This window comes from Streptomyces sp. NPDC055287 (assembly GCF_053646035.1).
Map to the genome: position 1 here is coordinate 192,396 of NZ_JBSHNE010000013.1, position 47,929 is coordinate 240,324.

The 47,929-nt window shown below is 71.2% G+C and carries 41 protein-coding genes and 1 pseudogene (1 of these 42 running past the window's edge); 25 read left to right on the plus strand and 17 right to left on the minus strand.

Annotation, left to right across the window (positions count from 1 at the left end):
• A protein-coding gene (locus ACWIHY_RS22120; protein WP_454377375.1) for a threonine aldolase family protein crosses the window boundary here: on the minus strand, positions 1–467 show its start. Its footprint begins 682 nt before the window's first position; 467 of the gene's 1,149 nt are visible here — the first part of the coding sequence; its start codon is at positions 465–467; its stop codon lies beyond the left edge, outside the window.
• A gap of 134 nt (positions 468–601) precedes the next feature.
• On the opposite strand from ACWIHY_RS22120, the gene ACWIHY_RS22125 reads away from it, so the two are divergent.
• The 10 genes from ACWIHY_RS22125 to ACWIHY_RS22170 all read left to right on the plus strand — a co-directional run bounded on the left by ACWIHY_RS22125 (position 602) and on the right by ACWIHY_RS22170 (position 8,754).
• The gene (locus tag ACWIHY_RS22125; protein ID WP_454377376.1) at positions 602–1,567 is read left to right on the plus strand and encodes a Rossmann-like and DUF2520 domain-containing protein; all 966 of its coding nucleotides are present in this window, start codon (positions 602–604) and stop codon (positions 1,565–1,567) included.
• On the plus strand, positions 1,564–2,622 hold the full coding sequence (panC, locus tag ACWIHY_RS22130; protein ID WP_454377377.1) for a pantoate--beta-alanine ligase: 1,059 nt from the start codon (positions 1,564–1,566) through the stop codon (positions 2,620–2,622). Before ACWIHY_RS22125 ends, panC begins: the two co-directional genes overlap by 4 nt.
• Positions 2,619–4,352 carry an L-aspartate oxidase gene (locus tag ACWIHY_RS22135; RefSeq protein ID WP_454377378.1) on the plus strand — a complete coding sequence of 578 codons (1,734 nt, stop codon included), beginning with the start codon at positions 2,619–2,621 and terminating at the stop codon, positions 4,350–4,352. The genes panC and ACWIHY_RS22135 overlap by 4 nt, the downstream gene beginning before the upstream one ends.
• A 2-nt stretch (positions 4,353–4,354) precedes the next feature.
• Positions 4,355–5,347: a carboxylating nicotinate-nucleotide diphosphorylase gene (gene nadC / locus ACWIHY_RS22140; RefSeq protein ID WP_454377379.1), complete on the plus strand. Its 993-nt coding sequence runs from the start codon at positions 4,355–4,357 to the stop codon at positions 5,345–5,347.
• Between the two features lie 3 nt (positions 5,348–5,350).
• A complete protein-coding gene (locus tag ACWIHY_RS22145) occupies positions 5,351–6,157 on the plus strand; it encodes a type III pantothenate kinase (protein WP_355252997.1) in 807 nt (268 codons plus the stop codon).
• Between the two features lie 173 nt (positions 6,158–6,330).
• On the plus strand, positions 6,331–6,897 hold the full coding sequence (locus tag ACWIHY_RS22150; protein WP_454377417.1) for a hypothetical protein: 567 nt from the start codon (positions 6,331–6,333) through the stop codon (positions 6,895–6,897).
• Positions 6,898–6,911: 14 nt separating this feature from the next.
• The gene (locus tag ACWIHY_RS22155) at positions 6,912–7,097 is read left to right on the plus strand and encodes a hypothetical protein (RefSeq protein ID WP_454377380.1); all 186 of its coding nucleotides are present in this window, start codon (positions 6,912–6,914) and stop codon (positions 7,095–7,097) included.
• A gap of 124 nt (positions 7,098–7,221) precedes the next feature.
• On the plus strand, positions 7,222–7,746 hold the full coding sequence (locus ACWIHY_RS22160) for a BlaI/MecI/CopY family transcriptional regulator (RefSeq protein ID WP_454377381.1): 525 nt from the start codon (positions 7,222–7,224) through the stop codon (positions 7,744–7,746).
• Positions 7,747–7,755: 9 nt separating this feature from the next.
• A complete protein-coding gene (locus ACWIHY_RS22165) occupies positions 7,756–8,274 on the plus strand; it encodes an amino-acid N-acetyltransferase (protein WP_355252989.1) in 519 nt (172 codons plus the stop codon).
• Positions 8,275–8,418: 144 nt separating this feature from the next.
• On the plus strand, positions 8,419–8,754 hold the full coding sequence (locus tag ACWIHY_RS22170) for a histone-like nucleoid-structuring protein Lsr2 (RefSeq protein WP_454377382.1): 336 nt from the start codon (positions 8,419–8,421) through the stop codon (positions 8,752–8,754).
• Here the strand turns inward: ACWIHY_RS22170 and ACWIHY_RS22175 are convergent.
• Complete coding sequence (locus ACWIHY_RS22175) at positions 8,733–9,314, minus strand: SCO3374 family protein (protein ID WP_454377383.1); 582 nt, start codon at positions 9,312–9,314, stop codon at positions 8,733–8,735. The two genes, ACWIHY_RS22170 and ACWIHY_RS22175, sit on opposite strands and share 22 nt — an antisense overlap.
• Positions 9,315–9,744: 430 nt before the next feature.
• Between ACWIHY_RS22175 and ACWIHY_RS22180 the strand changes: the two genes are divergently transcribed.
• Complete coding sequence (locus ACWIHY_RS22180; protein ID WP_454377384.1) at positions 9,745–12,273, plus strand: ATP-dependent Clp protease ATP-binding subunit; 2,529 nt, start codon at positions 9,745–9,747, stop codon at positions 12,271–12,273.
• 90 nt (positions 12,274–12,363) lie between these two features.
• Here the strand turns inward: ACWIHY_RS22180 and dacB are convergent, their stop codons facing one another.
• The gene (gene dacB / locus ACWIHY_RS22185; protein ID WP_454377385.1) at positions 12,364–13,977 is read right to left on the minus strand and encodes a D-alanyl-D-alanine carboxypeptidase/D-alanyl-D-alanine endopeptidase; all 1,614 of its coding nucleotides are present in this window, start codon (positions 13,975–13,977) and stop codon (positions 12,364–12,366) included.
• Positions 13,978–14,068: 91 nt separating this feature from the next.
• Positions 14,069–17,329 (minus strand): NACHT domain-containing protein, encoded by a 3,261-nt coding sequence (locus ACWIHY_RS22190; RefSeq protein WP_454377386.1) that lies wholly within the window; start codon positions 17,327–17,329, stop codon positions 14,069–14,071.
• Between the two features lie 419 nt (positions 17,330–17,748).
• On the opposite strand from ACWIHY_RS22190, the gene ACWIHY_RS22195 reads away from it, so the two are divergent.
• Positions 17,749–18,459 carry a M23 family metallopeptidase gene (locus tag ACWIHY_RS22195; RefSeq protein WP_454377387.1) on the plus strand — a complete coding sequence of 237 codons (711 nt, stop codon included), beginning with the start codon at positions 17,749–17,751 and terminating at the stop codon, positions 18,457–18,459.
• 6 nt (positions 18,460–18,465) lie between these two features.
• On the opposite strand, the gene ACWIHY_RS22200 is transcribed toward ACWIHY_RS22195, so the two are convergent.
• Positions 18,466–18,996 carry a TetR/AcrR family transcriptional regulator gene (locus ACWIHY_RS22200; protein ID WP_454377418.1) on the minus strand — a complete coding sequence of 177 codons (531 nt, stop codon included), beginning with the start codon at positions 18,994–18,996 and terminating at the stop codon, positions 18,466–18,468.
• A gap of 169 nt (positions 18,997–19,165) precedes the next feature.
• Here ACWIHY_RS22200 and ACWIHY_RS22205 point away from each other — a divergent pair, with 169 nt between their 5' ends.
• A complete protein-coding gene (locus ACWIHY_RS22205) occupies positions 19,166–20,827 on the plus strand; it encodes an MDR family MFS transporter (protein ID WP_454377388.1) in 1,662 nt (553 codons plus the stop codon).
• An 86-nt stretch (positions 20,828–20,913) separates the two neighbouring features.
• On the opposite strand, the gene cseC is transcribed toward ACWIHY_RS22205, so the two are convergent.
• The 5 genes from cseC to ACWIHY_RS22230 form a co-directional block, all read right to left on the minus strand.
• Positions 20,914–22,218: a two-component system sensor histidine kinase CseC gene (cseC, locus tag ACWIHY_RS22210; protein WP_454377389.1), complete on the minus strand. Its 1,305-nt coding sequence runs from the start codon at positions 22,216–22,218 to the stop codon at positions 20,914–20,916.
• A gap of 109 nt (positions 22,219–22,327) precedes the next feature.
• A complete protein-coding gene (gene cseB, locus ACWIHY_RS22215; RefSeq protein ID WP_454377390.1) occupies positions 22,328–23,032 on the minus strand; it encodes a two-component system response regulator CseB in 705 nt (234 codons plus the stop codon).
• A gap of 66 nt (positions 23,033–23,098) precedes the next feature.
• Positions 23,099–23,734 (minus strand): hypothetical protein, encoded by a 636-nt coding sequence (locus ACWIHY_RS22220; protein WP_454377391.1) that lies wholly within the window; start codon positions 23,732–23,734, stop codon positions 23,099–23,101.
• Between the two features lie 20 nt (positions 23,735–23,754).
• The gene (locus ACWIHY_RS22225) at positions 23,755–24,312 is read right to left on the minus strand and encodes a SigE family RNA polymerase sigma factor (RefSeq protein WP_454377392.1); all 558 of its coding nucleotides are present in this window, start codon (positions 24,310–24,312) and stop codon (positions 23,755–23,757) included.
• Positions 24,313–24,459: 147 nt separating this feature from the next.
• Positions 24,460–25,365 (minus strand): A/G-specific adenine glycosylase, encoded by a 906-nt coding sequence (locus ACWIHY_RS22230; protein WP_454377393.1) that lies wholly within the window; start codon positions 25,363–25,365, stop codon positions 24,460–24,462.
• 196 nt (positions 25,366–25,561) lie between these two features.
• Here ACWIHY_RS22230 and ACWIHY_RS22235 point away from each other — a divergent pair, with 196 nt between their 5' ends.
• Positions 25,562–26,419, plus strand: coding sequence for a hypothetical protein (locus ACWIHY_RS22235; RefSeq protein ID WP_454377394.1), 858 nt, complete (start codon positions 25,562–25,564; stop codon positions 26,417–26,419).
• Between the two features lie 83 nt (positions 26,420–26,502).
• On the opposite strand, the gene disA is transcribed toward ACWIHY_RS22235, so the two are convergent.
• Together disA and radA are read right to left on the minus strand one after the other, a co-directional pair.
• Positions 26,503–27,627, minus strand: a complete 1,125-nt coding sequence (gene disA, locus ACWIHY_RS22240) for a DNA integrity scanning diadenylate cyclase DisA (protein ID WP_069927610.1) — start codon at positions 27,625–27,627, stop codon at positions 26,503–26,505.
• Between the two features lie 90 nt (positions 27,628–27,717).
• Positions 27,718–29,133: a DNA repair protein RadA gene (radA, locus tag ACWIHY_RS22245; protein ID WP_454377395.1), complete on the minus strand. Its 1,416-nt coding sequence runs from the start codon at positions 29,131–29,133 to the stop codon at positions 27,718–27,720.
• A gap of 161 nt (positions 29,134–29,294) precedes the next feature.
• Here radA and ACWIHY_RS22250 point away from each other — a divergent pair, with 161 nt between their 5' ends.
• Positions 29,295–31,013 carry a BACON domain-containing protein gene (locus ACWIHY_RS22250; RefSeq protein ID WP_454377396.1) on the plus strand — a complete coding sequence of 573 codons (1,719 nt, stop codon included), beginning with the start codon at positions 29,295–29,297 and terminating at the stop codon, positions 31,011–31,013.
• A gap of 311 nt (positions 31,014–31,324) precedes the next feature.
• On the opposite strand, the gene ACWIHY_RS22255 is transcribed toward ACWIHY_RS22250, so the two are convergent.
• Positions 31,325–32,224, minus strand: a complete 900-nt coding sequence (locus tag ACWIHY_RS22255; protein ID WP_454377397.1) for a hypothetical protein — start codon at positions 32,222–32,224, stop codon at positions 31,325–31,327.
• Positions 32,225–32,265: 41 nt separating this feature from the next.
• Here ACWIHY_RS22255 and ACWIHY_RS22260 point away from each other — a divergent pair, with 41 nt between their 5' ends.
• From ACWIHY_RS22260 to ilvD, 4 genes are all read left to right on the plus strand, one after another.
• Positions 32,266–33,198 (plus strand): Ppx/GppA phosphatase family protein, encoded by a 933-nt coding sequence (locus ACWIHY_RS22260; RefSeq protein WP_454377398.1) that lies wholly within the window; start codon positions 32,266–32,268, stop codon positions 33,196–33,198.
• Positions 33,199–33,232: 34 nt separating this feature from the next.
• Complete coding sequence (locus ACWIHY_RS22265) at positions 33,233–34,051, plus strand: sugar phosphate isomerase/epimerase family protein (protein WP_454377399.1); 819 nt, start codon at positions 33,233–33,235, stop codon at positions 34,049–34,051.
• Entirely contained in the window at positions 34,048–34,728 is a 681-nt protein-coding gene (locus tag ACWIHY_RS22270; RefSeq protein WP_454377400.1) for a TetR/AcrR family transcriptional regulator, read from the plus strand. The genes ACWIHY_RS22265 and ACWIHY_RS22270 overlap by 4 nt, the downstream gene beginning before the upstream one ends.
• Before the next feature lie 253 nt (positions 34,729–34,981).
• On the plus strand, positions 34,982–36,832 hold the full coding sequence (ilvD, locus tag ACWIHY_RS22275) for a dihydroxy-acid dehydratase (RefSeq protein ID WP_454377401.1): 1,851 nt from the start codon (positions 34,982–34,984) through the stop codon (positions 36,830–36,832).
• A gap of 66 nt (positions 36,833–36,898) precedes the next feature.
• Here the strand turns inward: ilvD and ACWIHY_RS22280 are convergent, their stop codons facing one another.
• Positions 36,899–39,160: a serine/threonine-protein kinase gene (locus ACWIHY_RS22280; protein ID WP_454377402.1), complete on the minus strand. Its 2,262-nt coding sequence runs from the start codon at positions 39,158–39,160 to the stop codon at positions 36,899–36,901.
• Positions 39,161–39,288: 128 nt separating this feature from the next.
• Between ACWIHY_RS22280 and ACWIHY_RS22285 the strand changes: the two genes are divergently transcribed.
• Both ACWIHY_RS22285 and ACWIHY_RS22290 read left to right on the plus strand, forming a co-directional pair.
• Complete coding sequence (locus tag ACWIHY_RS22285; protein WP_454377403.1) at positions 39,289–39,654, plus strand: hypothetical protein; 366 nt, start codon at positions 39,289–39,291, stop codon at positions 39,652–39,654.
• 33 nt (positions 39,655–39,687) lie between these two features.
• A complete protein-coding gene (locus tag ACWIHY_RS22290; RefSeq protein WP_454377404.1) occupies positions 39,688–40,221 on the plus strand; it encodes a hypothetical protein in 534 nt (177 codons plus the stop codon).
• 123 nt (positions 40,222–40,344) lie between these two features.
• On the opposite strand, the pseudogene ACWIHY_RS22295 reads toward ACWIHY_RS22290, so the two are convergent.
• A pseudogene (locus ACWIHY_RS22295) lies at positions 40,345–41,873 on the minus strand (SulP family inorganic anion transporter).
• 267 nt (positions 41,874–42,140) lie between these two features.
• On the opposite strand from ACWIHY_RS22295, the gene ACWIHY_RS22300 reads away from it, so the two are divergent.
• The 3 genes from ACWIHY_RS22300 to proC all read left to right on the plus strand — a co-directional run bounded on the left by ACWIHY_RS22300 (position 42,141) and on the right by proC (position 44,698).
• On the plus strand, positions 42,141–42,929 hold the full coding sequence (locus tag ACWIHY_RS22300) for an ABC transporter ATP-binding protein (RefSeq protein WP_454377405.1): 789 nt from the start codon (positions 42,141–42,143) through the stop codon (positions 42,927–42,929).
• Positions 42,926–43,663 carry an ABC transporter permease gene (locus ACWIHY_RS22305; RefSeq protein ID WP_454377406.1) on the plus strand — a complete coding sequence of 246 codons (738 nt, stop codon included), beginning with the start codon at positions 42,926–42,928 and terminating at the stop codon, positions 43,661–43,663. The genes ACWIHY_RS22300 and ACWIHY_RS22305 overlap by 4 nt, the downstream gene beginning before the upstream one ends.
• Before the next feature lie 225 nt (positions 43,664–43,888).
• Entirely contained in the window at positions 43,889–44,698 is an 810-nt protein-coding gene (proC, locus tag ACWIHY_RS22310; protein ID WP_454377407.1) for a pyrroline-5-carboxylate reductase, read from the plus strand.
• Here proC and ACWIHY_RS22315 read toward each other — a convergent pair.
• The gene (locus ACWIHY_RS22315; protein ID WP_454377408.1) at positions 44,695–45,312 is read right to left on the minus strand and encodes a cysteine hydrolase family protein; all 618 of its coding nucleotides are present in this window, start codon (positions 45,310–45,312) and stop codon (positions 44,695–44,697) included. The two genes, proC and ACWIHY_RS22315, sit on opposite strands and share 4 nt — an antisense overlap.
• 76 nt (positions 45,313–45,388) lie before the next feature.
• Here ACWIHY_RS22315 and ACWIHY_RS22320 point away from each other — a divergent pair, with 76 nt between their 5' ends.
• The gene (locus ACWIHY_RS22320) at positions 45,389–46,471 is read left to right on the plus strand and encodes a GlxA family transcriptional regulator (RefSeq protein WP_454377409.1); all 1,083 of its coding nucleotides are present in this window, start codon (positions 45,389–45,391) and stop codon (positions 46,469–46,471) included.
• Here the strand turns inward: ACWIHY_RS22320 and trpS are convergent.
• Positions 46,438–47,436, minus strand: coding sequence for a tryptophan--tRNA ligase (gene trpS / locus ACWIHY_RS22325; protein ID WP_454377410.1), 999 nt, complete (start codon positions 47,434–47,436; stop codon positions 46,438–46,440). The two genes, ACWIHY_RS22320 and trpS, sit on opposite strands and share 34 nt — an antisense overlap.
• Between the last annotated feature and the right edge of the window lie 493 nt (positions 47,437–47,929).

The following is a 47,929-nucleotide window of genomic DNA, read 5'->3' on the forward strand; positions in this document are numbered from 1 at the left end:
ATCAGCGTGCCGAACGGCTCGTCGAAGTCCCGGACTTCGACGGCCGTCGGCAGCCGCGGCGCGTCCGTCGGACGGACCGTACGCAGACCGCTCACCACCGACAGCGCACCACCCTCGTGCCTCTCCGGGTGGGACAGCGGATGCAGCGCCACCGCCGCGTTGCCCGTACGCCCCGCCCAGCACCGCAGCGCGACCTGCTGCGCCATCGTCCCGGTCGGGAAGAAGGCCGCCGCTTCCATGCCCAGCGTCCGCGCGACGCGACGCTCCAGCTCGGCGACGACACCGTCGCCGTACACGTCGGTCCACTCGTCGAGGTCGTACACGGAGCCCGCGTCCGCGACCGCCGTCAGCGCCGCCAGCCGCTCGCCGACCGTCGACTCCACCGAGCCCCGCCACAGGATGCGACGGGACTTGCTCCATGCGGTGAGCCTGCGCCGACGCTGTTCCTGCTCACTGGTGTCTGTCATCAGCCGATCATCGCGTACCGTGCGGCCTCTGCCCACAGCCTGTGGACAGTGAGGCAACCGCACGAAACGCTGGCGTAGCATGACGAGAAATCGTCCGGTACCCCCCGCGGACTGGAACGGAAGGCCGTCCCCGCGTGAACGTGAACGCAGCACATGAGCCCCTGGATGCCAGGGACCGCCCCGCCCGCCTCACCGTCGGCGTGGTCGGAGCCGGCAGGGTCGGCCCCGCACTCGCCGCCGCGCTGCGGCTCGCGGGCCACCGCCCGGTCGCCGTCTCCGGCGTCTCGGACGCGTCCGTACGCAGGGCGGCGACGCTCCTGCCCGACGTCCCGCTGGTCACTCCCGCCGAGGTTCTGGCCCGCGCCGAGCTCGTGCTGCTGACCGTCCCCGACGACGCCCTGCCGGGTCTGGTCGAGGGACTCGCCGAGACCGGCGCCGTACGCCCGGGACAGCTGATCGTGCACACCTCGGGACGGTACGGAACCCGCGTCCTGGCCCCCGCCCTGCGCGCCGGCGCGCTGCCGCTCGCCCTGCACCCCGCCATGACGTTCACGGGCACGTCCGTCGACGTACAGCGGCTGGCCGGCTGCTCCTTCGGCGTCACCGCGCCCGAGGAGTTGCGCCTCGCGGCCGAGGCCCTGGTCATCGAGATGGGCGGCGAGCCCGAGTGGATCGCCGAAGAGTCCCGTCCGCTGTACCACGCGGCCCTCGCCCTCGGCGCGAACCACCTGGTCACCCTGGTCGCCCAGTCCATGGAGCTGCTCCGCACGGCAGGCGTCGAGGCCCCCGACCGGATGCTCGGACCGCTCCTCGGCGCGGCCCTCGACAACGCCCTGCGCTCCGGCGACGCCGCCCTGACGGGGCCCGTCGCACGCGGCGACGCGGGAACGGTCGCGGCCCATGTCGCGGAGCTGCGCGAGCACGCGCCGCAGGCCGTGGCCGGCTACCTCGCCATGGCCCGTACGACGGCCGACCGCGCCCTCGCGCACGGGCTGCTCAAGCCGGAGCTCGCCGAGGACCTGCTGGACGTACTGGCCGACGGCGCCAACCCCACGGGAGAGACCCCGGGAGCGACCCCGGGAGAGGACGAGGACCGATGAGCGGCACCTTCGAGCTGGTCCCCACGCGCGAAGCCCTGCGGAACGTACTGGACCGCTCCGGCGCCCCCGGCCGTACCGCCGTCGTCATGACCATGGGCGCCCTGCACGAGGGCCACGCGACGCTGATCCGCGCCGCGCGCAGGCATGTCGGGCCCAGGGGCTTCGTCGTCGTCACCGTCTTCGTCAACCCGCTCCAGTTCGGCGCCGGGGAGGACCTCGACCGCTACCCCCGCAGCCTCGACGCCGACCTCGTCCTCGCCGAACAGGCCGGTGCGAACGCCGTGTTCGCCCCGTCCGTCGACGAGGTCTACCCGGGCGGCGAACCGCAGGTCCGTATCACCGCCGGGCCGATGGGCGAGCGCCTCGAAGGGGCGTCCCGCCCCGGCCACTTCGACGGCATGCTGACCGTCGTCGCGAAGCTGCTCCACCTGACGGGCCCCGACGTCGCCTTCTTCGGGCAGAAGGACGCCCAGCAGCTCGCCCTCATCCGGCGCATGGCGCGCGACCTGAACTTCCCCGTCGAGATCGTCGGCGTGCCGACGGTCCGTGAGGAGGACGGCCTGGCTCTGTCCAGCCGCAACCGCTACCTCTCGCCCACCGAGCGCCGCACCGCGCTCGCCCTCTCTCGCGCGCTGTTCGCCGCCCGCGACCGGCTCATCGCCCTGGAGGCCCTGCACGCCCGTGCGGTGGCCCAGGGAGCGGTGACGACCCCCGCCCGCGTCGCCGCCCTCGCGGGCATCGGCGAGGCGCGTGCGGCGGCCGACGCGCACGCCGTCGAGCAGGCGGGCCACGCGGACCTCAGCGGTCCGGCGGCCGTCCGGGCGGCAGCGGCCACGGTCTTGGACGAAGCCGGGCGCTACGACCCGCCGCTCGCCCTCGACTACGTCGCCCTGGTCGACCCGTCCGACTTCACCGAGATCCGCGGCCACTACAGCGGCGACGCGATCCTGGCGGTGGCCGCCCGGGTCGGCGCCACCCGCCTCATCGACAACATCCAGCTGACCTTCGTCCAAGAAGCCGACGACGAGGCCGGCGAGCAGGGAGCTCCGGCATGACCCGAACCGGTATACGGCTGAAGGCCCCCGCGCCCGGCTGGACCGTCGACGCCGACGTCGTGGTCGTCGGCTCCGGCGTCGCCGGCCTGACCGCCGCGCTGCGCTGCACCGCCGCCGGCCTGCGTACGGTCGTCGTCACCAAGGCCCGCCTGGACGACGGCTCCACGCGCTGGGCACAGGGCGGCATAGCCGCCGCCCTCGGCGACGGGGACACCCCCGAACAGCATCTGGACGACACGCTCGTCGCGGGCGCGGGCCTGTGCGACGAGGAAGCCGTACGGACTCTGGTCACCGAGGGCCCCGACGCCGTACGCCGACTGATCGACACCGGTGCCCTCTTCGACACCGACCCCGAGTCGGGCGTCATCCAGCTCACCCGCGAGGGCGGCCACCACCGCCGCCGCATCGCCCACGCCGGCGGCGACGCCACGGGCGCGGAGATCTCCCGGGCGCTCGTCGAGGCCGTACGGTCCGCCTCTCTCCGTACGATCGAGAACGCCCTGGTCCTGGACCTGTTCACGGACGCCGACGGACGCACGGCGGGCGTCACGCTGCACGTCATGGGCGAGGGCCAGCACGACGGTGTCGGTGCCGTCCGCGCGCCCGCCGTCGTCCTCGCCACCGGCGGCATGGGGCAGGTCTTCTCGGCCACCACCAACCCCTCGGTCTCGACCGGTGACGGCGTCGCGCTCGCCCTGCGCGCGGGCGCGGAGGTCTCGGACCTGGAGTTCGTCCAGTTCCATCCGACGGTGCTCTTCCTCGGCGCGGACGCCGAGGGCCAGCAGCCGCTGGTCTCCGAGGCCGTACGGGGCGAGGGCGCCCACCTCGTCGACGCGGACGGCGTCCGTTTCATGCTCGGGCAGCACGAGCTGGCGGAACTGGCCCCGCGCGACATCGTCGCCAAGGGCATCATGCGGCGGATGCGCGAGCAGGGCACCGAGCACATGTACCTCGACGCCCGCCACTTCGGCGCCGAGATGTGGGAGTCGCGTTTCCCGACCATCCTGGCGGCCTGCCGCTCCCACGGCATCGACCCGGTCACCCGGCCGATCCCGGTCGCCCCGGCGGCGCACTATGCCTCCGGCGGCGTACGGACGGACCTCCGTGGCCGTACGACGGTCCCGGGGCTCTACGCGTGCGGTGAGGTGGCCTGCACGGGCGTGCACGGCGCGAACCGGCTGGCCTCCAACTCGCTCCTCGAGGGCCTCGTCTTCGCGGAACGCATCGCCGATGACATCGCGGCCCACCCTGCAACCCCCGGCCCCGCCGTGGCCGGCGAGGACGCCCCCGGGCCGCTCCTGGACCCGGCCACCCGCATCGAGATCCAGCGGATCATGACGGCGGGCGCCGGAGTGCTCCGCTCCGCCGCCAGCCTCGACCGCGCGGCGGACGCCCTGGAGGCCCTGTACCGCAGCGCGGCCGCCGAAGCGGACCAGGGCCAGGACGACCCGCACGGGAACGACGCCAAGGACGCCGAGCCCGGCGTGGACGCCTGGGAGGCCACCAACCTCCTCCTCGTCTCGCGCGTCCTGGTCGCCGCCGCCCGCGCCCGCGAGGAGACCCGCGGCTGCCACTGGCGTGAGGACCGCCCCGACCGCGACGACGGCACCTGGCGCCGCCACCTCGTCGTACGCCTCACCCCCGGCCGCACCCTCGACGTACACCGCACCGAATCCGCCGACTTCCCGCCCGTACACCCCGGCCCCGTACCAGCTCAGAGGGAGCAGTAACCGTGAGTACGCCCGACAACCCCCAGCTCCTGCCGACCGCCTCCGGCGGCTGCGGCGACTCCTGCGGCTGCGGCGGTGAGGAGACGTACGAACTCGACACCGCCGAGTGCGGCCTCGACCCGGACCTCGTGCAGCTCCTCGTCGCGGCGGGCCTCGACCCCCTGGAGGTCGAGGACATCGCGAACGTCGCCCTCGCCGAGGACCTCGCCCACGGCGTGGACGTGACGACGGTCGCGACCGTCCCCGAGGACGCCGTCGCGACCGGCGACTTCACGGCCCGCGAGGCCGGCACGGTGGCGGGCCTGCGCGTCGCCGAAGCGGTCCTGTCCGTCATTTGCACGGACGAGTTCGAGGTCGAGCGGCACGTCGAGGACGGCGACCGCGTGGAGGCCGGGCAGAAGCTCATCAGCGTCACCACCCGCACCCGCGACCTGCTCACCGGCGAGCGCAGCGCGCTCAACGTGCTGTGCCGCCTGTCGGGTATCGCGACGGCCACGCGCGCGTGGGCGGACGTTCTCGAAGGCACCGGCGCCAAGGTCCGCGACACCCGCAAGACGACTCCGGGGCTGCGCGCCCTGGAGAAGTTCGCGGTTCGCTGCGGCGGCGGCGTGAACCACCGCATGTCCCTCTCGGACGCGGCGCTCGTCAAGGACAACCACGTGGTCGCGGCGGGCGGTGTGGCCGAGGCGTTCACGCTCGTACGCAAGCAGTTCCCCGAGGTCCCGATCGAGGTCGAGGTCGACACACTCGCCCAGGTGACCGAGGTCCTGGAGGCGGGCGCCGACCTGATCCTGCTGGACAACTTCACCCCGCAGCAGACCGCCGCGGCGGTCGCTCTCGTGAAGGGCCGCGCGATCCTCGAGTCCTCCGGCCGTCTCACCCTGGAGAACGCCCGCGCGTACGCGGACACGGGCGTCGACTTCCTCGCCGTCGGGGCGCTCACGCACTCCTCCCCGATCCTCGACATCGGCCTCGACCTGCGCGAGGCGAAGTAACCCATGCTGCTCACCATCGACGTCGGCAACACCCACACCGTCCTCGGCCTGTTCGACGGGGAGGAGATCGTCGAGCACTGGCGCATCTCCACCGACGCCCGCCGTACGGCCGACGAACTCGCCGTACTCCTCCAGGGCCTCATGGGCATGCACCCGCTCCTGGGCGACGAACTGGGCGACGGCATCGAGGGCATCGCGATCTGCTCGACCGTCCCGTCCGTGCTGCACGAGCTGCGTGAGGTGACCCGCCGGTACTACGGCGACGTCCCTGCGGTCCTCGTCGAGCCGGGCATCAAGACGGGCGTCCCGATCCTGATGGACAACCCGAAGGAGGTCGGCGCGGACCGCATCATCAACGCGGTCGCGGCCGTCGAGCTCTACGGCGGCCCCGCCGTCGTCGTCGACTTCGGTACGGCGACGACCTTCGACGCGGTGTCGGCGCGCGGTGAGTACGCCGGCGGCGTGATCGCCCCCGGCATCGAGATCTCGGTCGAGGCGCTCGGCGTCAAGGGCGCCCAGCTCCGCAAGATCGAGCTGGCCCGCCCGCGCAGCGTGATCGGCAAGAACACGGTCGAGGCCATGCAGTCCGGCATCGTCTACGGCTTCGCGGGCCAGGTCGACGGCGTCACCCAGCGCATGGCGCGGGAGCTCGTGGGTCCCGACGGCGACCCGGACGACGTGACCGTGATCGCGACCGGCGGTCTGGCGCCGATGGTGCTCGGCGAGTCCTCGGAGATCGACGAGCACGAGCCGTGGCTGACGCTGATCGGCCTGCGGCTGGTGTACGAGCGCAACGTCGCCCGCATGTGACGGGAGGGGGCCGTCCGCCGCGGTGAGCGCGGTGGGCCCGCTCGCCCCGCCCCCGCCCCCTCCCCGCTCACGTGCCGGTCGTTCGCCGCGCCGTCGTAGATCAATTAAACAGATTTTGTCCGTTAGGTGCGTATTGTCACTACATGCCCACGCCATACGGATCCCGTGGCGGCATGGCGTTCGGCGCGAACGAGCTGCGTGTGCTCCGACGCGCCCTCGCCAACGCCCTCCATCCCGCGTCACTTTCCGACGAAGACGTCCAGGACTGCCTGCGCCTCGCCGGCACCCTGGACGAGGCGGTCCGCGAGTCGGCCCGGCTGCGCGCGTTCCTCCTCGCCGACCTCGCCCGCTACCGCGACGCGCTCCCCGCGGCCGCGGGCGGTTATCTGGGGCTGCTCCAGGACGCCCTGGCCGCCGGCTACCAGCCGGTCCCCGAAGACCTCGTGGCCCTGCGCGGTCTGCGCGGCACGCCGACGGGCGCGGCGCTCCTCGACCGCTGCCGGGCCGTCGCGGAGCAGTCCGTACGGGCCCGTCTGGCCGGCCGCAGCGCCGCCCCTCTCCCGCGCACCCGGCTGCTGGCCATCGCGGGCGGACGCGCGCCAGCCGCCGACGACCCTCCGAAGCCCAAGAAACCGGAGCCCGCCCGCGATCCTCTGGAGCGTCCTATGCCGAAGCCTTCCGAGGTCTTTCCGCCGCGCAGACGCCCCGTGCCCCCGCGAGAGCACAGGTCGGCGGGGTAGTTACTCTGGACGGCATGGACTACGTTTCCGCGCTCCTGCCCCCCGTGGTGATGGCCGCGTTCTTCATCGCCCTGGTCACGACGATCGTCAAGTCGCAGGGCGGTTCCAACAAGGCCAAGGAGGACGCGGCCGTGGATGCCACATTCGCCCGGGCCGAATCCGCCCGCCAGGTGGGTACGCCGAAGACCGGCGACGCCTGACTCCATGACGCACCGGGTGCTTCACCGAGCGCCTGACGAGGGTGTACGGCTCATTTCGAGGCGTACGCCCTTTTCGCTGCGCAAATAGCAAGCCATTACCGATATCTCCCACTATGGTGGCGCTGTGCCTCGCCAATTGGGAGAGCTGGAAGACGCCGTCATGACGCGCGTGTGGCAGTGGAACCGACCGGTCACCGTCAGGGAAGTCCTGGAAGACCTTCAGAAGGAACGGTCCATCGCCTACACCACGGTCATGACCGTAATGGACAATCTCCATCAGAAGGGCTGGGTCCGCAGGGAAGTCGAGGGCCGTGCCTATCGGTATACGGCTGTCTCCACCCGCGCCGCCTACTCGGCCGCACTGATGAACGAAGCCTGGTCGACGAGTGACAACCCCGCGGCGGCTCTTGTCGCCTTCTTCGGCATGATGTCGGCGGAGCAGCGCGAGGCCCTGGAAGACGCGATGCGCGTCGTTCAGCGAACCGATCCCGCGGCGGAACCGGCGGCGGAACCGGCAGTGGAATCTCCGGGGGAACCGGCGGCGGAACCGGCAGTGGAATCTCCGGCGGAGCCGGCGGCAGAACCCGCGGCTGAACCGGCCGCCGGGCCCGCGGAGGGTGCCGGGAGTCCCGAGCGTCCGGGGCGATAGCGTCGAGGTATGCCGTCAGAGCAAAAAGCCATCACCGTACGCCGGGCGAGGACCAGTGATGTGCCATCCGTACGCAGTCTCGTCGACACGTACGCGCAGAAGCGGATCCTGCTCGACAAAGCGAACGTGACGCTTTACGAGGACATCCAGGAGTTCTGGGTCGCCGAACGCGACGAGGATGCCGCCGTGGTCGGTTGCGGCGCACTGCACGTGATGTGGGAAGACCTCGCGGAAGTACGGACTCTCGCGGTGGATCCGTCCTTCAAGGGCGCCGGAGTGGGACACCAAGTACTGGACAAGCTGCTCCAGACCGCGCGCTGGCTCGGTGTGCGGAAGGTTTTCTGCCTCACCTTCGAAGTCGAGTTCTTCGTGAAGCACGGCTTCGTGGAGATCGGAGAGGCGCCGGTCGACGGAGATGTCTACAGCGAGCTGCTGCGTTCCTATGACGAGGGCGTAGCAGAGTTCCTGGGACTCGAACGAGTGAAGCCGAACACCTTGGGCAACAGTCGGATGCTTCTGCACCTGTGATCGCCAGAAGCCGGCAGAGCCCTATGTCCGAAACGCGCACGTTTCCCGTCTTCTTGAGGTACTGAACCTCCACCGGGGGTTTGTGTTTTCCAGGGAAAAGCGGTTTCCTTTCCGCGTACTGCATTTTCGATGAAAGGAAATCCGGTGGCACAGAAGGTTCAGGTCCTTCTTGTCGATGACCTCGACGGTGGCGAGGCGGACGAGACCGTGACGTTCGCTCTGGATGGCAAGACCTACGAGATCGACCTCACCACCGCGAACGCGGACAAGCTCCGTGGTCTGCTCGACCCGTACACCACGAGCGGTCGGCGCACCGGTGGCCGTGCGGCTTCGGGCCGGGGCAAGGCGCGCGCCGCCGCCGGCGGCAACCAGAACACCGCCGAGATCCGTAAGTGGGCCAAGGCGAACGGTTACAACGTGAATGACCGCGGCCGCGTCCCGGCGGACATCCGTGAGGCCTACGAGAAGGCCAACGGCTGAGCATTCGCGTGAGCGGAATTCGTACGCGACAACCGGGCCCGGTGGCATTCCGTCGCCGCCGTGCCCACAAGACGTACGAGATCGGGTGTTTCCCCACGGCACCCGAATCCGGCGAAGGCCGGAAGTGTCGGTTCCACCTCGTGCCGCGGCTCGGGGGGCCGCAGCCATACGGCGGCCCCCTGCGCGCCGGCCCACCCGGGCGGTGAGGGTGCGGTCATCCGCCCGCCCGCGCCCAGTGCGCGGAGGTCGAGGGCCACGCCGCCCCACTCCAGCCAGTCGAGCAGCCCGGGGAGCTCCTCGGCGCTCCCCGCGGCCACCAGCAGCCGCATCCGCCGCCCCATGAGCGCGACGGGACCCGTGAGCCCCGCGTGACGCCGCAGTACAGCGAAACCCGCGTCCGCAGGCAGCTCCAGTACGTCGAAGCGCAGGCCGGTCAGCAGCTGCACCGGGCGGCCCTCGGGGCTCGCCGCGGTGGCCCAGCCGAGCTCGTGTGCGTACCACTGCGCGATACCGTCGTCGGGCGGCAGCGGCGTGCGCGGGAACGGAACCGTGGGCGTCATGTCCGGACCAACTGCTGAAACGCCCCAGGGTTACGCTGCGTTCGCGTCCGACTGCGCTGTGTTGTCGGCGCGGGGGCGTGCGGGAGCATTCGGCGGCGCAAGGATGTTCGCCCGTAGCTGAGGGAACTGGGGCGCGCCGCATGGAGTGTCAGTGCTTACGGGTAAGACATTCCTAGTGGGAAGGGTCGACACGCCTGCCGGACCGTCTCACGTTCGCCATCGGCGTAGTGGATGAACGGGTATCTGCTTGGCCTGCGGGAACATCGTCTCCCACCATCAGGTTGGAGCAGGTGTCGGCTGTTCGGGGCAGGAGGCCAAGGACGGGTGTCGGCAGTTGGAATGAGCTGTCCTGCCCAGCGGGACTAGCATGCGGAAGGACAGGGAGGGGACCGACCCCTAACTGCCTGACCGCTCTGAGGAGCGATTAACGATGTTCGAGAGGTTCACCGACCGCGCGCGGCGGGTTGTCGTCCTGGCTCAGGAAGAAGCCCGGATGCTCAACCACAACTACATCGGCACCGAGCACATCCTCCTGGGCCTTATCCACGAGGGTGAGGGTGTCGCCGCTAAGGCCCTGGAGAGCCTCGGGATTTCGCTCGAGGCGGTCCGCCAGCAGGTGGAGGAGATCATCGGTCAGGGCCAGCAGGCTCCGTCCGGTCACATCCCCTTCACCCCCCGTGCCAAGAAGGTCCTGGAGCTTTCGCTCCGCGAGGCCCTCCAGCTCGGCCACAACTACATCGGTACAGAGCACATCCTGCTCGGCCTGATCCGCGAGGGCGAGGGCGTCGCCGCCCAGGTCCTCGTGAAGCTGGGCGCCGATCTGAACCGGGTGCGGCAGCAGGTCATCCAGCTGCTCTCCGGTTACCAGGGCAAGGAGACCGCCGCTGCCGGCGGCCCCGCCGAGGGCACGCCCTCGACGTCGCTCGTCCTGGACCAGTTCGGCCGCAACCTGACGCAGGCTGCCCGCGAATCCAAGCTCGACCCGGTCATCGGGCGCGAGAAGGAGATCGAGCGGGTCATGCAGGTGCTGTCCCGTCGTACCAAGAACAACCCGGTCCTCATCGGCGAGCCCGGCGTCGGAAAGACGGCGGTCGTCGAGGGCCTGGCGCAGGCCATCGTCAAGGGCGAGGTGCCCGAGACCCTCAAGGACAAGCACCTCTACACCCTCGACCTCGGCGCGCTCGTCGCCGGTTCCCGCTACCGCGGTGACTTCGAGGAGCGGCTGAAGAAGGTCCTGAAGGAGATCCGCACCCGCGGCGACATCATCCTGTTCATCGACGAGCTCCACACCCTGGTGGGTGCGGGCGCCGCCGAGGGCGCGATCGATGCGGCTTCGATCCTGAAGCCGATGCTCGCCCGTGGTGAGCTCCAGACCATCGGTGCGACGACGCTCGACGAGTACCGCAAGCACCTCGAGAAGGACGCGGCCCTCGAGCGCCGCTTCCAGCCGATCCAGGTGGCGGAGCCTTCCCTCCCCCACACGATCGAGATTCTCAAGGGCCTGCGCGACCGTTACGAGGCGCACCACCGCGTGTCCATCACGGACTCGGCGCTGGTCGCGGCGGCCACGCTGGCCGACCGCTACATCTCGGACCGCTTCCTGCCGGACAAGGCGATCGACCTGATCGACGAGGCCGGCTCCCGGATGCGCATCCGCCGGATGACCGCACCGCCGGACCTCCGTGAGTTCGACGAGAAGATCGCCGGTGTCCGCAGGGACAAGGAGTCCGCGATCGACTCGCAGGACTTCGAGAAGGCGGCTTCTCTGCGCGACAAGGAGAAGCAGCTCCTCGCGGCCAAGACCAAGCGCGAGAAGGAGTGGAAGGCCGGCGACATGGACGTCGTCGCCGAGGTGGACGAGGAACTGATCGCGGAGGTCCTGGCCACGGCCACGGGCATCCCGGTCTTCAAGCTCACCGAGGAAGAGTCTTCCCGCCTGCTGCGCATGGAGGACGAGCTCCACAAGCGCGTCATCGGCCAGAAGGACGCCATCAAGGCCCTCTCGCAGGCGATCCGCCGTACGCGAGCCGGTCTGAAGGACCCGAAGCGCCCCGGTGGCTCGTTCATCTTCGCCGGCCCGTCCGGTGTCGGTAAGACCGAGCTTTCCAAGACGCTCGCCGAATTCCTCTTCGGCGACGAGGACGCACTGATCTCCCTCGACATGTCGGAGTTCAGTGAGAAGCACACGGTTTCCCGTCTCTTCGGCTCTCCCCCCGGTTACGTGGGATACGAAGAGGGCGGACAGCTCACCGAGAAGGTGCGCCGTAAGCCGTTCTCCGTCGTTCTCTTCGACGAGGTCGAGAAGGCCCACCCCGATATCTTCAATTCCCTGCTCCAGATTCTGGAAGACGGTCGCCTGACCGACTCCCAGGGCCGGGTCGTGGACTTCAAGAACACGGTCATCATCATGACGACCAACCTCGGGACCCGGGACATCTCCAAGGGCTTCAACCTGGGCTTCGCCGCCCAGGGCGACGTCAAGACCGGTTACGAGCGGATGAAGAACAAGGTCAACGAAGAGCTGAAGCAGCACTTCCGCCCCGAGTTCCTCAACCGTGTCGACGACACGGTCGTCTTCCACCAGCTCACCGAGGAAGACATCATCCAGATCGTCGACCTCATGCTGGCCAAGGTGGACGAGCGCCTGAAGGACCGCGACATGGGCATCGAGCTGAGCTCGGAAGCCAAGTCGCTGCTCGCGAAGAAGGGCTACGACCCGGTCATGGGCGCCCGGCCGCTGCGCCGGACGATCCAGCGGGAGATCGAGGACATCCTGTCCGAGAAGATCCTCTTTGGCGAGCTGCGTCCCGGCCACATCGTGGTCGTCGACGTCGAGGCCGAGGGTGACGCGAAGAAGTTCACCTTCCGCGGCGAGGAGAAGTCGGCTCTGCCCGACGTCCCCCCGATCGAGCAGGCGACGGGCGGCAGCGCCGGCCCGAACATGTCGAAGGACGCCTAGGTCGCGTAACCGCGCCCTGAGCGCCTGAAAGGGCGGCCCCGGAACCGAATGGTTCCGGGGCCGCCCTTCTTTGTGGTTCGGGGGCCTGCTTCAGCAGGGGGTGGGCTTGCGCCAGGAGCATTCGAGGCCGGTGTCGGTGGTGGCGGTGGCGGCCCTGGGGGTGATGGGGCGTACGAGGGTGGTGGCTTTCTCGGTCGAGGAGGCCAGGGTCGTCACGATCGCGTCCTCAATGCTCTTCACCGACGCGGCCAGGTGGTTGTTGAGGACGATGCTGAAGACCAGCTCGCGGCCACCGGCGTCCGTGACGTAGCCGGAGAGGCCGGAGGCCCCGGTCAGGGTGCCTGTCTTGGCCCGGGCGTTCAGGGCGGCGGGGGTCTTGCACATGCGGGAGCGGAGGGTGCCGCCGATCGCGCGGTCCGGATCGCAGGCGACGGGGAGGGAGCCGTACCAGTCGGCGTACCAGGGCGTGGTGCGTACGGCGCGGAGCAGCTTGGTGAACTCGGCGGCCGGGATCGTGTTCATGCGGGAGAGGCCGGAGCCGTCGACCTGGCGGAGGGTGGCCGTGTTCACGCCCTCCTTCCTGAGGTAGGCGGAGATGCCGGCGAGGCCTGCGGCCCAGGTGCCGCTGCCGGCCGTCTCGTGGCCGATGGTCTTGGTGAGGGCCTCGGCGTGCATGTTGTTGGACAGCTTCATGAAGGGCCGCACCAGCTCCTTGAGGGGCATGGAGGTGTGCGTGGCGAGCGGCTCGGCGTCCTTGGGGGTGGGGCGGCCGAGACGGGTGGGGCCGCCGGTGACGCGTACGCCATGGGCTGTCAGCGCGTCGGCGAAGACGGCGGCGGCGTAGCCGGTCGGCTCCCAGACGCTGACCCACTCCTTGGCGGGGGCGGCGCCGACCGGGATGTCACCGGTGACGATGATCGTGTTCGAGCCGTGCTCGCGTTCGACGGTGAGCGTCCGCGGCCGGCCGGCGGGAACGGTCGTGGCGCGTACGTCGAGGTCGACGTAGCCGGTGCGCGGGGTGAGGGCGAGTTCGGGGGCCGCGCCGGGTTCGGCGCCGGGGGCGGCGGTGACGATGACCGAGCCGGCGTCGTAGTCGGTGTCCGGGGCGACGGTGAGCGCGGAGATCTGGGCGGAGTAGTACGACGACTCGTCGTCGGCGGCCCAGGAGCGGCCGAGGCGCTGGGTGTCGAAGCGGGTGTCGTCGGCGACCAGGCGCCCGGTGATCCGTTTGACGCCGGATGCGGCGACCTGGGCGGCGAGGTCGTCGTAGTCCGCGGCGAGGGTGGTGGGGTCGCCGGTGCCGCGCAGGTAGAGGTCGCCGCGGAGTACGGAGCCGTGACGGGCGCCGGTGGCGAGGGCGTCCGTGCGGTAGCGGTAGTCGGGCCCGAGGATCGCCATGGCCGCGGCGGAGGTGGGCAGCTTGGTGTTGGAGGCGGGCATGAGGCGGTCGCCGCTGTCGCGCTGGTAGAGGGTTTCACCGGTGACGGCGTCGGCGACGACGACGCTCGCGGCGCCGCCGTCGAGGCGGGCGTCGGTGAGGATCGTGTCGATGGCTCCCTTGAGGCCGGTGTCGGAGGGGCCGGCCACGGTGGTGGAGGGGGAGCTCCAGGTGAGGGCGCAGGCCAGGGCGACAGCTACGGGCCCTGCCCACGCGCGGGTACGGCGCGGCGCCGGGCGCCTCGTGCGAATCACGGGTCTACTCATGCGACAGGAGCATCCCGGACGGGGGCGGCGGGGGGAAGGACGCGAAGGGGTGGGCGCGGCGGCCCCGGGGGGCGTTGCGCGTCGCGATGCGTCACGCGCCGGGGAGGTCGCCCTGTTCATGGGGGGCGTAGCCGTACACCCCGACCCTCTCGGGAAGGTGGTCGAGGCCGCGCACGGTGTGGGTGCCGCCGGGGAACTGGACGGCCTGGAGCAGCGGCAGTGTCGCGACCCTCGTGATGTCGAGGTCCGGCCGGGGCGAATCGAGCATCACGCTCGCGAGGTTCGGAAAGAGTTCGGACGCCCGCTCCAGCATGGGGGTGGACGTCTCGCCGCCGAGGGAGAGGTGAGTGACGGAGGGAAGCACGAGGGAGCCGGGGGCCAGGAGGAGGGAGTCTCCCGAGGTCCCCAGTACGGACAGCTTCTCCAGGCGGCTGACGCCCGTCCAGTCGTCGTGGTCCCGCGGTGTGCATCCGAAGTGGAGGTAAAGGTTGGTCAACTCGCTGTATCCGGGCAGCTTTCGCAGTCCGTCGGCGGGCCCGGCCGCCTGGCTCAGCTGGAGGAAGCGCAGCGGAGCCCGGGCAGGGAGGTCGGCCATGGACCAGTCGATCTCGTCTCCTCCGAGAATGAGCAGCTCCAGCTCGCTCAGCGAGGCCAGAGCGCGTATGCCGGTGTCCCCGGTGAAGTCCAGGGACACCGTACGAAGGGGCAGCTCCTCGACTCCGGTCAGGTCGACGAGTCCGGAACAGCCGGCGATGGACAGCTCGAAGAGGCGGTCCTGACCGCGCAAAAACGACATGTCCCGGAGGGAAGCGTTCTCGCGGACACGTACGTGGGTGAGCGAGGCCTCGGCCGTGTACGTCCGCAGTGCGCGTTCGGACAGGGCGCCCCTCGCGTCGAGCATCGGCCGGGTGCCGAGCACGCGCAGGGCCTCCAGTTCGTCGTCCGTCATGGCGGTGAAGTACAGGCCGGTGGGGTCGACATGGGCGATGACGTCCTCGGCGTAGGGGCCGGTGTCGAACCTGGACCACGACCAGATGAGCTGAGCCCGGACCCGGTGGCCTTCGTGTCCGCAGAATCGTGCGAGGTACGGGATCGCGCGGTCCGATGCCACGTGGGACGCCGCGATGACGACATGCTCGGCGGTCTCCTCGTCCAGGCCCTCCGGACCCGGCAGGAGATCCAGAATCATGGGGCCGGCAGCCGCGAGTGCGCGGGCCGCCTCGAAACTGCGCGGCGGGATGAGGGCGGTGGTGCGGTCCTCGACGTCCTGCCGTACGGCGGGGGAGAGCTCGGCGGCCTGTTCGAGGCAGGCCGCTGCCAGGAGATGGACGCGGGTCCGGGCGGCAGGGTCCGCGTGCGTGTCGCCGTGCGAGACGAGGTCAGTGAAGAACTCCGCCCGCTCGCGCGGGCGCGCGTGGGCGACCGACATGCGGATGACGTCCTCCCACTGGTCATCTGCCGCGTGCGCGATGAGGACGCCGAAGTCGCCCTCGTCGACGGCGGCCCGTGCGCCGAGGAAGTCCTGGAAGGTGCGGTGGACGAAGTCGACCGTTCCCGGGCTGGGGCGACGGAGCAACCCGCTTCGGTGCAGGAAGTGGTCGAAGACGGCCTTCGCGTCGCCGAGCGCGGCCATCTCCGGGACCGCGGGGAGCGCGTCCGTGATGATGCTCTCCGCTCGTGAACGGTCCATCACCGTACGGCCGTTGCGGATGAGCCAGTACGCGAGGCGCTGGAGGAGCTGGATCTGGGGCTCTTCCCGCAGTTCCGGTACGCCCATGTCCCGCTCGCGGTCGCGGCGCACGAGCAGCATCGACAGCGCCGCCGAGTAGAGGTCCTTGCGGCCGAGGGGAAGGAAGCCACGGCGGTCGCGGTGCAGGGCGCAGATCAGGCCGCACATCAAGGGGTTGGTGGCGAGGCGGCCCAGGTCGGGCTGCGCCCTTACCGCTGCGAGGAGTTGCTGTTCGTACGAGGCCAGGGCGGCGTCCTCGTCCGCCGAGCCGGTACGCGCCGCCGTGTGCCAGCGCCTGATGAACGCCGCCACGTCGGCCGGGCTCATCGGGGAGAGCGTCAGTTCGGTGAAGTCCTCGCCCGCCAGCCAGTCCTCCCGTACCGCCGAGGGCCGGGACGTGACCAGCCAGCGGTTGCCCGGGCAGGCGTCGATCAGGTCGCTCAGCCAGGCGCGGGTGCGGGCGCGCTCGTGCTCCGGGATCTCGTCGATGCCGTCGACGAGGACCAGGCCGCGGCCCGCCCGCAGTACGCGGGACTCCCAGCCGGCGGGCTGCTCGCCGGCGAGCGGGGAGCCGATGGCGGTCAGGAAGTCCTTGGGGGCGGGGAGGCGCTCGCCGTGGCGGGTGAGGGTGCGCAGGGGGAGGACGAACGGAATGCGGTCGTGGAGGTAGCCCATCCGGTCGGTGACGTTCCGGCGGGCGGCCGAGACCGCGAGCCACTGGACGAGTGTGGTCTTGCCGGAGCCGGCCTCGCCGCGCAGGAGCACGCGCTCGTGGTCTGCGAGGGCCTGGTCCGCCGGGCGCGATGCGAAGGCCGGCCGCCTGGCGACCCACTCGTCGGCCTCCGGGGTGGCCCATTCGCCGGCGAAGAGCGCCTGCGGGTCGAACGTGACCTCGTCGCTCGCGGCGGCCGTCGTCGCGGCCGTCGCCTCAAGGCTCAGGTACGCCGCGTCCAGCGGCCATTTGCCGGGGGAATTGCTCAGATCGATGCCGAAGATCGTCAGCTTGCTGTGCTTTCTCGCCACGTACGCCAGGTAGCGCTGCTCGAACGCCACGTCCTCCGCTCCCGGCAGCGGCTGCCGCGCGATGAGCTCGTCCACCTTCGCGATCAGCTCGCCCTGGCGGCGGCTCTGCGCGACCAGGGTCGCCGCGACGAAGGACGAGCGCTGGGTGAAGAAGTGCAGGATGTGCAGGCAGGTGGCGTCCAGCAGGCGCTCGTAGAAGTACGTCGCGTCGGCCGAGAGGTGGCGCTCGGGGCGCTCGCTCGCTCCGCGCAGGTGGCGCGCCAGGGCGGTGTGGCCGAGTTCCACGGCCTCCACATCGCTGAGGGTGAGGTCTCCGAGGGCGTACAGCGTGGTGGTCAGCGCGTCCGTGACGGCCTGCTCCTCGTCGGCGGGCAGCGGGCGCTCGCCCGTACGCAGGGCCTGCTTGACCAGCTCGGCGGACAGTTTGCGCAGGTCGGGGCGGGTGAGGGCGCGCTTCTCGCCGCTGAAGGACACGTAACCGGCGAGGCGGACCGGCTTGTCGACCAGGCCGGCGCCCGGTCCCTCCGCCACGAAGAGCTTCCTGACCAGCGGTCCGGCCACGCTCGATGCGAGGCGCATACCGATTACTGCGGGATCCACGTGCCGTCCCCCCGGGGCTGTGATGTCCAGTGGATCAGCGTATCGAGGGGTCTCGCGGTGACAAGGCGCACAGGCGTTTTGGGGTCTACGAGGCACGGTAGTGGGCCGGGGGCCCACTGGGCGGGGGGTTTCCGGGTCCGGGGCGGGAGGACTTTCGGCCCCCGGAGGCGGAGGGGAGGGAGGCCTGCGTGGGTGGCCGGTTTCAGCCGCCCTGGCATGGGGTTAAACCGGTCAAAGTGAGCTTATTTCGCTACTTCTGCAGGGTGCGGCGGATAGCGTCAAGAGTCGAATGATTGAGGATGCTAATACGGCCATTGGTAGTAGATAGGCCATTTTGGGTGCGGCGGGGGCGCGGGTTACCAATGTGAAGCCAGCCCGGCGGACTGCCGGGTTCACTCACATCCGGAGGTTCCCCCCGTATGACGAAGTTCGACATGTTCAGCCGCGCCCGCACCTCGTCCGTCCGCACCCGTCGCAACGCTGTCGTGGCCGCCGGGCTCGGCGCGTCGATGATGCTCGGTACGGCAGGCGTGGCGTTCGCCGCCGAGGGGACCGCCGCCGCGGCCGTCGAGAAGCAGGCCCAGGTTCAGGCCAAGGCCGCCGACAGCGCGAAGAAGGCCGCTGCCGACGCGAAGAAGGCCGCGGCCGTGAAGGAGGCGGCGGCCAAGGCCAAGGCGGCGGCCGCGAAGAAGGCCAAGGCCAAGAAGGCCTCCTCCTGGGAGAAGCCCGTCAAGCACTACTCGCTCAGCGCGACGTACGGCAAGGGCGGCGGCATGTGGGCGAGCAAGCACTCCGGCCAGGACTTCGCGGTGCCGGTCGGTACCCCGGTCGACGCCGTGCACGGCGGCACCGTCGTGAAGGCGGGCCCGAACGGTGGCGGCGACGGGCCGGCGTACGGCAACGCGATCGTGGTGAAGCACGCCAACGGCACCTACTCGCAGTACGCGCACCTGTCCAAGATCCAGGTCACCCCCGGCGAGACGGTCAAGACCGGCGAGCGCATCGCCCTCTCCGGCAACACCGGTAACTCCAGCGGCCCGCACCTGCACTTCGAGATCCGTACGACGCCGAACTACGGCACGGCGATCAACCCGGTCTCGTTCCTCCGTGCGGAGGGCGTCAGCGTCTGACCCGCGTCAGCGCGTGACCCCCGGAGCCTGGCCGTGTGCCTGGCTCACCAGATCGATGGCGACCTCGAGGACGGCCTTGCGCTTCTCCTCGGGGTCGCCTTCGGCGTCCTTGAGCACGAACATCCCGGCGTGCATGGTGAAGAGCGCGCTGACGCAGCGGACCTGGTCGGTGAGGACCGCGTCCGGGTCCTTCACCAGCTCCAGCAGCACGAGCATGCGTTCCTTGAAGGTCTCGCCGATGCTCAGGTCGCGCAGCGTCGCCTGGTTCTCGTGCATGAAGCGGAAGAGGGGGGCGGCGGCCGCGAGCGCCCGGCTGTAGCGCGCCAGGATCTCCTTCTTCGTCTCCAGGGTGCGGGGCTGCTCCTGCCCCCAGGCGATCAGCTCGTCCATGGGCCTGGTCAGGTCCTGGAAGAGGCTGACGATGATGTCTTCCTTGGTCTTGAAGTGGTAGTAGAGCGCAGCCTTCGTGACGTCCAGCCGCTCGGCGATCTCCCGCAGCGAGGTCTTCTCGTACCCCTGCTCGGCGAAGAGCTCCATGGCGACGTCCTGGATGCGCTGACGAGTGTTGCCTCTGGACACGCTGCTCTCCCAAGAAACTTACTTGACGCCCGGCTAGTTACGCGTCTACCTTCCCCAGTGTAGTCAACTTGCCGGTCGGCAAGTAAGTGAGCGGCCGCAGGTAAGCAACAGGGGAGTGGGGACGACCATGGGCGCAGCGCGGAAACAGGCGACAGAGGCGGAACAGGGGGAGGCGGCTCAGCCGCGCAGTGTCCGCGTGGTGCTGCTCGCCCTCATGATCGCGATGCTGCTCGCCATGCTGGACAACATGATCATCGGTACCGCCATGCCGACGATCGTGGGTGAGCTCGGCGGCCTGGAGCACCTGTCCTGGGTGGTCACGGCGTACACCCTGGCCACCGCCGCGTCCACGCCGATCTGGGGGAAGCTCGGCGACCTGTACGGGCGCAAGGGCGTCTTCCTCACCGCCATCGTCGTCTTCCTCATCGGATCGGTACTCAGCGGAATGGCCCAGGACATGGGCCAGCTCATCGGGTTCCGTGCCGTTCAGGGGCTCGGCGCGGGCGGTCTGATGGTCGGCGTCATGGCGATCATCGGCGACCTGATCCCGCCCCGTGAGCGCGGCAAGTACCAGGGCATGATGGCCGGCGTGATGGCGCTCGCCATGATCGGCGGGCCGCTCGTCGGCGGCACCATCACCGACCACCTGGGCTGGCGCTGGAGCTTCTACATCAACCTGCCGCTCGGTGTGGTCGCGCTGGCGATGGTCACCGCCGTACTGCACCTCCCCAGGAAGGAGCGGTCGAAGGCGCGGATCGACTACCTCGGCGCGGGGCTGCTGACGGTCGGCATTACGGCGATCGTGCTGGTCACGACCTGGGGCGGTACGGAGTACGCCTGGTCGTCGGCCATCATCATGGAGCTCGTCGCGGTCGGTGTCGCCGCACTCGTCGGCTTCCTCTTCGTCGAGTCCAGGGCCGCCGAGCCGATCATGCCGCTGCACATCTTCCGCAACCGCAACTTCACGCTCATGTCGGTGATCGGGTTCCTCACCGGCTTCGTGATGTTCGGCGCGGTGCTCTTCCTGCCGCTGTTCCAGCAGTCCGTCCAGGGCGCGTCGGCGACCAATTCCGGGCTGCTCCTGCTGCCCATGCTGCTGTCGATGATGGTCGTCTCGCTGATCTCGGGCCGGATGACCACCAACAACGGCAAGTACAAGATCTTCCCGATCCTGGGCGGCGCCCTGATGGTCGGAGGGCTCCTGCTGCTGGCGCAGATGGACACGGAGACCTCGCGGCTGACCTCGGGCGTCTACATGGCGGTCCTCGGCGCCGGCATGGGCTTCCTGATGCAGATCACTATGCTCGTCGCGCAGAACAGCGTCGAGATGAAGGACATGGGCGTCGCGTCCTCGTCGACGACCCTCTTCCGTACGCTCGGCAGCTCCTTCGGCGTCTCGATCATGGGCGCCCTGTTCACCAGCCGGGTGCAGGACGCCATGGCCGAACGGGGCGGGGCGGCCGCCACGCAGCAGTCGGCGCAGCTCGACGCGGCGAGCCTGGCCCAGCTGCCGGAGCCGGTGCGTGAGGCGTACCAGTTCGCGGTGGCCTCGGGCACGCAGGCGGCCTTCCTGCTGGGCGGCCTCATCGCGGTGATCGGGTTCGTGGCGGCCTTCTTCGTGAAGGAGGTGCCGCTGAGGGGCGCGGGGCCGCAGGCGGCGCGCGGCACGGACGAGGGTGCCAGTGCCAGTGCCAGTGCCAGTGCCAATGCCAGTGCGAGTGCGGGTGCCAAGCCTGTAAGGGTGTCGAAGCCGCTGAGGCCGACGCGGGCTCCGGGCGGCCGAAGGTAGCGGAATCGGCCTGAGCCCTGCGGCCCGGCCCTCTCCACGCGGCTCCCGGCGTTCGCGCCGGGAGCCGTTGTCGTGCCGTACGGCCGCTAACGCCTCGACTCGACATCCGGCAGCCGGACGACGGGGAAGCTGCCAGTCGTCGTCGGCGCGTGTTCCGGCAGCCACAGCACGGCGATCGCGCCGCCGCCCTGGTGGTGCGCGTTGCGGAAGGTGAGCCGCGCCCCGAGGACGCGGGCCTGGCCGGCCGCGATCGTCAGGCCCAGGCCGTGCCCGCGCCCCGCCCGGTCGCTGCTGCCCGTACGGAACCGGCTCGGCCCCTCCTTGAGCAGCGCCTCGGGGAACCCGGGCCCGTGATCACGGACCCGTACGACACGGCCCTCGACCGTGACCTCGAAGGGCGCCCTGCCGTGCTTGGCGGCGTTGCCGAGCAGATTGCCGAGGATGCGCTCCAGGCGGCGCGGGTCGGTGTTCACCCACGACTCGTGCACCACGCGGACCTCCGCATCCGGGTCGAGCAGCGCGACCCGGCGGCCGACGAACTCGCCGAGCGCGATCTCCTGCAGCTCGGCCCGCTCGGCCGCGCTGTCGAGCCGCGCCACCTCCAGTACGTCCTCGACGAGCGTCCGCATGGCCTGTGCCCGGTCCCGTACGAGCTCGGAGGGGCGGCCGGGCGGCAGCAGCTCGGCCGCCGTGAGCAGGCCGGTGACGGGGGTGCGCAGTTCGTGGGCGATGTCCGCCGTGACGCGCCGCTCTGCTTCGAGCCGCTCCTGGAGCGCGTCGGTCATGGCGTCGACGGCGCGCGCGAGCTCGTCGGTCTCGTCGCGTACGACGCCGCCGACGGCGTCCCGTACCCGCACCTCCGTATTGCCCTGCGCGACCTTGACCGCCGCGGCGGCCGCCTTGCGCAGGCGGCGCGAGAGCTGGCCGCCGATCAGCACGCCGAGCGCGCAGCCGCCGAAGACGACCGAGACCGAGCCGATGACCAGGGCGCGGTCGACCTCGTCCATGATCGCGGCGCTGCGGTCGGTGAACCGGGTGTGCAGCGACAGCACGTCGCCGTTGCCGAGGGGCGCGGCGGCCCACACGTCGGGCACGCCGCCCCGGCGCTCCGAGACGTAGGTGGCCCGGCGGCCGTTCGCCATGCTCGCCTTGAGCTCCTCGGGCAGGGCCGGGTCGTTGAGCTTGGTGCCGAACCTGGGCTCGCGTGAGGACTCGTACCACCGCTGGGCGAACTGCAGGCGCTCGACCTGTACGTCGCGGGCGTTGTCCAGCATCGAGACGCGGGCGGCGTTGTGCACGACGAGGCTGAGCGCGACGGCGATGAGCGCGCCGACGGCGGCGATGGCGATGCTGATCTTCCAGCGGACGCCGGTGCGCAGGGCTAGGCGCATGGTGCGGGGGCCCCGTTCTGTGGGCGGGCACGGGTGCGGCCGGGGGCCGGCGTGCGGTGCGGCGCCCCGCGCCGGGCCCCGGCCGGCGACCGGCGTACGGGCGGGAACGTCATGCCTTCAACTTGTAACCGAAGCCCCGGACCGTCTCGATCCGGTCCTGGCCGATCTTGGTGCGCAGCCGCTGCACATGGACGTCCACGACCCGCGTGTCCCCGCCCCACCCGTAGTCCCACACCCGTTCCAGCAGCTTGTCGCGCGAGAGCACCGTGCCCGGCGCGGACGAGAACTCCAGCAGCAGCCGCATCTCCGTCGGCGTCAGACCCACCGGCACGCCGCCCCTGCGGACCTCCATGCCCTCGGTGTCGACCTCCAGGTCGCCGAAGACGAGCAGCCCACCGTCCGGCGAGCCGTCGTCGTCGTACGTCCCGCCCGCCGGCCCGCCCGCGTGCCCGAAGCGGCGCAGCACCGCCCGGATGCGGGCCACGAGCACCGCGCCGTCGAACGGCTTCGTCACGTAGTCGTCGGCCCCCGCCTCCAGGCCCAGTACGACGTCGATCGAGTCGGCACGCGCCGACAGCATGATCACCGGCACCGTCGACTCGTCCCTGATGCGCCGGCACAGGCTCACACCGTCGAGGCCGGGCACCATCACGTCGAGCAGCGCGATGTCCGGCTGGTCGCTGCGGAACGCCTCCAGACCGGAGAGCCCGTCGGGCATGGCGGTGACCACGAAGCCGTCGCGCTCCAGCGCGAGCTGGGTCGCCTCGCGGATGACGTCGTCGTCCTCCACGAACAGGACATGGGTCTCGGCCATCCGCTGCTCTCTGTTCTTCCGCGTCTCAGGTCGTCCGGGTCTCGGATAGTCCGGGGCTCGGGTGTCTCAGGTGTCCGACGGCGCCGTCGCGGCGGGGTCGGCCCCGTCCACGTCGCCGTCCCCGCCGACCGCGCGGCTGAAGTCGTTGTGCACCTGGTCGTGCACGGTGAACTTGGTCCCCACCCAGCGGTACGTGATCACTTCCTCGCCGGACGGATACGCCATCGGGTCGTCTTTCCCGTACACCGGCTTCGTCAGCACGAGGTCACCGCGGTCGATCTCCGCGTAGACGGCGGGGGCCTCGGCGGCGAAGACATTCTTGTACGCGTCCCCCTCCTCGCGGTACACGTACGTCCCGACTCCCACAGCGTCCCCACACGTCATCACATTCACCACGACGTCATTGGCCGGCCCGCCGGTCAGCTTCCCGTACGACGTGTCGACCGGGTACTCGTCCTTGACGCACGGCTTCAGGTCCCGCTTCACGGTGTCGCTGACCTCCGGGTCGCGCTGGAGCAGCGCCACCGGGTCCACCCGCTTCGCGGCGGCCGGCGCCGATCCGCCCACCGAAGGAGTCGCCCTCGCCACCGGGTCCGTTCGCGCCGGACCCGCGTCCCGCGCGCCCGTGCCCCCGGCGTTGCACGCCACCACGAACAGGCCGACGGCGGCGACGCCGGCCACCGCCGTGCCACTCGCCGCCACTGTGAACCTGCCGCCCCTGCCTAGGCCGCGCAACGCTCCATCCCCCGTTCGTCACCCTGCTCCGCACGCTCCAGGGCGTACGCGTCCAGTTCGCGGCTCTCCAGCTCCTGCCGGAGACGGGCCAGCGCCCGGTGCAGCGTGCTCTTGACCGTACCTGCCGACATGCCCAGGGCCGCGGCCGTCTCCTCGGTGCTCATCTGCTCCCAGTGTCGCAGCACGACCACGCTCCGCTGTTTGGGTGCCAGTACGCCGAGTATGTCCATCAAAAGGGCGCGGTCCGCCCGCTGTTCGCTGCCGTCCTCGACGCTCGCGTCCGGCAGCTGCTCGGTCGGCACCTCTTCGAGCTTGCGGGCGCGCCACCACTCGGTCCGCGTGTTGATCATGACGCGGCGCAGATAGGCGTCGGCCAGCGACTTGTCCGCTATGCCGTCCCAGCGGCCGTACGTACGCGCCAGCGCGGTCTGGAGCAGGTCCTGTGCGTCCACCGGGTCGGGGACCAGACGCCTGGCGCTCCGCAGCAGGGCATCCTGCCGGGTGCGTACGTACTCTTCGAATTCGAGCACCTCGCCGTGCGCCATGTCTGAACCGCCTCCGTCCCACTGCCAAACAGACCCCGTGACCTGCTTGCTTACGGCGATGACGCTACGGAGGCGTTGTCACGGCACTGTGCGGGTCAGCCCTCGGAGGACGCACGGCTGTCCATCGGTTGTGTAACGGAGATGTGTTCAGCCGGCGGGGAGCCGGTAGACGCCGTTCTCCAGGGGCTCGACCAGCCCGTCGGCGACCAGCCCGTCCAGCGCGCGCGCCCGCTGCACCGGTTCGTGCCACACCGCGTCGAGCGCGGCCTGCGTCACCGGTTCGGCCGCTTCCCTCAGTACGGCGAGGAGCTTGCCGCGCACCTGACGGTCCGTACCGGCGTACGTCTGACCGCGCCGCGGCGGCCCGACGTGTGCCGGCTTGCCCGCCAGCTGCCAGGCGCACTGCTCCGAGACCGGGCAGGCCCCGCAGTCCGGGCTCTTCGCGGTGCACACGAGCGCGCCGAGCTCCATCGAGGCGGCGGCCCAGCGGGCAGCCCTCGCCTCGTCCTCGGGCAGCAGCGAGCGGGCGAGCCTGCGCTCGGCGGCGGTGGTGGCGTTCGGCGGGTACTGGATGCCGGTGACGGTACGGGCGAAGACGCGGCGGACGTTCGTGTCGAGGACCGGGTGCCGCTGTCCGTACGCGAAGGAGGCGACGGCCGCCGCCGTGTACTCGCCGATCCCGGGCAGGGCCAGGAGCTGGGCGTGGTCGCTCGGCACGTCGCCGTTGTGCCGGTCCCTTATCGCCACGGCCGCGCCGTGCAGCCGCAGCGCGCGGCGCGGATAGCCGAGCCGGCCCCACGCGCGGACCGCTTCACCCGGGGCGTCGGCGGCCAGGTCGGCGGGACGGGGCCAGCGTCGCATCCACTGCTCGTACACCGGGAGCACACGGCTGACCGGCGTCTGCTGGAGCATGAACTCACTGACCATCACGGCCCAGGCGCCGGCTTCGGGGTGGCGCCAGGGGAGATCGCGGGCGTTCGTGTCGAACCACGCGATGACGGGGGTGTGGAGGGCGGCGGTGGCGTTCGAGTTGATTTCACTTGTCGCAGTCATGGCACTACCGATCCTGACACGTTTCGGCGCACGGCCGGACGAGGCTCGGTGCACACGGCCCCGGCGATCGCAGGTGCCGCACCCCGGCGAAAGACAGGGGTGAGCGCGGCCGCCCGGAATGATGATCGTGAAAAGTTGGGGGCACGGGCGGCGGGTGGGGCAGGAGTTGGCCCTGATCTCTCGTACAGTTTGCGCCGTGGGATCTATGCGCAATCCAGTCGGGCCGCTTCCCTCCTCCATTTACTGGCGCCGGAGGGCAGTCGCGCTGTCCCTGCTGGCGCTGCTCGCACTGGTGTTCGTATGGGTCGTCATGTCGACGGGCGGCAAGGACGACAAGAACGCCGGCGCCCGCGGCGGCGCCACTCCCGCGCCGTCCACCATCACGCCCGGCCCGGATTCGTCGGGCCCCGCCATCAGCGAGGACCCGGGCGGCCGCGACGACGGCGGCACGGGAGCCGACAACGGCGGTGGCGCCGACGGCGGTGGCGAGGACGGCGGTACGGGCGCGGACGCCGGCAGCGGCGGTGACGGCGCCGGTGACGGCGCGGCGGACGGCGGCGGCGACGGTTCCGGTGCGGACGGCGGCGAGGGAGCGGGCGGCGGTGCCGGTGTGGGTGGCGGCGGTGGCGGCGGCGGTCAGCGCGTACCGGCCGGCTCCAGCCTCCCCAACTGCAACGCGGCCACCGTGGAATTGTCCCTGCGCAGCGTCAAGAACGAGTACGAGCCGGGCGAGAAGCCCAAGTTCGAGCTCATCGCGGAGAACACTTCCGGCGCTGCCTGCAAGATGGACTTCGGTCCGAAGGCCTCCGTGCTCACGATCACCGACGACGACAACAAGACGGTGTGGTCCTCCAAGGACTGCCCGGAGGGCTCCGGCAGCCTGCTGCTCCGCGTCCCCGCGCACAGCACCGTCAAGCACACCGTCGACTGGGACCTCAAGAAGAGCGGACCGCAGTGCGCGACGCCGCCCGCGACGACGGTCGACGACGGGACCTACCTGCTGGAACTGCCGGGCGCGAAGTCCCCGGCGACGTTCACGCTGAAGAAGGACTAGTTCTGGGCCTCGAACGCCGGACGGGCTGAACGGCTGCCGCTCGCGGCACCTGTTCAGCCCGTCCGGCGCAGGAGGGCACGTTCTCAGACGTAGCGTTCCAGGATCGACGACTCCGCCAGCCGGGACAGGCCCTCGCGGACCGACCGCGCCCGTGCCTCCCCGACACCGTCGACCGTCTGCAGATCGTCGACGCTCGCGGCGAGCAGCTTCTGCAGCCCGCCGAAGTGCTCGACGAGCCGCTCGATGATCGCGCCGGGCAGCCGGGGCACCTTCGCCAGCAACCGGTACCCGCGCGGCGAGACCGCCGCGTCCAGCGTCTCGGGCGAACCGCTGTAGCCCAGCGCCCGTGCCACGACGGGCAGTTCGAGCAGCTCGGAGTGGGGCAGCGCGTCCAACTCGGTCAGCGCCTCGTCGACCGTGCGCGAACGCTTCGCCGTCGGCTCCGGCACGTAGTCCCGCACGACCAGCTCGCGCTCCGGCTCGACGCCCGCGATCAACTCGTCGAGCTGGAGGGAGAGGAGGCGTCCGTCGGTGCCCAGCTCCACGACGTACTCGGCGATCTCGGTGGCGATACGCCGCACCATCTCCAGGCGCTGCGCCACCGCCGTCACGTCGCGGACCGTCACCAGGTCCTCGATCTCCAGCGCGGACAGCGTGCCCGCGACCTCGTCGAGGCGGAGCTTGTAGCGCTCCAGGGTGGCCAGCGCCTGGTTCGCGCGGGACAGGATCGTCGCCGACTCCTCAAGGACGCGGCGCTCCCCGTCGACGTACAGCGCGATCAGGCGCATCGACTGGGAGACGGAGACCACGGGGAAGTTGCACTGCTTCGACACACGGTCCGCCGTGCGGTGCCGCGTGCCGGTCTCCTCGGTCGGGATCGAGGCGTCCGGTACGAGCTGGACGCCGGCCCGAAGGATCTTGGTGATGTCCTTGTCGAGGATCAGCGCGCCGTCGAGCTTGCACAGCTCGCGGAGTCTGGTCGCGGTGAATTCCACATCCAGTACGAATCCGCCGGTACACATTGATTCGACGGTTTTGTCCATACCGAGGACGATGAGCCCGCCGGTGTTGCCGCGAAGGATGCGCTCCAGGCCGTCGCGCAGTCCCTTGCCGGGCGCGACAGCGCTCAGCGAGGCGCGCATCAGCGCTTCGGTGCCCGAGCCTCCGCCGGACTTTCCGGATGCTGCTGCCCGGTCGATGGCTGCCACTGCACTCCTCCGGTCACACGGTTGCGGTGCCCTTGGGGCACTGAACTTCGCCTCGCGTACTCGTACGGGTGGGCGAGACCAGGGCAAAGTCTACCGGCGCTGTTCCTCGCCTTGTGGGGCCTGTGCGCGAGAGCGCCGCGGAAGGACTCTGAGGGCGTCTCCCATGTCGGCGACTTCGGTGACCTTCATACCGGCCGGGACCTTCCCCGGGTCGGCCGGGACCAGGGCGTGCGTGAAGCCCAGGCGGTGGGCCTCGGCGAGTCTGCGCTGCACGCCGGTGACCCTCCTGACCTCCCCCGCGAGCCCCACTTCGCCGATCGCGACGAGGTTCTTCGGGAGCGGGGTGTCGCTGGCCGCGCTGGCGAGCGCGAGCGCGATGGCGAGGTCGGCGGCGGGCTCGGTGAGCTTCACGCCGCCCACCGTCGCGCTGTAGATGTCGCGCTTGCCGAGGGCCGTGATGCGGCCGCGCTGCTCCAGTACGGCGAGCATCATCGACACGCGCGAGGTCTCCAGGCCCGAGGTGGTGCGCCGGGGGGAGGGGATCTGCGAGTCGACGGTGAGGGCCTGTACTTCGGCCACGAGCGGGCGGCGCCCTTCGAGCGTGACGGTCAGGCACGTCCCCGGGACGGCCTCGGCGCGCCGCGTGAGGAAGAGACCCGAGGGGTCGGCGAGGCCGGTGATGCCCTCGTCGTGCAGCTCGAAGCAGCCGACCTCGTCGGTCGCGCCGTACCGGTTCTTGACCCCTCGTACGAGCCGCAGACGCGCGTGCCGGTCGCCCTCGAAGGACAGCACGACGTCGACGAGGTGCTCCAGCAGGCGCGGACCGGCGATGGCCCCGTCCTTTGTGACATGGCCGACCAGGAGCGTGGACATCGCGCGCTCCTTCGACGCCCGGATGAGCGCGCCCGCGACTTCCCGGACCTGGGCCATGCCGCCCGGCGCGCCGTCGATCTCGGGCGAGGCGACCGTCTGGACGGAGTCGAGGACGAGGAGGGACGGCTTCACGGCGTCGAGGTGGCCGAGCACGGCGGACAGGTCGGTCTCGGCGGTGAGATAGAGATGATCGTTGAGCGCGCCGATCCGGTCGGCGCGCAGGCGAACCTGGCTGGCGGACTCCTCGGCCGTGACGTACAGCGTGCGGTGGTCGTCGCTCGCCGCCTTCGCCGCCACGTCCAGGAGCAGCGTCGACTTGCCGACGCCGGGCTCGCCCGCGAGCAGTACGACCGCGCCGGGGACCAGACCGCCGCCGAGGACGCGGTCCAGCTCGTCGACGCCGGTGGAGCGGGCGGTGGCGGTGCGGCCGTCCACCTGGCCGATGGGGAGCGCGGCGGTGCTCACCCGGCCGGCGGCCGTCGTCCGTACGGCGGGCGTGCCGGATTCCTCGATCGTCCCCCAGGCCTGGCATTCGGGGCAGCGGCCGAGCCATTTGGCGGTCGTCCACCCGCATTCGGCGCAGCGGTAGGACGGCCGGTCCTTGGCGGATGAACGAGATGTACGGGCAGCCATGGTGGTGACCGTACAGGTCGGCTCTGACACTCGTTCGCCGTAGGATCGCCACGGCCGGAATCCCGGATTCCTGTCCCCTTTTGAGGGATGTGTTCACCCGTACGGGTTAAAACTGCTCAAGGGGTACGAAGGGGCCTGTCTCCTTTGCCTACGGTCGCCGGGTGACAAGCAGCAGGCTGGAGCCCCCTACGCACACCACCGGCGCACACCGGGCGCAGAGCCGTGCGCCCCGGCCCGCGCTCGCGCAGGCCCCGCCGACCCGGTACGAGCCGTATCTCGACGGGCTGTTCACGTACTGCCTGTCGGTGCTCTGCGACCACGACGCGGCGACGGCGGTGCTCGGTGCTGTGCTGGCCATCTCCGAGCGCCAGCACGGCCGTTGCCCGTCGCGCGAGCCGGAGCGCAAGGCCTGGCTGTACGCGCTGGCCCGGTGGGCCTGCCGTCGCCGGGTCGCGGAGCAGAAGCGGCGCAGGCAGGGGGCGCATGGCGGGCACCGGGCGCCTGTTCCCGAGCCGGTGGGCGCCGCCGCCGCACCGGACGAGACCGCCGTACGCCGGCAGCGCGAGCTGGCACTCCTGGCGTGGCCCGAGGCGGCCGGCACCACCCCGGAGCAGCGCGAGGCGCTGGAGCTCGCGGTACGCCACGGGCTCGGCCCGCGCGAGGTCGCCGTCGTCCTCCGCATGGACTACCCCGCCGCCCGCGAGCTGCTGGCCGGGGCGGCCTGCGAGGTGGAGCGGACCCGGGCCGCGCTCGCCGTCGTGGAGGCCGGCAGCTGCCCGATCGTCGCCCGGCTGACCGGCGACAACCAGGTGCTGCTCGGCGCGGCCCTGCGCCACGAACTCGTACGGCACGTCGACGACTGCCCGCGCTGTCGGCGCTCCGCAGAGCGGGCCGGGGCCGGCGGGCCCTGGCCGGGCACGGTCACGGCCTCGCCCGCCGCGCTGCCGGTGGTCGGGGCGCCGCGGGCGGCGGCGTACGTGGCGATGGCGAACGCCCCGCGGGCGCGGCTCGCCGCCCCGCGTTTCGGCCGAGACGGCTTCCCGCTCGACCCCAAGGACCACGTGGCGCGGCGCGACCGGCTGCGGACCAGGGCGGTCACGACGACGGTCGTGGCGACCGTCGTCGCCGCCCCCGTGTTCGCCCTGTGGGCGGCGTACCGGGGCGCACCGCTCACCGGCGAGAGCCACGGAGGCGCGTCGGTGACCGCGAGCGAGGCGGACAGCCCCGACGGGCTCGACGGCGACCTGTACGCCGGTCCGGGCGGTGTGGGCGGACCCGCGTACGAGAACACGGGCAACGCCCGGACGACCCCCGACCCCGACTTCACGGCGGGCGGCCGGTCGTCGGACGTGTCGGTCGAGGTCGTCAGCGGCGGTACGTCGATGCCGGGCCGGCCGGGGGAGGCCGGGGAGGGCCGACTGGCGGTGGAGGCGAGGCCGGCGGGCAGCACGACGGTCGTCACTCTGACCGCGACGGGCGACTCGCCGGTGTCCTGGTCGGCGTGGACCAACGCGCCCTGGCTCTACCTGAGCCAGACCTCGGGCATGCTCGAGCCGGGCCGGTCGCTCACCCTGTACGTGTCCGTCGACCATGAGCGCGAGCCGGCGGGCCCGTGGCGCGCGCGGATCGGCATCGACCCGGCCGGTGCGGTGATCGCGGTGCGGGGCCACGGCCGCACCACACCGCCGCCGAACCCGGACCCGCGCCCGTCGACGCCGCCGGCGTCCCCGGCCCCGACGCCACCCCCCACCTCCCCGGACCCGACCCCGACGGAGTCCACTCCACCCCCGTCCCCGGACCCGACCCCCACGGAATCAACACCCCCACCGACGCCACCCCCGGACCCGACCCCCACAGAAGCGACCTCGCCGGCACCGTAGGCAGGGACACCCTCCGGGAGTGCTGGAGGGGCGGGTTCGGGGCAGAGCCCAGCGGCGCGCCCTCGGTGGCTTCAACTGGTCCGGCGTTCAAGGGCCGGGGTCCGGGGCGGAGCCCCAGAAGCCCACTCCGGCGGCTTCAGCCCGTCCGGCGTTTGAGGACCGGGGCCTGGGGCGGAGCCCCGGTTCGGGAAGGGGCGGGTAGGGGAAGCGCCGCAGGCGACCCGCCCCCGCCCGGCAACCCGTACCGTCCGCCGCGACCCTCACCCGCTGCCGCGACCCGCCCCCGCCCAGCGGCCAGCAACCCCCACCCGTCAGGCGGACGGCGCCGGACCCGAATCCGTACCCGGGTCCGCCGGATGCGGCGCCATCGGAAGCAGCGACGACAGCCGCTCCTCGCACAGCTCGACCAGCCGGTCGTACGCCGGCTTCCCCATCAGCTCCGTCAGCTCAGGCCGGTACGAGACGTACACCGGATCCCCCGCCCCGTGCGCGGACGTCGCCGACGTGCACCACCAGTGCAGGTCGTGACCCCCGGGACCCCACCCGCGCCGGTCGTACTCGCCGATCGAGATCTGCAGGACGCGCGTGTCGTCGGGCCGCTCGATCCAGTCGTACGTACGCCGCACCGGCAGCTGCCAGCACACGTCCGGCTTCGTCTCCAGCGGCTCCTTGCCCTCCTTCAGCGCCAGGATGTGCAGCGAGCACCCCATGCCGCCCGCGAACCCCGGCCGGTTCTGGAAGATGCAGGAGCCCTCCCAGCGACGCGTCTGGCGTTCGCCGTCCTCGTCCGTCTGGGTCCAGCCCGACTCCGTACCGACGTCGTGGAACTGCCACACGTCCGGGGTGAGGCGCGCCACATGTCCCGCGACGCGCTCTTCGTCGTCCTTGTCGGAGAAGTGCGCCCCCAGCGTGCAGCAGCCGTCGTCGGCGCGCCCCGCCTGGATGCCCTGGCACCCACTGCCGAAGATGCAGCTCCAGCGTGATGTCAGCCACGTCAGGTCGCAGCGGAAGACCTGCTCGTCGTCGGCGGGGTCCGGGAACTCCACCCAGGCGCGCGCGAAGTCCAGCCCGCCCTTCTCGTCCTGGGCGGGCGGGACCGGCGGGACCGGAGGCACCGGCAGGACCGGCAGGGCCGTCTTCTGCTGCTTCGACTGCTTCGACTGCTCCGGCTTTGCGGCTTTGCCCGGCTTCGCCTTTTTCGTCTTCGACACGGGGCCAAGGGTAAGCGCGCCGCCGCAGTAGCGTTCCGCCTATGAGACTCGGAGTCCTCGACGTGGGTTCGAACACGGTTCATCTGCTGGTGGTCGACGCGCACCACGGCGCCCGCCCCCTGCCCGCCCACTCGCACAAGGCCGAGCTCCGCCTGGCCGAGCTCCTCGACGAGGACGGGGCGATAGGAGCCGGTGGCGTCGACCGCCTCGTGGCGACGATCGCCGACGCGGTGCAGGCCGCCGAGGACAAGGGATGCGAGGACGTCCTGCCGTTCGCGACCTCCGCCGTGCGCGAGGCCACCAACGCCGACGAGGTGCTGGCCCGGGTCAAGACCGAGACCGGAATCTGTCTTCAGGTGCTGAGCGGCGAGGAGGAGGCGCGGCTGACCTTCCTCGCCGCCCGCCGCTGGTTCGGCTGGTCGGCGGGCAAGCTGCTCGTCCTCGACATCGGCGGCGGGTCCCTGGAGATCGCGTACGGAATGGACGAGGAGCCCGACGCTGCGGTGTCGCTCCCCCTCGGCGCCGGCCGGCTCACCGCGGGCTGGCTGCCGGGCGACCCGCCCGACCCGCAGGACGTGAAGGCGCTGCGCCGGCACGTACGGGCCCAGATCGCCCGTACGGTCGGCGAATTCGCCCGCTTCGGCAGCCCCGACCACGTCGTCGCGACGTCCAAGACGTTCCGGCAGCTGGCGAGGATCGCGGGCGCGGCCCGTTCCGTCGAAGGGCTCTACGTACAGCGTGAGCTCAGTCGCAGGTCGCTGGAGGAGTGGGTGCCCAAGCTCACCGCGATGCCGACGGCCCAGCGCGCCGGCCTCCCCGGAGTCTCGGACAGCCGCGCCGCGCAACTGCTGGCAGGAGCCCTGGTGGCGGAGGGTGCGATGGACCTTTTCGGCGTCGACACGCTGGAGGTCTGCCCCTGGGCGCTGCGCGAAGGCGTCATCCTGCGCCGTCTGGATCATCTGCCGACCGCCTGACACCCACCCGGGCACGGCCCGTACGCTGTCCCTCGTGGCAGAACCAGTGGTGCGCATCCCTGATGCGAAGGTCGCGCTGTCCACGGCGTCGGTGTACCCGGAGTCGACGGCGACGGCCTTCGAGATCGCCGCACGCCTCGGCTACGACGGCGTCGAAGTCATGGTGTGGACGGACCCCGTCAGCCAGGACATCGAGGCCCTGCGCAGACTCTCCGACTACCACGGTGTTCCCGTTCTGGCCGTGCACGCACCCTGTCTGCTGATCACCCAGCGCGTGTGGACCACCGACCCGTGGACGAAGCTGCGGCGCGCGCAGGCGGCCGCCGAGAAGCTCGGTGCGTCGGCCGTCGTCGTACACCCGCCCTTTCGCTGGCAGCGGCAGTACGCCCGCGATTTCGTCAACGGGATCTGGCGGATGGCGGACGAGACGGACGTCCGCTTCGCTGTCGAGAACATGTATCCGTGGCGCTACAAGGACCGCGAGATGCTGGCGTACGCCCCCGAGTGGGACGTGACCAAGGACGACTACCGGCACTTCACCGTCGACCTGTCGCACACCGCGACCGCCCGCACCGACACGATGGCCATGGTCGACCGGATGGGCGACCGGCTCGGACACGTGCACCTCGCGGACGGCAAGGGGTCAGCGAAGGACGAACACCTGGTGCCGGGGCGCGGCAACCAGCCCTGCGCCGAGCTCCTGGAGCGCCTCGCACTGAACGGCTACGACGGCCATGTGGTCATCGAGGTCAATACGCGCCGGGCCATGTCCTCCGCCGAACGCGAGGCCGACCTCGCGGAGGCCCTCGCCTTCACCCGGCTGCATCTGGCGTCCCGGGTGTCGCAGCAGTGAGCGACAGCGGTGCTGCGCCCGGCGACGGTACGCAGCCGGAGCCCGGCAAGGCGCCCGGCAACGCCCCGCCCCCCGAGCCCCGCCGCCGCGGCCGCCCGCGCCGATCACCCCAGGACGCCGGCCCCGGCGCCCGCGAGCGGATCCTCCAGGCCGCCCGCGACGAGTTCGCCGAGCGCGGCTACGACAAGACGTCGATGCGCGGCATCGCGAAGGCGGCGGGCGTCGACGCGGCGCTCGTCCACCACTACTTCGGTACGAAGGACGACGTCTTCGCGGCGGCCATCGAGATGTCCTTCGAGCCGGCCCTGGTGGTGCCCGCGGTCCTGGGCCAGGGCGGCACGGACGGCATCGGAGAGCGCCTGGCCCGCTATTTCATCGGCGTATGGGAGAACCCGGCGACGAGGGCCCCGCTGCTCGCGGTCGTACGGTCGGCGCTGACGAACGAGACGGCCGCGAAGGTACTGCGCACCTTCGTGCTCCGGCGGCTGCTGGAGCGGGTGGCGGCGGAGCTCGACGTACCGGACCCGACGTTCCGGGCGGAGCTCGCGGCCTCGCACATGGTGGGCATCGCGATTCTGCGGTACGTCATCAAGGCGGAGCCGCTGGCCTCGGTGGATCCCGAGCGGATCATCGAGCTGGTCGCCCCGACGCTTCAGCGGTACCTGACCGAGGCGTGACGCGCGGCGTCCGCCCTCCCGGGGGCGCGGGCCGAGGTGCGACCTGAAGCGTGACCCGAGTCCCGGGCGGGGCCCCCGGCCCCTGGCCAGGCTCCCGGCCCGGCTCCGGACCCTGACCGAAGGCTGAGCACCCCGTCCCGGATACCGGACTACCTGTCCGGATCGTGGATCCGAGGCGTACGCTCGAAGTTACTCTCGTGAGTAAGCCTCATACGTCCCATCTGCGTCCCATCTGCCTAAGGAGCGAGCGACGATGCCCGAGCTGAGGTCCCGCACAGTCACCCACGGCCGCAACATGGCGGGCGCGCGCGCCCTTATGCGGGCATCGGGCGTAGCGAGCGCGGACATCGGCAAGCCGATCATCGCGGTCGCGAACTCCTTCACGGAGTTCGTCCCGGGGCACACGCACCTCGCTCCGGTCGGCCGGATCGTCTCCGACGCGATCCTGGCGGCGGGCGCCGTCCCCCGTGAGTTCAACACGATCGCCGTCGACGACGGCATCGCGATGGGCCACGGCGGGATGCTGTACTCCCTGCCCTCCCGCGACCTGATCGCCGACTCCGTCGAGTACATGGTCGAGGCGCACTGCGCGGACGCGCTGATCTGCATCTCGAACTGCGACAAGATCACGCCGGGCATGCTGATGGCCGCGCTGCGCCTCAACATCCCGACGATCTTCGTCTCCGGCGGCCCGATGGAGGCCGGCAAGGCCACGCTGGTCGACGGCACCGTCCGCAAGCTCGACCTGGTCGACGCGATCTCCGACGCGGTCAACGACAAGATCTCGGACGAGGACATCCTCCGTATCGAGGAGAACGCCTGTCCGACCTGCGGCTCCTGTTCCGGCATGTTCACCGCCAACTCGATGAACTGCCTGGCCGAGGCCATCGGCCTGGCCCTGCCCGGCAACGGGTCGGTCCTCGCCACGCACACCGCCCGCAAGGCGCTGTACGAGAACGCCGGCCGCACGATCGTCGAGATCACCAAGCGCCACTACGAGCAGGACGACCTGACCGTCCTGCCCCGCAACATCGCCACCCGCGCCGCCTTCGAGAACGCCATGGCGCTCGACATCGCGATGGGCGGCTCCACCAACACGATCCTGCACCTGCTGGCCGCTGCCCAGGAGGCGGAGCTCGACTTCGGCCTCGACGACATGGACCAGGTCTCGCGCCGCGTCCCGTGCCTCGCCAAGGTCGCTCCGAACGTGGCACCGGGCGGCACGTACTACATGGAGGACGTCCACCGGGCCGGCGGCATCCCCGCCATCCTCGGTGAGCTCTACCGCGGCGGCCTGCTGAACGAGGACGTGCACAGCGTCCACTCCGACACTCTCGCCGAGTGGCTGAAGACGTGGGACGTGCGCGGCGGATCGCCGTCCGACGAGGCCGTCGAGCTGTGGCACGCGGCGCCCGGCTGCGTCCGCTCCGCGACCGCCTTCTCGCAGTCCGAGCGGTGGGAGACCCTGGACACGGACGCCGAGGGCGGCTGCATCCGCTCGGTCGAGCACGCCTACTCCAAGGACGGCGGCCTGGCCGTCCTCAAGGGCAACCTCGCCGTCGACGGCTGCGTCGTGAAGACCGCCGGTGTCGACGAGTCGATCTGGACCTTCGAGGGCCCGGCGGTCGTCTGCGAGTCGCAGGACGAGGCCGTCGACAAGATCCTGCGCAAGGAGATCACGGCGGGCGACGTCGTCGTCATCCGCTACGAGGGCCCGCGCGGTGGCCCCGGCATGCAGGAGATGCTGTACCCGACGTCCTTCCTGAAGGGCCGCGGCCTCGGCAAGACCTGCGCGCTCGTCACGGACGGCCGCTTCTCGGGCGGTACGTCGGGCCTGTCCATCGGCCATGCCTCTCCCGAGGCGGCGTCCGGCGGCACGATCGCGCTCGTCGAGGACGGCGACCGCGTCCGCATTGACATCCCCAACCGTACGATCGAACTCCTCGTGTCGGACGAGGAGTTGGCGGCCCGCCGCGAGGCACTCGGCGGCGTCTACGCCCCGAAGAACCGCGAGCGCAAGGTCTCCGCGGCCCTGCGCGCGTACGCCGCGATGGCCACCAGCGCCGACAAGGGCGCGGTGCGCGACGTCACCAGGCTGGGCTGAGCGGAGCAAGCCCGCTCGGGCGGCCGGGCGGGACGGGGAACACGCCCGGTCCCGCCCGGCCCCGTTTCACCACCGCGCCGGTTCCTCGGCCGCCACCGCGAACACCGACCCGTCGGGCGCGGTGGCGAACACCTGGCCCGGGGCCGTGACAGGGGCGGGGAGCGTGGGCGCGAAGGTGTACTTCCCGCTGCCCATGCGGGGCTTGGTCTGGCCCAGCAGCCTGCCGTCTGCGGCGTCGACCGCCAGCAGCCGTCCGTCCGCCGCCGACAGGTAGACGCGGTCGCCGGTCGCGACCGGCCGTGAGGCGCGGCTGACCGATGTCTCCAGCCGCCACCGCTGCGCGCGCTCCGCACTCTGCGTACGACGCGTGTCGACGGCGACCAGGGAGCCGTTGACTCCGAAGAGGTACGCCGTGTTCCCGCGCACCGTGGCCTGCGCCTGGTCGAGCGGCGCGACGAGAGGAACGCGGCGGGCGGTGCGGGTCGTGACGTCGAGGCGGACGACCGCCCGGGTCACGCCGTCGATGTCGCCGGCCAGCAGGAACAGAGCGCCGTCCGAGGTGCCGACCGGGCTGAGCATTCCGTCCAGCCGCTGCTCCCACAGCGCTTCGCCGCTGTCGGGATCGACCGCGGCGACCGTCGTCGACGTACCGTCCGCCGACGGTGTGGCGGCGTACACCGGCCCCTTCCGGCCGGGCGAGGTCACCCACAGGGAGCCGGTGCCGCCGTGCCGCCGGGTCCAGCGCGTCTTGCCCGTGGTGTTGTCGACGGCTCTGACGGTTCCGTCCGCGCTCACCAGAAGGACCGACTTCGCCGTGTGGAGGACGACCGGACCGCCGGAGGCGTCGACGCTCCAACGGCGGGCACCGGTCAGGGGATCGAGGGCCTCCAGCCGGTCCCCGCCGGGCGGCACGACATGCAGGAGCCCGCCGGCGAGGACGGGCGTGCTGTCGTCCAGGGCGGACCGGGAGTCGGTGGTCTCCTCCTTCGACCAGGCGGCCTTGCCGTCCGCCGGACGCAGACGGGAAACCCTGACGCCGTCGGCGCTGCAGTAAAGGGCGCCGCCACCGTACGAACAGGCAGGCGTGTCGCTCCCCGGGGCGGCCCGCAGGGACACGTTCCAGGGCCGGGTGGTCCCTCCGGCCCCTGGCCCGGTCCCCACCCCCGTGCCGGTCCGCTGCACGGCAGGTGCGGCAGCGGGGCGCCCGTCGTCCACCAGCGCGCGTACGCCGAGAGCGCCGCCGACGACCAACGAGCCGAGGGCCACCGCCAGAACGGCCCGCCCGGGGCGGCTCCTGAAACGGGAAGCGGGGGCGGCAGCGAGCCCCGGGCCGGGCGGTCCGGGCGTCCCGGCCGGAGCGACCGCCGCGGCCGGCCCCGCTTCCGCCGCCTGCGCCGCAGGCTCTTCCCGTGCCGCAGGCTTCTCCCGCGCCGGGCCGTCCTCCGTCCGGTCCGCGATCCGCTGCGCCGGTATGAACGCCTGGGTGTCGTCGGCGGTCCGGTACGCCGCCGACCGCAGCGCCGCCATCAGCGCGTCCGGTGTCGGCCGCTCGGCGGGTTCCTTCGCGAGGCAGCGCGCGAACAACGGGACCAGCGCTTCCGGTACGCCCGTCAGGTCCGGATCGTCGTGCACCACCTGGTACGCGACGATGTACGGACTGTCCGAGTCGAAGGGGCCGCGCCCCGTCGCCGCGTGGACCAGCACGGACCCCATCGCGAAGACGTCCGCGGCCGGGCCCACTTCGCGCGGCCGCTGGAACTGCTCGGGCGCCATGAACGGCGGCGTACCGATCAGCTTGCCGGTCTCCGTACGCAGATCACTGTCCGACGGCCGGGAGATGCCGAAGTCGATGACCTTGGGACCGTCGCCCGCCAGCATCACGTTGCTCGGCTTGAGATCGCGGTGCACCACGCCGGCGCGGTGGATGTCGCGCAGGGACTCGGCCAGTCCCGCGCCGAGCCTCAGCAACTCACCGGTTTCCAGAGGCCCGTTCCGCTTGACGCGTTCGGCGAGGGTCGGACCCTCGATGAACAGGGTGGCCATCCAAGGGCGTTCGGCATCGGTGTCGGCGTCCACGACCGGTGCGGTGAAGGCTCCGCTCACCCGACGGGCGGCCGAGACCTCCTGCCGGAAGCGGGCCCTGAACTCGGGATCCGCGGCAAAGTCGGCATGCACCACCTTGACGGCGAGGCGCAACCCGGAGCCCGAGGTGGCCAGATGGACCACGCCCATGCCTCCGGAGCCGAGCACGGCTTCGAGCCGGTACTGCCCGGCATAGTCCGGATGCTCCGCTTCCGGTCCCCTCCCGGTGCTGCGCAGCGGCGGCATCGTCCACCCCCGTGTGAATCGTCCGCAAGCGAGACGCACGGAGCCTAGTCGATGATGCGTGCGATGTCGGTGTGGCTTGCTAGCCTGCGCGGCGTACGGAGAAAGAACATCAACGGGGGAGGGGCCGCATGGCCGGGGGAGAAGTCGAAAGCATCACTGAAAGCGCTGCTGGGGAGGCCGTCGCGACCGAGGTCGCCACTGCAGAGGTCGCCGCTACCGCCGTCGCCGCCACGGCGGGGACGCTGGCGGTGCGGTATCCCGTCGCTCCGGGCTACCGGGTGAACGTACGCAGCGGACCGGGCACCAACTACCGCATCGTCAAGGTTCTGCCGTACGACGCACGCGTGCCGATCAACTGCCAGTGCCCCGGGACGACCGTGTCCGGGCCGTACGGCACGACGAACCTCTGGTCCAACATCGCGAACGGCCAGTTCGTCTCGGACGCGTACATCAAGACGGGCAGCGACGGCTACGTCACCGTGCGCTGCGGCTGACCGCCCCGTCCTCGCCCGGGGATAATCGACCTCGTGAGCGAGAACACCGACCGCACCCCGCCGCCCGCCGACGTCACTGTCCCGGCCGGCGGTGGAGGCGGCCCACAGCCCGAGCCCATCCCGTTCTTCGGTACGACCTGGGTGGAGCACGACAACGGCTACGGGCTGCGCCGGGCCGGGGCCGCCGTCGGCGCGCTGGCCGCGGCGGCGGCCGGCTGCTTCGTGCTGCGCTTCGCCTACCAGGGCCTGGCGATCGCCGACGTCGGCGGCTTCGTCAACATCCTGGTCGTCGCCATGTTCGCGATCTGCAGCGCGATCGCCTTCCGCCGCACGTGGGAGGGGTACGCACGCCGCCCCGACCCCACGACCGAGGCCCAGCTGCGCAGCCTGAAGGCCATCGGCTTCATCGGCTCGCTCCTCGCGTACTTCTTCCGCTCGCTCACCGAGGCCCCCGGCGAGAAGCTGCGCCGCGGCGAGTACGAGACAGCCGTCACCCAGTACGAGCGCCGCCGCGGCACCCGCACGGGCAACCCCGCGGCCCGCAAGAAGAAGCCCAAGCGCCGCTGACACCGGCGCCGGGCAACGGCGCCCCGCCCACGGGAAGGCCCGCCCACGGGAAGGCCCGTACAGGGGAACGCCTGTACAGGGGAAGGCCCGTACAGGGGAACGCCCCGCCGCCCCCGCCCCCACTCAGGCCACCAGCGCCGAAGCCACGCCGTCCTCCTCGTCGTCCGCCGCCTTCGAGCCGACGGCCTGCACCTCCGAGCCGAGGGCCTGCGCATCGCCACGAGAGACACCCACCGCCGCCCCACGGCGCACCGCCCACCCCTCCAGCGCCGCGCCGCACGCGTGGTCGACGTGCCGCAGTCCGCCCAGGTCAAGCTGCACGGGCCGGTCGTGCGGCAGCGCCTCCAGCGCGTCCAGCAGCTTCGGCAGCCGCAGGAAGGTGGCGTTGCCGCGCACCCGCACCCGCAGCCCGTCCGCCGCGCCCAGATCCTCCGTCTCCACCTGCACCTGGCTGGTGTCCCACGCGGTCTTCGCCACGGCGAGCAACAGCCCCACCAGTACTCCTTCGAAGAGGTTCGTCGCCACGATCGCCCCGGTCGTCACGACCAGCACGACCGCCTCCCCGCGATGCTCCCGCCACAGCAGCACCAACTCCCGTACGGGAATGAGCTTCCAGCCCACGTGCACCAGCACCCCGGCCAGCGCCGCCACCGGGATCACCCCGAGCGCCACGGGCACGGCGGCAGCGAAGACCAGCAGCCACACCCCGTGCAGCACTCGCGAAGCCTTCGTGCGTGCCCCCGCCCGCACATTGGCGGCGCTGCGCACGATCACAGCCGTCATCGGCAGCGCCCCGAGCGCCCCGCACACCGCGTTGCCCGCCCCCTGCGCGATCAGCTCCTTGTCGTAGTCCGTCCGCGGCCCGTCGTGCAGCCGGTCGACGGCGGTCGCGCTGAACAGCGACTCGGCGGAGGCGATCAACGCGAACGCCAGCACCGTCCCGACCACCCCGATGTCCGCCAGCCGCGCGAAGGAATCAGCGGTCGGCGGCTGTACGGCGTCCAGCAGCCCGCGCACCTCCAACCGCCGCACCGGCAGATCCAGCAGAGCTGTCACCGCCGCCGCCAGGGCCACCGCGACGAGCGGCGCCGGCGCCACGCGAGCCGCCGCCCGCCACCGCGGCCACCAGGCGAGTACCGCGACGTCCCCACCCCCAACGCGACTGCCGTGAGCTCGGCCCTCTCCGCCGCACCGAGCCCACCGACCAGACCCGGCAGCCCGAGCAGCTTCTCCACCCCGCCCGAGGGCGCCCGGGCGTCGGCCATCGCGTAGACCTGCCCGGTCACCAGCACCAGCCCGATCCCGGCGAGCATCCCCTGTACGACGGCGACCGAGATGGCCCGGAACCACCGCCCGAGCCCGAGCGCCCCCATGGCTACCTGCACCAGCCCGGCGACCAGCACCAGCACCCCGAGCGCCGCGACGCCGTACCGCTGCACGGCTTCGTACACGAGCACGGTGAGTCCGGCCGCCGGCCCGCTGACGTGCAGGCTGCTGCCTGGGAGCGCTCCCGCGACGAGGCCGCCGACGATGCCGGTGATGAGACCGAGCTCGGCCGGTACGCCGGACGCGACGGCGACGCCCACGCACAGGGGGAGGGCGACGAGGAAGACGACGAGAGAAGCGGTGAAGTCGGTTCGACACAACGACATGCCACGCAAAAGGGATCCTCCGTCTGGGTGTCGAAATGCGGAGAAACTCATTGTCCGGTAAAGGAGTTGGACAACACAGGACTTTCCGCAACGCATCCGTGTCCGCAGAAGCGCGAAGGAGGCGGATGCTCCGGTTCCGATCGCGCCGCCACCCGCCTGCGCCGCCCCCGCGCCCCCGCACGCCGCCTCTGTGCCCTCCCGCCCCCTGTGCGGCCAGGGTGCCCCTGGCGCTTGACGGGCGACACTGCCGGGAGGATTATTCAACGCATGATGAATTACTCCCCCGAGCCTGCCGTCCCGGCAGACGGGACAGCCGTGACCGCCCACGACCTCACCGTCGTACGCGGCCCCCGCACCGTCCTTCGAGGCCTCGGCTTCGCCGTACCCCGAGGCAGGATCACCGGCCTCCTCGGCCCCTCCGGCTGCGGCAAGACGACCCTCATGCGCGCCATCGTCGGCACCCAGGCCAACGTCACCGGCACCCTCGAAGTCCTGGGCCACCCGGCGGGCGACGCCGCCCTGCGCCCCCGCATCGGCTACGTCACCCAGGCCCCCTCCATCTACGCCGACCTGACCGTCCGCCAGAACCTCGACTACTTCGCGGCCGTCCTCCAGCCCGGCCGCGACCACCGCGAAGCACGCCACGACGCCGTCACCCGGGCCATCGCCGACGTCGACCTCACCTCGCACGAAGCCGTCCTGGCCGGCAACCTCTCGGGCGGCCAGAGCAGCCGCGTATCGCTGGCCGTAGCCCTTCTCGGTACGCCCGAACTCCTCGTACTCGACGAGCCCACGGTCGGCCTCGACCCGGTCCTGCGCCGCGACCTCTGGAACCTCTTCCACGCCCTCGCCGACCGTGGCACCACCCTCCTCATCTCCTCCCACGTGATGGACGAGGCCGAGCGCTGTCACCGCCTCCTCCTCATGCGCGACGGCGAGATCCTGGCCGAGGACACCCCCGACGCCCTCCGCGCCCGCACCCACCGCGCCACGGTCGAAGAGGCCTTCCTCCACCTGGTCGACGAGGCCAACACCCGCCAGGAGACACTCCGATGAACGCGTCCCGCACCCTCGCCACCGCCGCCCGCGTCCTGGCCCAGTTGCGCCACGACGGACGCACGATCGCGTTGCTGCTGCTGATCCCGGTAGTGATGATCACGCTGCTGCGCTTCGTCTTCGACGCGTCGCCGCGGACCTTCGACTCCATCGGCGCGTCACTGCTCGGGATCTTCCCGCTCATCACGATGTTCCTCGTGACGTCGATCGCCACCCTGCGCGAACGCACCTCGGGCACCCTCGAACGCCTTCTCGCCATGCCCCTCGCCAAGGCCGACCTGATCGCGGGCTACGCCCTGGCCTTCGGCGCCCTCGCCGTAGTCCAGTCGGCCCTGGCCACCGGACTCTCCCTGTGGTTCCTGGACCTGGACGTCATCGGCTCCCCCTGGCTGCTGCTCCTGATCGCCCTGCTGGACGCGCTGCTGGGCACGGCACTCGGCCTCTTCGTCTCCGCTTTCGCGGCGTCGGAATTCCAAGCGGTCCAGTTCATGCCGGCGGTGATCTTCCCCCAGCTGCTCCTGTGCGGCCTGTTCACCCCGCGCGAGAACATGCAGCCGGTCCTGGAGGCGATTTCGAACGTGATGCCCATGTCGTACGCCGTGGACGGCATGAACGAGGTACTGCGCCACACGGACGTCACGGTCACCTTCATCCGCGACGCGGCGATCGTCGCAAGCTGCGCCCTGCTGGTCCTGGCCCTCGGAGCAGCCACCCTCCGCCGCCGCACAACTTGACCCACGCCCCACCCCGGCCCGTCCGCCCACCACGCGCCACTCTCAGCCCTCTCGCCCTATGAGGCACTTCCAGCCCGCCCAGGACCCAGGACCCGCCCGCGCATTCCGCCCACCGGACACGCACGCCCACCCCCCACCCCCGGTGCGAAGATGTCCCCCGGGACGACAGAGCAGCCCACGCGCACAACACGCACCCCACGCAGCCCCACCGGCGAGGTGAACCGCATGACCCAGACAGTCGCAGTCCTCGGCACAGGAAAGATCGGCGAGGCCCTGCTGAGCGGAATGATCCGCGCCGGCTGGCGCCCCGCCGACCTCCTGGTCACCGCCCGCCGCTCCGAGCGAGCCGAGGAACTCCGCACCCGCTACGGCGTCGAGCCGGTGACCAACGCCGAAGCCGCCAAGCGCGCCGACACGCTCATCCTCACGGTCAAGCCCCAGGACATGGGCAAGCTCCTCGACGAGCTCGCCCCCCATGTCCCGGCCGACCGCCTGGTGATCAGCGGCGCCGCGGGCATCCCCACCGCGTACTTCGAAGAGCGCTTCGCTCCGAACACCCCCGTCGTCCGCGTCATGACGAACACGCCCGCCCTCGTGGACGAGGCGATGTCCGTCATCTCCGCCGGCACGCACGCCACCGCCGAACACCTCCTCCACACCGAGGAGATCTTCGGCGGCGTGGGCAAGACACTCCGCGTCCCGGAGTCCCAGCAGGACGCGGCCACCGCTCTCTCCGGCTCCGGCCCGGCGTACTTCTACTACCTCGTCGAGGCGATGACCGACGCGGGCATCCTCCTCGGCCTGCCCCGCGCCCAGGCCCACGACCTGATCGTCCAGGCGGCCATCGGCGCCGCCGTCATGCTCCGCGACAGCGGCGAACACCCGGTGAAGCTCCGCGAGGCCGTCACATCCCCCGCCGGCACCACCATCAACGCCATCCGCGAGCTCGAGAACCACGGCGTACGAGCCGCCCTCATCGCAGCCCTGGAAGCAGCCCGCGACCGCAGCCGCGAACTCGCCTCGGGCAACGGCTAACCGACACCCGGAGCCGAAGCCGCCGAGGTGCCCGCCGCCGCCCGCACCAGCTCCTCCGTCTCCACCACCCGAGCGAACCCACCGCCGTGCAGCGACACGGCGGTGGCCCGTGCCAGCTCCTCCGCACCGAGCGTCCACCCCCACGGCCCCACGCCGTCGAAGGTGTACGTCGCATCCAGAGCGAAGAACACGTCGTACCCCAGATTCCCGCCCATCCGTGCCGTCGTCTCGGCGCACATATTGGTCTGGATCCCGGCCACGACGATCTGCCGCACGTCCATCCCCTTCAGCCACGCATGGAGATCCGGCTCCCCGTAGAACGCCGAGTTCACGCTCTTCGTGACGAGCAGCTCCGCCCCGGCCCGCTTCCCGCGACGCCGCTCCACGTACTCCTTGAACTCATTTCCCTCGTGCCCGGTCCTCAGCGGCGACCCCGGCTTCGCCGAGTCGTGCCGTACGAACACGACCGGCCGCCCCGACTCCTGCCACGCGTCGATCAGCGCGGCGATGTTGTCGTCGGCCGCCGGATTGTTCCGAGGCCCCCAATGCGTCTCCTCCTCGAACCCCTTCTGTACGTCGACAACCACCAGCGCTGCGTTCTCTGCGATCTCCATACGCACGATGCTCCCGTCACCCGCTGCTCCTTCCCATACGGAAGAAGGCCATCGCTCGATGGTTTACTGCCATGCCATGGCCCCCCGACCCACACCCTCCAGCCGCATCGCGCTCCTCACCTTCCCCGGCATCCGAGCATTCGACGTCTCCGTCATCACCGAGGTCTGGGGCGTCGACCGCACCGACCGAGGCGTCCCCGCCTTCGAACTCCGCCGGGTGGCCGTCGACCACACCCCCGTCCCCCTGCGCGGCGGCCTCACCCTCACCCCCGACCGCACCCTCGACTGGCTCGCCGACGCCGGCGAAGACACCGCCCCCGACCTGGTCCTCGTCCCGGGTCTCGACGACCACCACACTCCGGCCCCGCCCCAAGTCCTGGACGCCCTCCGTCACGCCCACACCCGAGGCACCCCCATCGCCGCACTCTGTGGCGGCGCCTTCACCCTCGCCCAGGCGGGCCTCCTCGACGACCGCCGCGCCATCACCCACTGGAACCTCACCGCCCTCCTCCGAACGCGCCACCCCAAAGTCACCGTCATCCCCGACGCCCTCTTCATCGAGGACGGCAACATCTGGACATCCGCCGGAACCGCCGCCGGCATCGACCTGTGCCTCCACCTGGTCCGTACGCGGCACGGCGCCGAGGCAGCCGCGGCCATCGCCCGATCGATGGTCACCGCCCCCTTCCGCACCGGCACCCAGGCCCAGTTCATCGAGCACCCCACGCCCAGAGCCGACCGCGACGCCGACACCCTCGCCGCCGTACGCGAATACGCCCTGCGTCACCTGGACCAACCGCTCACCATCAGCGACCTGGCGGCACGCGCCGGCATGTCCCCCCGTTCCTTCGCCCGCCACTTCGCGGCCACCACCGGCACCACCCCGCAGCGCTGGCTCATCACCCAGCGCCTCGCGGCCGCACAGAAGCTGCTGGAACGCACCGACCACCCCATCCCCGAAATCGCCCGCCGCGCGGGCTTCGGCAGCGAGGTGACCATGCGACAGCACTTCGCCACCCACCTGTCGACGAGCCCCCGCGACTACCGCGCAGCCTTCCGCCGGCCCCAACCCCAGCCCGAAGCCCGCCCCCGCCCGGAGCCCCAGCCCAAGTCCGCACCCCGGCCTCACCCCGCAGGCAGCAACCCGATGGCCCGATAGGCCGCGTCCACCGTCGGCCGCGCCATCCCCCGAGCCCTCTCAGCCCCCTCCCTCAGAACCTGATCCACATATCCGGGATCCGCCGCCAGCTCCGCATGCCGCTCCCGCACCGGCCGCAGCAGCTCGACGACAGCCTCCGCGGTGTCCTTCTTCAACGCTCCGTACGACTCATATACACCGGCCAGCTCCTCTGGGTTCCCCCCCTCACAAGCCGCGAGTACATCGAGCAGATTCGAGACCCCGGGCTTCTCCTCCCGGTCGTACTCCACGTCGCTACCGCTGTCCGTCACAGCCCGCATGATCTTCTTCCGCACCACCTCGGGCTCATCGAGCAAATAGACGATTCCCGCGGTCGCCGCGTGCGACTTCCCCATCTTGGACGTCGGCTGCTGGAGATCCATGACCCGAGCGGCCACCTCAGGATGCGTGGCCTTCGGCACCACGAAGGTGTGCCCGTACCGCTGGTTGAACCGCACCGCCAGATCCCGGGTCAGCTCCACGTGCTGCGTCTGGTCGTCGCCCACCGGCACTTCGTCCGTCCCGTACGCCAGGATGTCCGCGGCCATGAGTACGGGATAGGTGAGGAGCGACAGCCGCACACTCTCCCCGGCGTCCCGCGCCCGCACGCTCTTCTCCTTGTACTGGATCATCCGCCGCAGCTCGCCGTCCGTGGCAGTGCATTCCAGTACGAACGAGAGCCGGGCGTGTTCATCCACCTGGCTCTGTACGAACACGGTGCACAACGCCGGATCCAGCCCGGCCGCCAGCAGCAGAGTCGCCGCCTGCCTGCTGAGCCGCCGTACCCGCGCCGGATCGTGCTCGACGGTCAGCGCGTGCAGGTCCACCACGCAAAACAGCGCGTCGGCCCGGTGCTGATCGGTCGCAGCCCACCGCCGCACGGCCCCGAGATAGTTGCCCAGCGTCAGGTGTCCGGTCGGCTTGACCCCACTGAAGATCCGCGTCATCTCTCTTGCCTCCTGATCGGAGCCACCTCCACCAGCGGCCGGCCTCCCGGAGGGGGAAACGCGAACGGCCGCCGAAGCGGCGGCCGTTGAGTGCATACGTGTCTGCCGGCCGCCGTCAGGCAGCCCGCCACCCCTGGGTGTACGTACGCGAAGTCATGGGCCCCACCCTAGCGGCGCAGGCCCCGGTTGACAGAGGATTGACGCCTACGTAGTGTTCTCCGAGTTGTCCGACGTGAGCACCGGCCCCGGTCGGCCCCGGACAGCCATTCCGCAGCAATCACTGGAACGAACGACAGTTGTCGTCCCTCTTTTGTGCGCGCTTGCGAAATGAGGAATCCGCGTTCGAAGGAACGCCACCCCGATTAGCTCGGGAGCCAGGATTCCGCTAAAGTCTCACTCGTCGGAACGGCAGAACAGCCGCAAAGACAAAGCCCGCTGACTGGGAGTCAGGCCCGAAAGGATCTGATAGAGTCGGAACCGCCGGAAAGGGAAA

Excerpts from the sequence above, each read along its gene's own strand:
- panC (WP_454377377.1), top strand. The coding sequence starts at position 1,564 with ATGAGCGGCACCTTCGAGCTGGTCCCCACGCGCGAAGCCCTGCGGAAC.
- ACWIHY_RS22280 (WP_454377402.1), bottom strand. The coding sequence starts at position 39,160 with ATGCCGCCGCTGCGCAGCACCGGGAGGGGACCGGAAGCGGAGCATCCG.
- ACWIHY_RS22145 (WP_355252997.1), top strand. The coding sequence starts at position 5,351 with ATGCTGCTCACCATCGACGTCGGCAACACCCACACCGTCCTCGGCCTG.
- ACWIHY_RS22200 (WP_454377418.1), bottom strand. The coding sequence starts at position 18,996 with ATGGAGCTCTTCGCCGAGCAGGGGTACGAGAAGACCTCGCTGCGGGAG.
- ACWIHY_RS22305 (WP_454377406.1), top strand. The coding sequence starts at position 42,926 with ATGAACGCGTCCCGCACCCTCGCCACCGCCGCCCGCGTCCTGGCCCAG.
- ACWIHY_RS22230 (WP_454377393.1), bottom strand. The coding sequence starts at position 25,365 with ATGACTGCGACAAGTGAAATCAACTCGAACGCCACCGCCGCCCTCCAC.
- ACWIHY_RS22205 (WP_454377388.1), top strand. The coding sequence starts at position 19,166 with ATGGGCGCAGCGCGGAAACAGGCGACAGAGGCGGAACAGGGGGAGGCG.
- cseC (WP_454377389.1), bottom strand. The coding sequence starts at position 22,218 with ATGCGCCTAGCCCTGCGCACCGGCGTCCGCTGGAAGATCAGCATCGCC.
- ACWIHY_RS22300 (WP_454377405.1), top strand. The coding sequence starts at position 42,141 with ATGATGAATTACTCCCCCGAGCCTGCCGTCCCGGCAGACGGGACAGCC.
- trpS (WP_454377410.1), bottom strand. The coding sequence starts at position 47,436 with ATGACGCGGATCTTCAGTGGGGTCAAGCCGACCGGACACCTGACGCTG.
- ACWIHY_RS22150 (WP_454377417.1), top strand. The coding sequence starts at position 6,331 with ATGGCGTTCGGCGCGAACGAGCTGCGTGTGCTCCGACGCGCCCTCGCC.
- ACWIHY_RS22285 (WP_454377403.1), top strand. The coding sequence starts at position 39,289 with ATGGCCGGGGGAGAAGTCGAAAGCATCACTGAAAGCGCTGCTGGGGAG.
- ACWIHY_RS22260 (WP_454377398.1), top strand. The coding sequence starts at position 32,266 with ATGAGACTCGGAGTCCTCGACGTGGGTTCGAACACGGTTCATCTGCTG.
- ilvD (WP_454377401.1), top strand. The coding sequence starts at position 34,982 with ATGCCCGAGCTGAGGTCCCGCACAGTCACCCACGGCCGCAACATGGCG.
- ACWIHY_RS22155 (WP_454377380.1), top strand. The coding sequence starts at position 6,912 with ATGGACTACGTTTCCGCGCTCCTGCCCCCCGTGGTGATGGCCGCGTTC.
- ACWIHY_RS22165 (WP_355252989.1), top strand. The coding sequence starts at position 7,756 with ATGCCGTCAGAGCAAAAAGCCATCACCGTACGCCGGGCGAGGACCAGT.
- radA (WP_454377395.1), bottom strand. The coding sequence starts at position 29,133 with ATGGCTGCCCGTACATCTCGTTCATCCGCCAAGGACCGGCCGTCCTAC.
- ACWIHY_RS22135 (WP_454377378.1), top strand. The coding sequence starts at position 2,619 with ATGACCCGAACCGGTATACGGCTGAAGGCCCCCGCGCCCGGCTGGACC.
- ACWIHY_RS22175 (WP_454377383.1), bottom strand. The coding sequence starts at position 9,314 with ATGACGCCCACGGTTCCGTTCCCGCGCACGCCGCTGCCGCCCGACGAC.
- dacB (WP_454377385.1), bottom strand. The coding sequence starts at position 13,977 with ATGAGTAGACCCGTGATTCGCACGAGGCGCCCGGCGCCGCGCCGTACC.
- ACWIHY_RS22225 (WP_454377392.1), bottom strand. The coding sequence starts at position 24,312 with ATGGCGCACGGCGAGGTGCTCGAATTCGAAGAGTACGTACGCACCCGG.
- proC (WP_454377407.1), top strand. The coding sequence starts at position 43,889 with ATGACCCAGACAGTCGCAGTCCTCGGCACAGGAAAGATCGGCGAGGCC.
- ACWIHY_RS22195 (WP_454377387.1), top strand. The coding sequence starts at position 17,749 with ATGACGAAGTTCGACATGTTCAGCCGCGCCCGCACCTCGTCCGTCCGC.
- ACWIHY_RS22315 (WP_454377408.1), bottom strand. The coding sequence starts at position 45,312 with ATGGAGATCGCAGAGAACGCAGCGCTGGTGGTTGTCGACGTACAGAAG.
- cseB (WP_454377390.1), bottom strand. The coding sequence starts at position 23,032 with ATGGCCGAGACCCATGTCCTGTTCGTGGAGGACGACGACGTCATCCGC.
- ACWIHY_RS22180 (WP_454377384.1), top strand. The coding sequence starts at position 9,745 with ATGTTCGAGAGGTTCACCGACCGCGCGCGGCGGGTTGTCGTCCTGGCT.
- ACWIHY_RS22320 (WP_454377409.1), top strand. The coding sequence starts at position 45,389 with ATGGCCCCCCGACCCACACCCTCCAGCCGCATCGCGCTCCTCACCTTC.